Below are 57,475 nucleotides of genomic sequence, written 5' to 3' on the forward strand. Positions count from 1 at the left end.
TCGCCACCCAGGCCGATCAGCGCGAACAGCTGCGACGAAAACGGGTCAATCGCCCCGCTCTGGAAACTCGCGCGGTAGCGGTACTTGCGCCAGATCGGCAGCATCAGCCGTTGCAGACGATGGTGGAACAGGTCGAGGAAATTGCGCGTCGGGTTGCCGTCTTCGCTGTCGCCCAAGGCTTGCTCGCCGTAGAACGCCGGCAGCGGTGAACCGGAACCGACCAGGCCAATCAGGTTGAAACGCACGCGCGCGCGCATCTGCCCGTGCTCTTCGAAAAACTCCACGCGATCGACATCGCTACGCGGAAATCCGAGGCTGGGGTTGGCCTGAAACTCGACCTGATCGTACAGATCGTCTTCGCTCAGGTGCGGGTGTGCCTCGCGCAGCCGGTCGATCACCAGCAGCACGGCCTGAAACAGCGAGTACTCGCGTATTACCCGGGTCAGCCCGCTTAAAGCAGGGGCTGAAGGCCCATACGTGGTGTCCATTGGTACACCTCTCCCTGTGTGCTTTTTACCCGCAGCTCATGGAATGAATTGAGACTGGCGTAAAGCGCGAAAAACTCGTTAAGAACCGAAGCGAAAACGAACAGGTCGCCTTCGCCGATATACCCTTCCGGGTCGATGGTCAGTTCGGTGCGCAAACCGCGCACCGGCAGGCCACGGTGCAGCCGATCGACGTGGTGGTGCTTGATATGTTTGAGGCCGCCGAGCAGGCGCTTGCTGACTTTCTCCGCGTGCTGGTCGTAGTAGCGCGGCAGGTCGTAGGTTTCCAGAATCACCTTCAACGCATTGACGTCGGCCAGCGACAGATAGTTAAGCGACATGTTGCTGATCAGCTTCCACAGGAAGTCGCGGTTCAGCGGCGGCGCGAAGCTTGGAGTGGCCGGGGTGATGTTGCGGAAACTCAAGAACTCCGGGGTCTCTTCGCAGGCCATGCAGATGTCGCCGAGTTTGAGCTTCTTCGGCAGGTTCTGGTTGGTGCACATCAGCTCGATCGACAGCGTTTCGTGAGCTTCGGTGTGGCGAATACCGAAGCTCAGGTAGGTGTCGAGGCCATCGTGCAGCAGCGACGAACGCTGACGGATGCTGTAATGCGGACGGCTGTTGGGCACGTCGAAACTCGGATCGTGCTCGAAAGATTCGAACGGCACGTATTCCTGATAACCGAGGCCGCCGGGCTTCCATCCCGTCACGGTTTCCACCGAGAACACGCCGCAGTTTTCCAAATCGTATTCCGCCGGCAGCAGCAGGTATTCGTCCTGCTTGCCGTCGAGGCGAATCGGCAGCGCGTCGTGCTCGAACAGATTGACGATCGGCGTGCAGAACAGCTTCACGTTATCCAGCGTCGGACGCATGCGCATGATGCCGCTCTTGCGAATATCGAAACGCAACTCCAGGCCGCGCATCTGCTTGAGGGTGTCTTCCGGCAATGCCTTGAGAATGTCCAGACCGTTGACGTCGACGAACAGGAATTTATCCTGGAACGCGAAGTATTCCTGCAGGTAGCGGTAGCCACGGAAGGTGTTCAGCGGATACGGGATCAACGCTTCTTCTTCGGCAAAGCCAACCGGTTTGACCCGGTCACCGGGAATCTTGAACGCCATCGGTTTGCCGCTGACGCCATCAATCGGCTTGCCGGCGCCGTCGAGCGGGATCAGTTCGATGCCTTCGAGGTTGCGCAGCAGGCTCAGATAAAGCATCTGGCTGATATAACGCTCACCGGCAAAATGCAGGCGCAGCTTGCTCAGTTCCAGTTCGCCGAGGTGGCCGTCGGCGCTCATTTCCAGACGCAGGCTGAGCAGCGAACCGTCGCCCTTTACCGAATAATTCAGCGCGGCTAGATCCAGCGGCAGCACCTCAGTCGGGTAGCAAGTGCGGAAGCGGCAACGCACGTCTTCGACCGGTTTGCTTTCCACCGGTGTATCGCGCTCGACCACCAATGCCGGGCCGGAACGTTTGAGCGGATCGAACTGCAAAATGCTGAACGCCGGCAGCGGGCGCATGTAGTTCGGCCACAGCAGTTGCATCAGCGAATGGCTGAGCTCCGGCAACTCGTCATCGAGCTTCTGGCGCAGCCGCCCGGTCAGAAACGCAAAGCCTTCCAGCAACCGCTCCACATCCGGATCCCGCCCGGCCTGACCCAGATACGGCGCCAACGCCGGACTACGCTCGGCGAAACGGCGACCGAGTTGGCGCAGTGCGGTGAGCTCGCTTTGGTAGTAGTGGTTAAAGGACATGTATGGCTGCCTGGGTATTTATTCGTTTGATTTGCAAACTGAAAGCGACTGAGAGCGCAAATATGGGAAAACAAAAAAAATCATTTCGTACTCCGAGCTAGCAAGAACCGTTCAAACTTACCAGCCACCCATATCGCCAGAGCAGTGAGCCCACCTGTAAGAATGCTATAGGCGACCGCTCGAACGGGATAAAGCGGCAACAGGTAAAGCAATATCATCGAAACCATTAAAACAACAACACTAAACTTAAAAAATCGTCTTGGAATTATAGCAACCAATAAATTAGCAAAAATAAATAGGTAAAAAATCATATACATGGCAATCCCAATGGAAGCGCCACGAGACGTCAAACCACCAAATGAAACTTTATACAGAGAGACCCCGTAATAATTAACAACAACATAAACGACGCAGGCAAAAAAGTGCACGAGCAAGCCCGCTGCTATCCTCGTCATCATCTCTTCCACTCTCCATACTTATCTACAGAGCCCTGAGTGATGGAGCTTCTCAATTTCTGATCGGAAACGCCGAGGTAAACTGTGCTGGTCACCACTTTTTCGCGATAGCCCATTCGCCCAGCAAATACTCTTATAGTTTCAGTGCGTAGCTCAAAATTTTCAGAGGTCCACAAAGCACCGCGCAGCACCATGTAGTTATCGTATTCGTTGGTTTTGTCCTCCTTCGGAAATATAGGGATACCATCACCATACGTCATACCGGTTTCAACGGTTTTCTTGATAGCGGTTTCCGAAGACTTGGTTTCTTCCAAATATAAACGGTAGGTATCGGTCGAGAACGGTATTTGTCCAACACCGTCAGTCCAATAGGGCTCGCCCTCGATCATCACCATTATAAATCCGGCGCCGCCCTCTGAACTATTTTTCCAATCACCGGGCATTCTAGGAGCGAAGCTAATTGACATTCTGTCAACAATTGCAAACTTTATAATTTCTGCCCAGGTAAATTGTTTATAAGCATTGTATGCGTCCGTGCCGGCAGTTTTAGACTCGGGATTCACCCATAACTTTTCCCGGTAGTTATCAGCTAGAGGCTCAAACCATTGGATGGCTTCCGCATAGAGCTTTTCAGCCGTCATGATTCTGAACTGAACATCTGATGCATTCGGTTTTACAGCAAAAAGAGGTACGCCATTGCCTCTGGTTATCAGCCAAACATTTGGCAAAGGAAGCTTTTTCGGTTCTTTATCTTCACTCGGCGTAGTTTCGGCTTTAATTTTCAGCTCCGTTTTTCCATCGGAGGTCTCGAAACCATGTGCGATGCCGTCGATAACAATAGAGGTTTCCACGCGATTACTCCGCCGACACGTAGATGGTAACCATCTCGCCTTGTTTACCAGTGGAGAAACACCCCGTGCCCCCAGCTGCCGACGAACATCCTGCTTTTTCTAATCCACTCTCAGAAACCATTCTGTAATTCAAGTTCGCGATTGGTTGTCCGTCCGCTGCATGAAAGGAAAAAACTCGGTTGAAGATCCCAGGAATAACAACGGGCTCCGGCGGCACAAACGGCGCCGGCGAATGCGAATTCCCGATAATCACCGTCCCGGATCCAGCCGTAACCTTGTTGCCATGCGTACCCACCGAATCAACCGTCGCGGCAGGTTTGCCGTTGATCAACACAGTGGTCGCCAAACCTCCCGACATCGCACCACCACACGCCGAGGCATCGCCTTGGCGGGCGGCCGCGAGGCCGTCGAAGAACACGTCGCCGGAACCGGCGGCGATCGGGTTGGTGCCGTGGCCGGGGAGCGGGCAAGCGGTGGGGTCGGATACGCGTGCTGCGGGTTTTCCTGACATTGAGCTCTCCTTAATAGGCTTTGGCGTGATGACTGTTCATTGTTCCTGAGTGCGGTTCATCGCATTAATTTTCCATGAGCATGTAAGACGTATTGCTGATGAACCTATTCATCCAGTGTTCATCCGGACGGGACAAGGCGAGAGAAAACGTATTGGCCTTTTTGTCCAGATAGATAAAAACCACACCCACTTCTGCCTCGTCCTCGCGCGCCCTCATGTCCAGAGCCAGCTCGGAAAACAAAGGAGTTCGGTACACATGAGCTGGATTTTCACGTTCATAAAAACGAAGGTAAACCGTCTCTCTTGGCGTCAGCAGTGAGGCTCCCGCAACCGACTCAATGATGTATTTCCCGCTTGGACTCACAACAGACACATCCGCTTTTCGGCTCAGCAGCTCATAGACAGCAACAGCAAAAATCACCAGGAGCAACACAACGACTATCGCAACGGAGGTCAGCAGTTTTTGAAAAGCATGACTCATCGGCATTCTGGAATGATCCAACTTTCCCAGCCCTCTGAGCCCGGATATAGAATCATCTCGCCCTGAAACTCAGGGGCAATGCCTGGATCGCCTTCCCTCATCCACAGATTCCACTCCGACGTTTTCAAGAGCCGTCCATCTGTTGTGTAAACACGGTAGAAAAACTGACTGCTGAACAGCTCGAAAATACCGCCCATCGCGCCCAGGAACGCGTAATCAGGTGCATATCGGGAGATGTGGCATTTACCCGATTCACTTGCATTGGTTTTCAATAGCTTTGCAGTCAGCGAACTGAACACCTTCAATACAATGAACATCAGCAGAAACAGGGGTACCGCTATCAGGAGAACAAACCCGGATTTTCTGGTGAAACGTGCTGCAGGTTTGCCAGACATCGGGATTCTCCTTAGGTGACCTTCACTTGACCGCTGCCATCCAGGCGCGCGGAAAAACTGACCTGACGCTTGAACCCTTCAACTTCCAGCAGGCCTTCGATACTGAAGGACAGGCGAAGTTGATCGTGGTCACGCGGCAGGGAAATGACACGCACGTTGCTCAGGCGTGGCTCGTAGGCTTCGATGAAGGTTTCGATGGCCAGACGGGCCTGACTCAGGGAGTCGTGCAGGCTCAGACGCATGTCATTGAGATCGGGCAACCCGTAGTCGGACAGCGTTTGCACGCTGCCGGCCCGGGTGCTGAGCATTTTGGCCAGATGGGCAGCGACTGACGCCATGGCAGAAACCTCGAGGCTCCTGCCCTTGCGTTTTTCCGCGTCGCCATTGAGACGTTCGAAAAGGCTGCCGTATCCGTCCATGAGTCGCTCTTACTCTTTGTCCAGCTTGCCAACCAGCGACAGGGTGAAATCGGCACCCATGTACTTGAAGTGCGGACGCACGTTCAAGCTCACGCGGTACCAGCCTGGCTCGCCTTCAACGTCGCTGACGATGATTTGCGCAGCGCGCAGCGGACGACGGCCACGGACTTCGGCGCTTGGGTTTTCCTGGTCGGCCACGTACTGACGGATCCACTTGTTGAGTTCCAGCTCGAGGTCGGTACGCTCTTTCCACGAACCGAGTTGCTCGCGCTGCAGCACTTTCAAGTAGTGAGCCAGGCGGTTGACGATCATCATGTACGGCAGTTGGGTGCCGAGCTTGTAGTTCAGCTCTGCCGCCTTGCCTTCTGCGCTGATGCCGAAGAACTTCGGCTTCTGCACCGAGCTTGCGGAGAAGAACGCCGCGTTGTCGGAACCTTTACGCATGGTCAGGGAGATGAAGCCTTCCTCGGCCAGTTCGTATTCACGACGGTCGGAAACCAGAACCTCAGTAGGGATCTTGGTTTCGATTTCGCCCATGCTTTCGAAATGGTGCAACGGCAGGTCTTCAACAGCACCACCGCTCTGAGGGCCGATGATGTTCGGGCACCAGCGGAATTTGGCGAAGCTGTCGGTCAGCTTGGTGCCGAACGCGTAAGCGGTGTTGCCCCACAGGTAGTGCTCGTGGCTGTTGGCAACGGTTTCCTTGTACACGAACGATTTGACCGGGTTTTCTTCCGGATCGTACGGGTTACGCAGCAGGAAACGCGGCACGGTCAGGCCAACGTAACGGGAGTCTTCCGAAGTACGGAAGCTCTGCCATTTGGCGAATTGCGGGCCTTCGAAGTGGTCTTTCAGATCTTTCAGATCCGGCAAGCCGGTGAAGCTTTCCAGACCGAAGAATTTCGGGCCGGCAGCCGCGATGAAAGGCGCGTGGGACATGCAGGCTACGCTGGACACGTACTGCATCAGTTTCACGTCCGGCGAGCTTGGGGACATGTAGTAGTTGGCGATGATCGCGCCAACCGGCTGACCACCGAACTGGCCGTATTCAGCGGTGTAGATGTGCTTGTACAGGCCCGACTGCATGACTTCCGGCGAATCTTCGAAATCGTCCAGCAGGTCTTCTTTCGAGACGTTGAGGATTTCGATCTTGATGTTTTCGCGGAAGTTGGTGCGGTCCACCAGCAACTGCAGGCCACGCCACGACGATTCCAGAGCCTGGAAGTCCGGGTGGTGCAGGATTTCGTCCATCTGACGGCTGAGCTTGGCATCGATCTCGGCGATCATGCGGTCAACCATGGCTTTCTTGACCGGCTCACCGTTGTTCTGCGGCTTGAGCAGCTCTTCGATGAACGCCGACACACCGCGCTTGGCGATGTCGTAGGCTTCGTCGTCCGGCGTCAGGCGGGTTTCGGCGATGATGCTGTCGAGAATGCTGTACTCGCCGCTCGCGGCGCCTTTCTCTTGTGCTGCGCTAGTGCTCATTGTGTTGGCTTCCTTGGCTGCTGGGTTCAGGCGTCAGTGGCTGCGGCGTTCAGGCCCAGCTCACCGAGTACGCGACCGCGGGATTCGTCGTCGGCGAGCACGCCTTCGATGGCTTTACGGAAAGCAGGTGCGTTACCCAGCGGGCCTTTGAGGGCCACCAGCGCGTCACGCAGTTCCATCAGCTTTTTCAGCTCAGGCACTTGCTCGACCAGGCTGGCCGGGTTGAAGTCCTTCATCGAATTGACGCGCAGTTGCACGCCCAACTCTTCAGTGCTGCCTTCTTCCTGCAGACGGTTCGGCACGTTCATCGTCAGGCTAAGCTCTTGCTTGGCCAGCACTTCGTCGAAGGTCATCTTGTCGATGCTGATCGGCTTGCGATCTTCGATCTTGCGCTCGTCTTTGCGGTGGGTGTAGTCACCGATTGCCAGCAGTTTCAGCGGCAGTTCAATCTCTTCCTGAGCACCGCCGGTGGCGGGTTTGAAGGTGACGTTGATGCGTTCCTTGGGGGCTACCGAGCCTTCTTTGGCCATGGCTTTTCTCCTTGCGGTTGTGGCCCTGGGGCCTATTCGAGTACCACTTCGAGATCGAGGTGGCACAGCCTGCGATAAATCTCTTCCTTGCGTTCACGCACTGCATGGTTCTGCGGTAACAACTCGCAGCAACTGTGCAGCAGGTGCAGCACTTCCAATGCAAGATCGGGCTCCCAGGCGTGCAGGCCTGAGTCCTGTAATGTCTGATCGAGGGTTTCCAGCTGGTTTTTGGCCAGTTCGTATTTCTTGGCCATGAAGCACAGCCTTGCGAGCGCGAACTGCCAGAAGAAGCGCTCGCGCCCGCCGTGGGCCGATTGCAGCCCTTGCTTGAGAATCTGCACGGCAGGCTTGAGGCCTTCCTTGCGCAGAGTCGGCAAGACTTCTTCGAGGGCTTTTTCCCAGGCTGGCTGGGTTTCGACGTTGTCGCTTTCAACCTTGCGGGGCGCGCTGGCGCTTTGCAGGTGCGGCATGACGTTGGCGGCAATCCACGCCCGGGTAGACGGATCGGCAAACGGCGCGCCGTCGTGGTAACGCAATTCGACAATGCCGGGCAGGCGCTGAATCAAAAGCGCGAAGTGGATTTCCACTTCGCGCATGGCCAGCTCGGCGTTGAGGTTCTGGAGACACTCCCAGACCATCCTCTGGCCATCGAACCAGAACGGCGCCTTCGCCAGACTCGCCTCCAGTTCCACCAGCAGGTCTGCGTATTTGCCCTGATCGAATCGATCCTGATAAAGCTTCAGCTTGTCGAGCGGCAGACCGCGCAACACGGTGATCTGCTCGGCATTACGCTCGGGCACGGCGTCGATGGTCATCCACAGCAGCGTGCGGTTCAGGCGCAGGGCGCGCAGGTCGGTGGCTTTCTGCTTGAGCCACCAGGCACACAATGGCCGGGCGCTTTCCTGCTGGGCGCGCAGCGCTTTGTGGGCGTCTCTTTCGTTGTCGATCGGCGCGCCGGGCGTCAGCAGCTGACTCGCCGCCTGCTTGACCTGCGCCACCGCCGCCCCCACAACACCGGGGGCCGGCTGGTTGTCGGCGGCGCGCTGGATCATGGTTTTCAGGCGGCGGGAGATCGGCAGTAACAGCGGCGAGTCGTCACCCAGATGTTCAGCGCAAGCGGCTTCGAGACCAGACAGGTGCTCGGAGAGCTGCCGGAACATCGGCAACTGCTCTTTGATCGCAATGTTTTCGGTGATGACCTGCTCAAGACGCGGCACCAGCCAGCCAATGGCAGCGGCACGTGTGCGGGGTTTGAGCGGGTGAACGTCGGCCCAGTTGTTTTCCGACAAGTGGTGCAGCAAGCCAAGGCCGGCCAGCAGGCCGGGGAAGGATTCACGCTGGTAAAGCGACCAGGTCAGCCAGGCGCCGACACGCAAATCCTTGGATTGGGTACGCAGGAGATTTTCGCTGTTTTCGCGAATTTTCAGCCAGTCGATCTGCCCGCTTTCGTGCATCGACGAGGCTTTGGCCAGCTCGCTTTCCAGCGCCTCGAATTCGCTCGAAAAACGAACGTCTTCGCCCGCGAAATTCTCTTTGGAAACAGAGACTTTGGCGAGTTCGAGGTAATGGGCGGAAAGTTTGCTTGAGTAGGACATCCATGGCCTTTATTAAGGATTACAGTCAGACGCCAATTTCAGGTGCGGCGACGCCGGACAGTATCGAAGAGCAGTGATGAAACTCATCCAGATTGAGTGAGTGCTCTTTCAAGTGGGCGCATCGTAATCACTATGATGGCCACTAGCAAGCATCTGATCAAACAACAAGACGAAGTGTTCATGAGGGGCTGTAAGAGATCGCCCTATATATGACAAGGGATTCCCTGACATCGATTTATATTGCCGGCATTTCCCCGGCACCCTCGAAACCATCGGCCCAGAGCGGTCCGAGCAAGCTCGACCGCATTGACCCGAACGACCGTCCCATTTCACGTCGGCAAGCATGACAACACTTTGAAAAAATAGAAGTAGGACTCTTCCGAAAATTTGCTGACTTCTATCCATAACTCATCGGCGACAACGCTCAACTACAAAAGTGCCATCAATTTGATAGCAAATCATGATATTGAAACTTCCCCCCCGCAAATACTGCGCATCAGTGCTAACTCAATAATTATCGAACTGCTTTCGCACAGTCCTTTCCGTCAATTCACCCAGCCACATCACGCCCGAAACACTCTGACAAATCTCAGGGACACTTCTTACATCAATTTATTTCCAACGTTGCTAGCTTGGCTTTGCAAATTATTTTGCGTGGCCATCACGGACGATCGGACACCGCGCATCGACTCACTTGCTTAAGGACAAGCGTATGTTCAATGCAGGCAATTGCTCGCTATTCACCCTGCAAATCCCCGCTATTCGACACGACTTCAAGGTGCTTGCCTTCAACGGCACCGAAGCCATCAGTCAGCTCTACTCCGTGAGAATCGAACTGGTCAGCGAGCATCCGGATTTCGATCTGGAGAGCCTGCTCAGCCAACCTGCATTTCTACGATTCGGTTTCAATGGCGAAGGGATTCATGGGCATATCGAAGATGTGACGGTGGCAGAGTCTGGTAAACGACTGACTCGCTATGAGCTGACGCTGATAAGTCCCGCGGTAAACATCGACCTCTTACCAATGCATCCAAAGCCTACATCGAAAAGTTCGGGATTCCCTATGAGGGCTGGTAAGGCGTCAAAATCTCCAGGTATTCATTTATCCACCGTCGGTCACCGACCATTCACCACTGTCGTCCCTTTCATTTCGACTTCAAACGCTACTAAAGAGGGTCTCTCAAAACGCTACGATCAGGGAGTTCGTCAATGAAGAGGACCACTATCTGGCAAAAACGAAGGCCGTTATTCGTTGCTTATTGAGCTGGAATTTGAAACCTTCACCGGAAAATTCAACGCGCCACGAAAGCGGTTAAGGAGCATTACCTCATGGAACTGAAACCACTATTCTTCGCAGCACTGATGTGGCTGCCCATCACCCAAGCGTCAGCGGACGCCCCGCCGCTGGACGGCCATTACTATCTGTACGGCGCAATGGAAATGGGCGCCGAGTTGCTATTGCGTAAGGACGGCACCTTTGACGCAGGTATTTCGTATGGCAGTGCCGACGGTTTTGCCAAGGGGACATGGCAGGTGGAGAACGAAACACTGACGCTGAAAAGCGCGACCAAAGCCGCCTCCAACAGCGATTTGTCCGGCCTGTTTCAGGATCTGGAATTGGCCATCGAACCAAACTGCCTGGCGGTAGACTTCGGCAACGGCAAGGCTTGCTTCCGACGCAAGTAAGCGCGTTAAACAGCCACAAAAAATGGGCACTCGACCGCAATCGATGTGCCCATTTTTCTATTACGGTTCTCCCCACTATTCAGGGAGTTCGCCGCAATTAAGGATTAACGCTGTCTTTCAACGACTTGCCTGGCTTGAATGCAACAGTGTTGCTGGCCTTGATTTTCACCGGCTCACCGGTCTGCGGGTTTTTGCCGGTACGGGCGCCGCGGTGGCGTTGCAGGAAGGTGCCGAAGCCCACCAGCGTGACGCTGTCCTTGCGGTGCAGAGCGCCGGTGATTTCTTCGAGAACGGCGTTGAGCACGCGGTTGGCCTGTTCTTTGGTCAGATCTGCTTTTTCAGCGATTGCAGCGGCGAGTTCTGGTTTACGCATTAGTGAAGCCCCTTTGACGGTTTTTTGTTGTTATGTCCGTGCTGTTCTCGTTGGAACAGCGCCCAAGGCGCCGCAGGCTCTACGCTGCGGCAGACGGGAGTGAGAATGGCACGCGGATACGGGCGGCGCCAGTCTCCCCGCGACCTTTGTAGGGGCAAAAGCTGGGTGATTCCGACAGAACGACCGGTATTTACGCCAGCAGGGCCGGAAGCTGTTTGTTCAGGGCGAGTTTTTCCATCACCGCCGCACCGGTCAGGGCATAACCCAGCAACTGACCATCGGCGCCGTGGCACAGGGCCTTGATGTCGGCGCCCTGCCCCTCGACGGTCCAAACCCCTTCGCTGCCCCGTGGCGGCGGCGATACCACCAATGGGCAGACCGGAGTTTTCACGGTGATCGGCATCGGGCCGTAGTTCACCGCCGTCGGGTTGCCTGCGAGGGTTTGTGCCAGCGCGCGCGCACAACTCATGAGGGGCATCACGTACAAAAGATTGAGCCCGTCGACCTCGGCGCAGTCACCCAAGGCATAGATATTGGCGTGGGACGTTTTCAGTTGTCGATCAACCACGACACCGCGATTGACCTGCACGCCGGCCGCCGCCGCCAGATCGATGCGAGGACGCAGGCCGATGGCCGAAACCACCACGTCGCAGGGAATGACCTGACCGTCGGACAAATGCGCTTCCAGGCCGTCGGCGACCTTGTGCAGACGGGTCAGCACCGGGCCGAGGTGGAATTTTGCGCCAAGGCTTTCCAGCCCGGACTGCACCGCGGCTGCGGCCGCTGGATGCAACAGCATCGGCATGACTTGCTCGCACGGCGCAACCAGTTGCACCTCGTAGCCACCGAGGATCAGATCGTTAGCGAATTCACAGCCGATCAGCCCGGCACCGAGCACCAGCACCCGACGCTTGCCAGCCGCTGCCGCTCGGAAACGTGCGTAGTCTTCGAGATCATTGATCGGGAACACCCGATCAGCACCATCGCCTTCGATCGGCACGCGTACGGTTTCTGCACCCCAGGCGAGGATCAGGTCGCGATATGCCACGACTTCTTCGCCGATCCACAGGCGCTTGTGGCCCGCGTCGATGCCGCTGATGCGCGTGTGCGTACGCACCTCGGCCTTCAACTGCTCAGCCATCGTGCCCGGCTCGGCCATGCTCAGGCCATCGGCGTCCTTGTTCTTGCCGAAACCGGTGGAGAGCATCGGCTTGGAGTAGGAGCGACCGTCATCGGCGGTAATCAGCAGCAGCGGTGTTTCGCTGTCGAGCTTGCGAAACTCGCGGGCCAGGTTATAGCCCGCAAGCCCGGTGCCGATGATGACGACTGGTGCGCTCATGCCTTACTTCCTCAGTTTTTCTTAGTTGATTTCGATCATTTCGAAGTCCATCTTGCCAACGCCGCAGTCTGGGCACAGCCAGTCTTCCGGCACGTCCTGCCACAGGGTGCCCGGCGCGATGCCGTCATCCGGCCAGCCGTCGGCTTCGTTATAGATCAGGCCACAGACCACACATTGCCACTTCTTCATTCAGGTACTTCCTCAGGATTCAGGCTTTTGCCGGCGCGAATGGTCGATGGGTGTTGCGCTGCCATCCGGCTCAGGGCGTTTTGTACTGATGGTACCGGGCAGATGCAAGCCTGTTCGGCGCAACGGCGACCCGGATCAATCAATGTCGATGCTCGCCATGGTAAGCTCGCCGCCTCATTTGCGGCCAATAATGACTCATTGTGCAACAGACAAATTCCTCCCCGGCCCCGCTCTGGCTGCCCCAAAGCCGACTGACGCCCCTCCCCGACTCTTCGACCCTGGACTGGCTGTTCGACGAAGGTTCGCTGACCCGCCGCCTGACCCGTCTGTCCAACGATGGCTTCAGTGTCATGCCGCTGTTCGAAGGCTGGGATACCTTGCGCGACGATGAATGCGCCGCGCTGGATCTGGCAGAAGGCAGCGAAGGCTGGGTGCGCGAGGTGTATTTGCGCGGCCATGGCCAAGCGTGGGTGTTCGCCCGCAGCGTGGCATCGCGCAGTGCATTGCAGGGCGATGGTTTGCACATGGATGAGTTGGGCAGCCGCTCGCTGGGCGAACTGCTGTTTTGCGATCAGGCCTTCCAGCGCCGCGCCATCGAAGTCTGTCACTACCCGGAACAATGGCTGCCGCCAGCCGCCAGCGCGCCCGAGCTGTGGGGGCGTCGTTCGCGTTTCGACCGTGGCGCATTGAGCGTGCTGGTTGCGGAAATCTTCTTGCCGAGCTTGTGGGACGCCGCACGCGCCCATCCGGAGAACTGCTGATGTACCAGAGCCTGCTCAAGTCCCTGAACCGTTTGAACCCGCGTGCCTGGGATTTCATTCAGTTGACGCGCATGGACAAGCCGATCGGCATTTATCTGCTGCTGTGGCCAACCTTGTGGGCGTTGTGGATCGCCGGCAAAGGGTCGCCGTCGCTGGCCAACGTGGTGATTTTCGTCCTCGGTGTGGTGCTGACCCGCGCCGGTGGCTGCGTGATCAACGACTGGGCCGATCGCAAGGTCGACGGCCACGTCAAACGCACCGCGCAACGGCCTCTGGCAGCCGGCAGGATCAGCTCAAAAGAGGCGCTGGTGTTCTTTGCGCTGCTGATGGGGGTGAGTTTCCTGCTGGTGTTGTGCACCAATGCCCCGACAATCTGGTTGTCGCTGGGCGGTCTGGCGCTGGCCTTCACCTATCCGTTCATGAAGCGCTACACCTATTACCCGCAAGTGGTACTGGGCGCGGCGTTTTCCTGGGGGATGCCGATGGCCTTCACCGCAGAGACCGGCGAGTTGCCAGCGGCGGCGTGGTTGCTGTGGATCGCCAATCTGTTGTGGACGGTGGGTTACGACACCTATTACGCGATGACCGATCGCGATGACGACCTCAAGATCGGCGTGAAATCCACGGCGATTCTGTTTGGCGAGGCGGATCGGGTGATCATCCTGACCTTGCAGGCGCTATCGCTGGGATGCCTGTTACTGGCCGGGTCGAAATTTGAGCTGGGGATCTGGTTTCAACTCGGTCTGCTGGTGGCCGCCGGCTGCTATGCGTGGGAGTTCTGGTACACCCGCAACAAGGACCGGATGCGCTGCTTCCAGGCGTTTTTGCACAACCACTGGGCCGGGCTGGCGATTTTTGTCGGGATCGTGCTGGATTACGCGTTGCGTTGAGCCACAGACCCAGTGGGAGTGAGCCAGCTCGATAGCGGTGGATCAGTTCACAAATATTCTGACTGACACGACGCTTTCGCGAGCAGGCTCGATCCCACGGGGAATCGCGGTTATTTCTGCGATTCGCGAACGACGTGCCAGACGCTCTTCATCTTGTCGCCTGTCATGTCTCCAGGCTTCTCGTCCTTCATGAAGGTGTACAGCGGTTTGCCATCGTAGGCGTACTGCATCATGCCGTCATCGCGCTTGATGACACTCCATTTACCGTCAGCTTTGGCGTCCGCCGGCGCCATCAATGGTGGCCAGTTCTTGGCGCAGTCGTCGTTGCACATCGACTTGCCGCCAGCGTCCTTGTCGAACGTGTAAAGCGTCATGCCTTTGTGGTCGACCATCATGCCGTCTTTCATCATGGCCGGATCGGCAGCCATCGCCAGTCCAGGCAGAGTCAGGGCGGCAGCCATCAGCAAAGCTTTGAAGGAAACAGTCATTTGAGTCATGGAAACCTTCTCTTGTGGTTGTCAGGATTCGGACTCAAAGCTTAGTTGAGGATCTGCACATTCGCCCCCGAGCTAAAATACTGTCACACGACTGCAATAATTCCGTTATCTAATGCGGCGCAAGACAGTTAAATGACAAGAGGATTAAGGCATGGTTGGCAGGAGCATTCTGATCGTCGACGACGAAGCGCCCATTCGCGAAATGATCGCCGTGGCGTTGGAAATGGCCGGCTATGACTGCCTCGAGGCAGAAAACTCGCAGCAGGCCCACGCCATCATCGTCGACCGCAAGCCGGACCTGATCCTGCTCGACTGGATGCTGCCCGGCACCTCCGGCATCGAATTGGCCCGACGTTTGAAGCGTGACGAGCTGACCGGGGACATCCCGATCATCATGCTCACCGCCAAGGGCGAAGAGGACAACAAGATCCAGGGTCTTGAAGTCGGCGCCGATGACTACATCACCAAACCGTTTTCCCCACGCGAGCTGGTCGCCCGCCTCAAGGCCGTATTGCGCCGCGCCGGCCCGACCGATGGCGAAGCGCCAATCGAAGTCGGTGGCCTGTTGCTCGACCCGATCAGCCACCGCGTGACCATCGACGGCAAACCGGCCGAGATGGGCCCGACCGAATACCGTCTGCTGCAATTCTTCATGACCCACCAGGAACGCGCTTACACTCGCGGTCAGTTACTGGATCAGGTCTGGGGCGGCAACGTTTATGTTGAAGAGCGCACGGTCGACGTGCACATCCGACGCCTGCGCAAGGCCCTCGGCGACGCCTACGAAAATCTGGTACAAACCGTGCGTGGCACCGGCTACCGGTTCTCAACCAAAGCATAAAAAAACAGCTGCAAGCCAGGAGTTACAAGCGGCAAGTGAAAGCCGATCCGCTTTAGCTTGAAGCTTGCAGCTTGAAACTTGAAGCTGCGTTTAAGGACGCTCCGTGAATCAAAACTGGCATGGCACCCTGATTCGCCACATGCTGCTGCTGGTCACCGCCTGTCTGGTGATAGGCCTGATCACCGGCTATTACGGCTGGAGCCTCGCAGCGGGCCTGGGCATTTACCTGGCCTGGACACTCAAGCAATTGCTGCGCCTGCACGAGTGGTTGCGCCTGCACCAACCCGATGAAGCACCGCCCGATGGCTACGGACTGTGGGGAGAAGTGTTCGACAGCATTTATCACCTGCAACGCCGCGACCAACGAGTGCGCGGGCGCCTGCAAGCGGTGATCGACCGGGTTCAGGAGTCCACCGCCGCGCTGAAAGACGCGGTCATCATGCTGGACAGCGACGGCAACCTCGAATGGTGGAACCGCGCAGCCGAAACCCTGCTCGGACTCAAAACCCCACAGGACAGTGGCCAACCGGTGACGAACCTGGTGCGCCATCCGCGCTTCAAGGAATACTTCGAGCAGGACGCTTACGCAGAGCCGCTGGAAATCCCCTCGCCGACCAACGATCGCGTGCGCATTCAGCTCTACCTCACGCGCTACGGCAACAATGAACACTTGATGCTGGTGCGCGACGTTACGCGCATTCATCAACTGGAACAGATGCGCAAAGACTTCATCGCTAACGTCTCCCACGAATTGCGCACGCCGCTGACGGTGATCTGCGGCTATCTGGAAACCCTGCTCGACAACGTCGAAGAAGTGAACCCGCGCTGGAGCCGCGCCCTGCAGCAGATGCAACAACAGGGCGGGCGCATGCAGACGCTGCTAAACGACTTGTTGCTGCTGGCGAAGCTGGAAGCCACCGATTACCCGTCCGACAACCAACCGATACAGATCGACACGCTGTTGCAATCGATCACGAGCGACGCGCAGCAATTGTCCGGCTCGAAAAACCAGCGCATCACTCTGGAAGCCGACAGCAGCCTGTCGCTCAAAGGCAGCGAGGCGGAACTGCGCAGCGCATTTTCCAATCTGGTGTTCAACGCGGTGAAGTACACCCCGGCCGAGGGCAATATCCGCATTCGCTGGTGGGGCGACGATCAAGGCGCACACCTGAGCGTGCAGGATTCGGGGATCGGCATCGACAGCAAACACCTGCCGCGACTGACCGAACGCTTCTACCGTGTCGACTCCAGCCGCAACTCCAACACCGGCGGCACCGGGCTCGGTCTGGCCATCGTCAAACACGTGTTGTTGCGCCACCGCGCGCGCATGGAGATCAGCAGCGTGCCCGGCCACGGCAGCACGTTCACCTGCCATTTCGCCCCGGCTCAGGTCGCTTACGCACGGGCGATCAGCGCCGCCGAGTGATACCGGCCGGCACGCGCCACTAGGCAATCGCCAAGTCAGCCGCTACATTGGCTGACTTGTGCCTGCCTTTCAGGCGCGGCTTTTATCTCTTTTGAATCACACGGAACCCGCAAAACTCCATCATGGATCCTTCCCCTGGCTTGTCCCTCGCATCAATATTCGCCGATTTCGGCATGATCCTTTTTGCTCTGATCCTGGTTTTGCTCAACGGCTTTTTCGTTGCGGCAGAATTCGCCATGGTCAAACTGCGCTCGACCCGGGTCGAGGCCATCGCTGACAAGAACGGCTGGCGCGGGCACATCCTGCGCACCGTACACAGCCAGCTCGATGCGTACCTCTCGGCGTGTCAGCTCGGTATCACCCTCGCCTCGCTTGGTCTGGGCTGGGTCGGTGAGCCCGCGTTTGCGCATATTCTCGAACCGCTGCTGAGCGCGGTCGGCGTGCAATCGCCGGAGATCATCAAAGGCGTGTCGTTCTTCACCGCGTTTTTCATCATTTCCTATCTGCACATCGTGATCGGTGAGCTGGCGCCCAAATCCTGGGCGATCCGCAAACCCGAGCTGCTGTCGCTGTGGACAGCGGTGCCGCTGTACCTGTTCTACTGGGCGATGTACCCGGCGATCTACCTGCTCAACGCCAGCGCCAACGCGATTCTGCGTATCGCCGGCCAAGGTGAACCCGGCCCGCACCATGAACACCATTACAGCCGCGAAGAACTGAAACTGATCCTGCACTCCAGCCGTGGCCAGGACCCGAGCGATCAGGGCATGCGTGTTTTGGCCTCGGCAGTGGAGATGGGCGAACTGGAAGTGGTCGACTGGGCCAACTCCCGCGAAGACCTGATCACTCTGGAATTCAACGCGCCGCTCAAGGAAATTCTGGCGATGTTCCGTCGCCACAAGTTCAGCCGTTATCCGGTGTACGACAGCGAGCGCCAGGAGTTCGTCGGCCTGCTGCACATCAAGGATCTGCTGCTGGAACTGGCGGCGCTGGATCACATTCCCGAATCGTTCAACCTGGCTGAGCTGACCCGCCCGCTGGAGCGCGTGTCGCGGCACATGCCGCTGTCGCAGCTGCTGGAGCAGTTCCGCAAGGGTGGCTCGCACTTCGCCGTGGTCGAGGAGGCTGATGGCAACATCATCGGCTACCTGACCATGGAAGACGTGCTGGAAGTGCTGGTCGGCGATATTCAGGACGAACACCGCAAGGCTGAACGCGGCATTCTTGCCTATCAGCCGGGCAAGCTGCTGGTGCGCGGCGACACGCCGTTGTTCAAGGTTGAACGCCTGCTGGGAATCGACCTGGACCACATCGAAGCCGAAACCCTCGCCGGCCTGGTTTATGAAACCCTCAAACGGGTGCCGGAAGAGGAAGAAGTGCTGGAAGTCGAAGGCTTGCGGATCATCATCAAGAAGATGAAAGGGCCGAAGATTGTGCTGGCGAAGGTGTTGATGCTGGGTTGATCGACGGATCCGGCACCGCGCCGATCGCTTCGCGAGCAGGCTCGCTCCCACCCTGGAATGCATTTCAAATGTGGGAGCGAGCCTACTCTCGAAGGCGCCAGGTCTGACACCGCGTTACTGCTTGCCCAACGCAAAGTTGGGCAACGCCCCCAGCGGCTGGTTGAACTGATACGGAATCGACACCAGCCCCGCGCCGCTGTTGCGCTGCACCACAAAGTGCAGGTGCGGGCCACTGCTGTTGCCAGTGTTGCCCGACAGCGCCAACGGACTGCCCACCGTCACCCGCTGCCCTTCGCGCACACTCACCGAACCTTGCTTGAGATGCAGGTACACGCCCATCGTGCCGTCGTCATGCAGCACCCGCACGAAATTGCCGGACGCATCATTGCCGCGCCCACTCTGCGAATTCTCGGTCTTTACCACCACGCCGGCCCGCGCCGCGATGATCGGCGTGCCGACCGGCATGGCGATGTCCATCGCATATTTGTTCTTCGGCCCATAGTGGCTGTATTGACCGTTGGCACCCTGACTCAAGCGGAACGGCCCGCCACGCCACGGCAACGGATAACGGTAGCCCTGCGCCGTTCCGGCAGGATCGCCGAGGGAGTAGTGAAACTGCGGCGAATACACCAGTGGCTGGCCGCCGGACACCGCTCTGAGCAACGCCAACCGCGTATTGCTGCGCGCCGGCAGCACCCGGCGAATGGTTTGAGTCGGCGCGCCACGCACGTTGCTCAGCCCGGTAAACGCCAGCGCTATCTCAACCGGCGCATACAGGTCGTTGCGAACGAATACCACGTCGGCGCCTTTCTGTTTCTTGATGTCGAGGTAGACCTGGCGCTCGAGGCGCTCGACCATTCGGTCCTGAAACACGAACACCTTCGCACCTTTGCTCGGACGGTCGCTGTAAGAGACCACGCCGTTGGCATCGGTGGATTTGTAGATTGTCATCGCCACAGCCAGGTTGGAGGCCATGACCAAACCACAGAAAAACAGCAGTCGCGCGAGCATGGGCAAGAGTCTGTCGAAGTAAGGCCTGGGAAAGAGCCTAGCAGGTGAGACAAACCAGGGTAGTCGAGAGATGTTTCAAATTAGCCAGTCTGGAAAATGGACGCCGTAAGGGATGGCCCCTTCGCGAGCAGGCTCGCTCCCACATTTGGAATGCATTCCAAGGTGGGAGCGAGCCTGCTCGCGAAGACGGACCGTCAGGCGATAGAGATCACGCGCCAGGAACGAAGTGCTTCTGCGCCGTGCCGCGGGCGATCAGGCGGGAAATGTAGTCGAGTTTCTGCGCGTCCTGGTCGACGAAGCGGAACGTCAGTTGCAGCCATTCGCTGTCAGGTTTCTGCTCAAACGCAACGATGGCGTGCAGATAGCCATTGAGGCGAGCGATTTCGGCGTTGTCACCCTGCTCCAGATCGAGCACAGCGCTGTCGAGGATCTGCGGCAGGGTGTCGGTGCGTTTCACTACCAGCAGCGCTTCCTTGATGCTCAGGGCCTTGATCACACATTGCTGCGTGCCGCTCGGCAGGCGCAATTGGCCCTGACCGCGACCGCTGGCAGGCGAGGACGCAGCCGCAGGTGCCTTGACCGGCGGACTGTTGAGCAGGCCACGCGACGCGGCCGCCGCAGGTGCAGGCGCTGCGGCGACAGGCTTGGCAAACGGATTGACCGCCGCCGCAGCCGGGGCGCCGCCACCAATGACCGCTGCCTTGCCGCCGGTCAGGGCACTCAGGGAGTCGTTGCCGAATGCCGAGTTCATCTTGGTCGGCGCGCTGTTCATCAGGGTGTCGAGCTTGCCGACCTTGTTCAGTGCCTGCTTGACCTTGGTCAGCAGTTGTTCGTTGGTGAACGGCTTGCTGACATAGCCGGAAACGCCGGCCTGAATCGCCTGCACGACGTTTTCCTTGTCGCCACGGCTGGTGACCATGACAAACGGCATGGTCTTGAGATTGTCCTGCTCGCGGCACCAGGTCAGCAGTTCCAGACCCGACATTTCCGGCATTTCCCAGTCGCACAGGACCAGGTCGAAGGCTTCACGGGCGAGCATGGCCTGGGCCTTTTTGCCGTTGATGGCGTCCTCGGTGCGGATCCCCGGGAAATAATTACGCAGGCACTTTTTCACCAGGTCACGAATGAACGAAGCATCGTCCACAACCAACACACTGATCTTGCTCATCCAACACCCCTATTAAAATCCCGGCAAGCATAACGCTGGCTGATGGCACATTGCCAAAACTCTTCAGTCACGCCGGGACTTTTCGTTCGCGGGTGCTGCTTTTTAATTCGATTGATTCAAAAGCACCGGAAACAAAAACGCCCGGCCAAAGGGCCGGGCGCTTTTCTCAGGCAATCTTACTTATCGTCAGCAACGCCCGGAACATTAGCGGTTTCGCCGCTTGTGCCTTGAACTTCTTCCTTCATGCGCTTGAGGCCCATGTGGCGCACGTCGGTACCGCGCACCAGATAGATCACCAACTCGGAGATATTGCGCGCGTGGTCGCCGATGCGCTCCAGCGAACGCAGCACCCAGATGATGCTCAAGACGCGCGAGATAGAGCGCGGGTCTTCCATCATGTAGGTCGCCAGTTCACGCAGGGCGGTCTTGTATTCGCGGTCGATGATTTTGTCGTATTGCGCCACCGACAAGGCCAGATCGGCGTCGAAACGGGCAAACGCGTCCAACGCATCGCGGACCATGTTGCGCACCTGGTCGCCGATGTGGCGAACCTCGACGTAACCGCGCGGGGCTTCGCCTTCTTCGCACAACTGGATAGCGCGGCGGGCGATCTTGGTAGCTTCGTCGCCGATGCGTTCCAGGTCGATAACGGACTTGGAGATGCTGATGATCAGACGCAGGTCGGACGCCGCCGGCTGACGACGGGCCAGAATGCGCAGGCATTCTTCGTCGATGTTACGTTCCATCTGGTTGATCTGGTCGTCAATCTCGCGCACCTGCTGAGCCAGGCCGGAGTCGGCCTCGATCAATGCCGTGACCGCGTCGTTGACCTGCTTCTCGACCAGCCCGCCCATGGCCAGGAGGTGGCTGCGCACTTCCTCTAGCTCGGCGTTGAACTGCGCAGAGATGTGATGGGTAAGGCCTTCTTTAGAAATCATTGTTCGCTCCGCGAAAGTTGCAAGCTTCAAGCTGCAAGCTTCAAGCAGTTATGTATAAGTCCTGATATCGCACCGCATCTTTCTTGCCGCCTGAAGCTTGCGGCTTGCAGCTGTACGACTAGCCATACCGCCCCGTGATGTAGTCTTCAGTCTGCTTCTTGGCCGGATTGGTGAACAGCGTATCGGTATCGCCAAATTCCACCAGTTTGCCCATGTACATGAACGCCGTGTAGTCGGACACCCGCGCGGCTTGCTGCATGTTGTGGGTCACGATGACGATGGTGAACTTGGACTTCAGTTCGTAGATCAGCTCTTCGACTTTCAGCGTCGAGATCGGGTCGAGTGCCGAGCACGGTTCGTCGAGCAGCAGGACTTCCGGTTCAACCGCGATGGTGCGAGCGATCACCAGACGTTGCTGCTGACCACCGGACAGGCCGAGTGCCGACTCGTGCAGACGATCTTTTACTTCGTCCCACAGCGCCGCGCCTTTGAGGGCCCACTCAACGGCTTCGTCGAGGATGCGCTTCTTGTTGATGCCCTGGATGCGCAGACCGTAAACCACGTTTTCGTAGATGGTTTTCGGGAACGGGTTCGGCTTCTGGAACACCATGCCGACGCGACGACGCAGTTCGGCCACATCTTCGCCCTTGCGATAGATGTTGTTGCCGTACAGGTTGATCGCGCCTTCGACACGGCAGCCGTCAACCAGGTCGTTCATGCGGTTGAAAGTCCGTAGCAGCGTGGATTTGCCGCAGCCGGACGGGCCGATGAACGCGGTCACGCGCTGTTTCGGAATATTCATACTGACGTCGAACAGCGCTTGCTTCTCGCCGTAGTACAGGCTCAGGCCCGGCACTTCGATGGCAACGGTTTCCTGCTCGAGGTTCAGGCTCTGCTTGTCGCGGCCCAGGGCAGACATGTTGATGCCGTGGGTATGCGTTTCGTGCTGCATGGGATATCCCCTGTGCTAACAATCCGGTTTGTTGAACCGCTGGCCAAACCAGCGGGTAACGCAAATTCAGTTTTTGTCGCGGCCCTTGTGGGAGCTGGCTTGCCAGCGATGGCATCACTGCGGTGTAACTGAAACACCGCGTCGCCTGCATCGCTGGCAAGCCAGCTCCCACAGGGTTTTTCTTAACTGTCCAAAGCTTTGTATTTTTCACGCAGGTGGTTACGGATATACACCGCCGACAGGTTCAACGTCGCGATCACCAACACCAGCAACAGCGCCGTGGCATATACCAGCGGGCGTGCCGCTTCGACGTTCGGGCTCTGGAAGCCGACGTCATAGATATGAAAGCCCAGGTGCATGATCTTCTGGTCCAGGTGCAGGTACGGATAGTTGCCATCCACCGGCAGCGAAGGCGCCAGTTTCACCACACCCACCAGCATCAGCGGCGCCACTTCACCGGCGGCACGGGCCACCGCGAGGATCATGCCGGTCATCATCGCCGGACTGGCCATCGGGATGACGATCTTCCACAAGGTTTCAGCCTTGGTGGCGCCGAGGGCCAACGAGCCTTCACGCACGGTGCGAGGAATCCGCGCCAGACCTTCTTCAGTGGCCACGATCACCACTGGCACCGCCAGCAGCGCCAGCGTCAGCGAAGCCCAGAGCAGACCCGGCGTACCGAAGGTCGGTGCCGGCAACGCTTCCGGGAAGAACAAGCGGTCAACCGAACCGCCCAATACGTAAACGAAGAAGCCCAGGCCAAACACGCCGTAAACGATTGCCGGAACACCCGCCAGGTTGTTCACCGCGATCCGGATGATCCGCGTCAGGGTGTTCTGCTTGGCGTATTCACGCAGATACACCGCCGCCAGCACGCCAAACGGAGTCACGATCATCGCCATGATCAGCGTCATCATCACGGTGCCGAAAATCGCCGGGAAGATCCCGCCCTCGGTGTTCGCTTCACGCGGGTCGTCCGACAGGAACTCCCAGATCTTGCTGAAGTAGAAACCGACCTTGGTCAGAGTGCTCATCGCGTTCGGCTGGTAGGCGTGAACCACTTTGCCCAGATCGATTTGAATCTCTTTGCCGTTGGCATCGCGAGCGGTCAATGCGTCGCGGTTGAACTGCGCATGCAGGTCAGCCAGACGCGCTTCGATGTCTTGATAGCGGGCATTGAGTTCGGCACGCTCGGATTCCATGTCGGCTTGCGCGGCGGCGTCGAACTTGCCTTCAAGCTCCAGTTTGCGACTGTGCAGACGGATGCGCTCCAGCCCTGCGTTGATCGCGCCGATGTCGGATTTTTCCAGCGATTTCAGTTGCGCGGCCAGACCATTGACGCGGTCGATCCGCGCTTGCAGTTCAGGCCAGGCCGCTTCACCTTCAGCGATGACCTTGCCGTCCTGTTTGACGTTGACCAGGTAGCCGTAGAAATTGCCCCACTCGCGACGTTCGATCGCCATCAGTTCCGGCGGCGTCTTCTGGTTGGTCAACCACTCGCCGACGATCCAGGTGAAGTCGTTGCCGTTCAGGTCACGGTTGCCGACTTTGATCAGCTCGCGCGTCATGAATTCCGGGCCAGCGTCCGGCACCGGCAAACCGGCGCTCTTCAGACGGGCGCGGGGCACTTCTTCTTTCTGCACCACTTCGCCGACCACAAGGTGCTGGGCTTGGCCCGGCACGTCGTAGCTGGCGTGGATCAGATCCGCCGGCCAGAAGTGACCCAGACCGCGCACGGCAATCACCGCCAGCAGGCCAATGGTCATGATGACCGCGATGGACACCGCGCCACCGCTGATCCAGACGCCTGGGGCGCCGCTCTTGAACCATCCTTTCAGGGAGTTCTGTTTCACAGACTTCTACCTTTGCTTAAAGCGACGAGTATTTCTTGCGCAGACGCTGACGAATCAGTTCTGCCAGGGTGTTCATGACGAAGGTGAACAACAGCAGCACCAGCGCCGAGAGGAACAGCACGCGGTAGTGGCTGCCGCCGACTTCCGACTCGGGCATTTCCACCGCGACGTTGGCAGCCAGGGTGCGCAGGCCTTCGAACAGGTTCATTTCCATGACCGGGGTGTTACCGGTGGCCATCAGCACGATCATCGTTTCACCGACCGCACGGCCCATGCCGATCATCAGTGCCGAGAAGATGCCCGGGCTGGCGGTGAGGATCACCACGCGGGTCATGGTCTGCCACGGCGTGGCACCGAGAGCCAGCGAGCCGAGGGTCAGACCACGGGGCACGCTGAACACGGCGTCTTCGGCGATCGAGTAGATGTTCGGGATCACCGCAAAACCCATGGCCAGGCCAACTACCAGAGCGTTGCGCTGATCGTAGGTGATGCCCAGATCATGGGAGATCCACATGCGCATGTCGCCGCCGAAGAACCAGTTCTCCATGAACGGGCTCATGTACAGCGACAGCCAGCCCACAAACAGGATCACCGGAATCAGCAACGCACTTTCCCAGCCATCCGGAACTCTCAGGCGGATCGACTCAGGCAGACGGCTGAAGGTGAAACCGGCGACCAGAATGCCGATCGGCAGCAACATCAGCAGGCTGAAGATGCCCGGCAAATGTCCTTCTACATAAGGCGCGAGGAACAGACCGGCGAAGAAACCGAGGATCACCGTCGGCATCGCTTCCATCAGCTCGATGACCGGTTTGACCTTGCGGCGCATGCCCGGCGCCATGAAGTACGCGGTGTAGATCGCGGCGGCAACAGCCAGCGGCGCCGCCAGCAGCATCGCGTAGAACGCGGCTTTCAGGGTGCCGAAGGTCAGTGGCGACAGGCTCAGTTTCGGTTCGAAATCGGTGTTGGCCGCAGTCGATTGCCAGACGTATTTAGGCTCGTCGTAGTTCTCGTACCAGACCTTGCTCCACAGCGCGCTCCAGGACACTTCCGGGTGCGGGTTGTCGAGCAGCAGCGGTTGCAGCTTGCCGCCGGCTTCGACGATGACGCGGTTGGCGCGTGGCGACAGACCGAACAAGCCCTGGCCTTCAACAACCTGATCGACCAGCAAGGTACGGTGCGCGGTGCTGTGGAACACGCCGAGCTTGCCGTCGGCATCCAGCGCGAGGAAGCCTTTGCGGCGCTCTTCGGCGGTGATCTCAATGATTGGCGCCTTGCCCATCTGGAACGTACGAATCTGCTTCAGGCGCTGCTCGCCATCGGGGTCGCGGGCCATGAACCACTGGGCCAGACCACCTTTGGAGTCACCGACGATCAGCGAGATACCGCCGACCAGTTGCGTGGTCGCGGTGACTTCAGCGTCAGCGTTTTCGAGCAATTTGTAGCGACCGTTGAGGCTCTTGTCGCGCAGGCTGAACACGTCGGCCTGGGCACGACCGTTGACCACATACAGCCACTGCTGGCGCGGGTCGACGAAGATGTTTTTCACCGGCTCGGTCATCTGCGGCAGATCAATACGCTTCTGCTCGTTGGTGACTTCGCCAGTCATCATGTTTTCTTCGCTGGTCAGCGACAAAACATTGAGTTGCGAACCGGTCGAGCCCACCAGCATCAGGGTCGAATCAGTGGCATTGAGGCTGACGTGCTCCAGCGCACCGCCACTTTCGTTCAACGTGATCGGCGTGTTGCCGTACGGATACTCGATAGCCGGGCTGATGGTTTTCTTGCTGTCGGGGTAGCTGACTTTATAGGTGTGTCGGAACACCAGTGCCTGACCGTTGGACAAGCCTACGGCCACGAGCGGATGACCTGGCTGGTCTTTACCAATGGAGGTCACGGTTGCGCCTGCCGGCAACGGCAGATCGACGCGACTCAGTTCAGCACCACTGTCGATATCGAAGAACAGCGCCTGGCCATTGTCGGAAACGCGCATGGCCACCTGATTCTGTTCTTCGAGCGAAATCATCAGCGGCTTGCCGGCGTCCTGCATCCAGGCCGGGGTGATGGCATCATTCACGGTCAGATCGGCACCCTTGAACAGCGGCGCGACGACGTAGGCGAGGAAGAAAAAGATCAGGGTGATGGCTACCAGCACCGCCAGGCCGCCAACGAGGACGTACCAGCGGGTGAAGCGATCCTTGAGCGCGCGAATGCGGCGCTTGCGTTGCAGCTCAGGCGTATTGAAGTCAATGCGCTTGGGAGGATTTGTAGTCATGTTGGAATTGGCCAGATCATTCATGCGCTCACCCTAGCGATCCTGTATGACAGAAAGATGACAATGCAGTGACGCAGCAAATCCACCGCCAACAGAGCTGGCAGAGGATCGAAAATTTGAGAGGTGTATAAAAGGCCGGTCTGCGGGCAGATCCGGCCTTTCACCTGAGTCCGAAGGGGTTCACCCCGGACTCAATTTGTTACTTCTTGGCGACAGCGCCGCCTTCTTGCAGACCCAGGTCAGCCAGTGCTTTTGCAGCAACCTTGGCCGGCAGTGGGATGTAGCCGTCTTTCACAACCACTTCCTGACCCTGTTTGGACAGAATCAGTTTCACGAACTCGGCTTCCAGCGGGGCCAGAGGCTTGTTCGGGGCCTTGTTGACGTAAACGTAGAGGAAGCGCGACAGCGGGTACTTGCCGTTCAGGGCGTTTTCTTCGGTGTCTTCGATGAAATCGGTGCTGCCTTTCTTGGCCAGAGCTACCGTTTTCACGCTTGCGGTTTTGTAGCCGATGCCCGAGTAACCAACGCCGTTCAGCGAGGAGCTGATCGACTGCACGACCGAAGCCGAACCTGGTTGTTCGTTGACGTTTGGCTTGAAGTCGCCTTTGCACAAGGCTTCTTCTTTGAAGTAGCCATAGGTGCCCGATACCGAGTTACGACCGAACAGCTGAACCGGCTTGTTCGCCAGGTCGCCAGTCACACCCAGGTCACCCCAGGTTTTCACGTCGGTTTTAGCACCGCACAGGCGAGTGGACGAGAAGATCGCGTCGACTTGCTCCATGGTCAGACCCTTGATCGGGTTGTCCTTGTGTACGAATACAGCCAGGGCGTCCACGGCAACCGGGATAGCGGTTGGCTTGTAGCCATATTTGGTTTCGAAGGCTTGCAGCTCGTTATCCTTCATCTTGCGGCTCATCGGGCCCAGGTTAGCGGTGCCTTCAGTCAGCGCAGGTGGCGCGGTCGAAGAACCGGCGGCCTGAATCTGGATGTTTACGTTCGGGTATTCTTTTTTGTAGTTCTCAGCCCACAGGGTCATGAGGTTGGCCAGGGTATCGGAGCCGACGCTGGACAGGTTGCCCGACACACCGGTGGTCTTGGTGTAGCTCGGGATAGCAGGGTCAACAGCGGCAACCGCGTTGGCAGTCGCAACGCCAGCAGCGACAAAAGTCATTGCCGCCATCAAACGCTTCAGTTTCATGCCTTACTCCTAGCAGATAGGGTGTGTTAAGTCGGGGCCAAGTATCAGCAGGCCGTGTGAACACTCTATGGCTGAAATATGACAATTGGATGAAAGGCCAGCATTCGGGTTTTAAAAGATGATTTCAGGCGCCCATTCGCGAGCAGGCTCGCTCCCACACCGGGAACGCATTCCAAGTGTGGGAGCGAGCCTGCTCGCGAAAGGGTCGTGACTACCGAGGAGATTTCGGATCAGCGCCCCTTCTTCCAGAGCCACGCCCCCACCAGAATTCCCACCGCGCAGAGCACCGCCACATAGTAGGCAGGCCCCATCGGGCTTTCTTTCAGCAGCAGGCTGACGATCATCGGCGTCAGGCCACCGAAGATTGCGTACGCCACGTTGTAGGAAAACGACAAGCCACTGAAGCGCACCACCGGCGGGAACGCCTTGACCATCACATACGGTACCGCACCGATGGTACCGACCAGCAAACCGGTCAGGGCATACAGCGGGAACAGCCAGTTCGGGTGATCGGCGAGGCTGTGATAGAAGGTCCAGGAGCTGATCAGCAGGCCCAGGCAACCGAACACGAATACGCGCCCGGCGCCAAAGCGATCCGCCAGCGCGCCCGCAATGATGCAGCCAAAACTCAGAAATACGATCGCCAGACTGTTGGATTGCAGCGCTGTGGTTGGCGAGAAGTGATAGACCGTTTGCAGCACGGTCGGGGTCATCAGGATCACCACAACGATGCCGGCAGACAGCAGCCAGGTCAGCAGCATCGAGATCGCGATCGCCCCGCGATGATCACGCAGCACCGCGCGCAGCGGCACTTCTTCGGCCAGCGCCTTGCGCAGTTGCAGCTCGGCAAATACCGGGGTCTCGTGCAGCCAGCGGCGCAGGTAAACCGAGAACAGGCCAAACACGCCGCCGAGCAGGAACGGAATCCGCCAGGCGTAATCGGAAACTTCGGTCGGCGTATAGAGGCTGTTGATCGCCGTGGCGACCAGCGAGCCGAGCAGGATACCGGCGGTCAGGCCGCTGGTGAGGGTGCCACAGGCGTAACCCATGTACTTTTGCGGCACGTGTTCGGAAACGAAGACCCACGCCCCCGGCACTTCACCGCCAATCGCCGCGCCTTGAATCACGCGCATCAATAGAAGAAGGATCGGCGCCCACATGCCGATCTGCGCATACGTCGGCAGCAAACCCATGATCAGGGTCGGCACGGCCATCATGAAGATGCTCAGGGTGAACATCTTTTTGCGCCCCAGCAGATCGCCGAAATGCGCCATGACGATGCCGCCCAGCGGACGCGCGAGATAACCGGCGGCGAAGATGCCGAAGGTCTGCATCATTCGCAGCCACTCAGGCATGTCGGCCGGGAAGAACAGTTTGCCGACTACGGTGGCGAAGAATACGAAGATGATGAAATCGTAGAATTCCAGCGCGCCCCCCAGGGCGGACAGCGACAGGGTCTTGTAGTCATTGCGGGTCAACGGTCGTGCGGGTTGCTCGGGCTGCGCGAGGCTCGAAGGCGCTGTGGTCATGGCAAGGGCTTCTCTTATAGTCGGATCTGCCGCCACAACAACGCTGGCGGTGGCTTGGGCAGGTTCGGCACCATAGCAAATTGTTCGAAAAAGCACATAGAGCCGCGTATTTGACAGTCGAAATCAGAACCGGACGGTCGTCGTGGAGTCTACCGACCGATATACTCGCAACCTTGCCCCGGTTTGTAGGGGGTTGCTGTGCGAAAACGTTGTTGGCCCGCCCTTTGATCGGCGCAGCCGGTTTCGCAGAGTTTCTCCTTAGGCGCCTTATGGAAAACGTGACGAACGTAGTATGTTCGGTGCTGAATCGTTTTTCCCGAAGACGGCTACCACCAGCAGCACTAACAAAGAGTCACGGGTCAGAGGCCCCCCGGCATGATAGAACTCGAACAAGAAGATCCGATCCCGCAGGGCGACCTGGCCCTGCAAATCACCGCGCTTCCACGCGAAACCAACGGCTTTGGCGATATTTTCGGCGGCTGGCTGGTAGCGCAGATGGATTTGGCCGGCACCGCGATGGCCAGCCGTGTCGCCGGTGGCCGCGTGGCCACTGTCGCCATTGATCGCATGGCGTTTCTGGTGCCTGTGGCGGTCGGCGCGCAATTGTCCTTTTACACCCAGACCCTGGAAATCGGTCGCAGCTCGATCCAGATGATGGTCGAGGTGTGGAGCGACGATCCGTTGTCCAGCGAGTGGCGTAAGGTGACTGAAGCGGTATTCGTCTTCGTCGCCATCGACGGCAGTGGCCGCACTCGTTCGGTGCCACCACGCGCACGTTAAACCTCGCGGCCGTTTTACGGTCGATAGTCGTCCCAAGTGTCTGATCGAGAGCTGTCCCATGACCACGCCCAACGTTGAAGCCGTGAAACTGGATGAACTGAACTGCTGGCGCATTCGCCACGGTCAGGCTGAAGTGTTGGTCGCCCAGCAAGGCGCGCACATCCTCAGTTACCAGATCGACGGCCAGCCGCCGATCATCTGGCTCAACGACAAGGCCACGTTCAAGACCGGCAAGAGCATCCGTGCCGGCGTGCCGGTGTGCTGGCCGTGGTTCGGCAAGTTCGAACGCAATCCGCAGAGCGTGCAGGCGATGTACACCGGTGAGCAACCGGCTCCTGCGCACGGTCTGGTGCGTACGATGGATTGGGAGCTGGGCGGCATCGAAGCCGAGAGCAACGGGATCAAGGTCGAGTTCAAATTGCCCTATCCCGAAGGCGGCCTGCCGGGTTGGCCGCATCAGGTGGATCTGACCCTGACCCTGCGTCTGTCGGATGAGCTGCAATTCAGCCTGACCAGCCATAACCGTGGCAGTGACTCCGTCAGCCTGAGTCAGGCGCTGCATACTTACTTTGCTGTCAGCGACGTACGCAATGTGCATGTCGACGGCGTGAAGGGGCTGGATTACATCGAGACGCTGGACGACTGGAAGACCCACAGCCAGCAAGGCGATCTGCATTTTGCCGGGGAAACCGACCGCATCTACCTCGATACGCCGCCGCGACTGAGCATCGTCGACCCGACGTGGGAACGGCGCATCGTGCTGACCTCTACCGGCTCGCGGACGGCCGTGATCTGGAACCCCTGGATCGACCGCGCTGCGGCGCTCAGCGATATGGATAACGATGGCTGGCAGCGCATGCTGTGCATCGAGACGGCGAATGTGATGAGTGATGTGGTGACTCTGGCACCGGGTGCGAGCCATACGATGGGCGTCACCGTCGCCAGCAAACCGCTCTAATCAGCAGCACAATACAAAATGTGGGAGCGAGCCTGCTCGCGAAGGCGTGGTATCAGTCAACATTCAAATGCCTGACACACCGCTTTCGCGAGCAGGCTCGCTCCCACAGTTGTTTCGTGGTGTCAGAGATCAGATTCCTGCACCACCCGCACCTTGTCCGCCTCCAGCGCATACGCCGCATCGGCCAGGTCATTGCTGACCTTCTCGACCTTCAGCGTGCCGCTCACCCACAGCGGCGTATAGATGTCGTCCAGCTTCAAACCCTTCGGATACCGCACCAGCACCAGTTGATTCGGCGGCGGTGGCGGCACGTGGATGCACGCGCCCGGGTACGGCACGAGGAAGAACAGCGTGCTGTGGCCCTTGGCGTCGGATTCCAGCGGCACCGGATAACCACCGATGCGGATGTGCTTGTCGTTCATCGACGCTACGGTTTTGGTCGAGTACATGACCGCCGGCAGACCTTTGGCCTGCTTCATCCCGCCCTTCTCGGTGAAGGTGCCGGTGGCTTCCGGGGAGTTGTGGTCGATTTCAGGCATGGCCTCGAGGGCCTTTTGATCCGACTTGGGCATCAGTTCGAGCCAGTCGGTTTCCGGCAGTTCGCTGGCGTGGGCCAGACCGCTGCCCAGCAAGAGGAGAGTCAACAGAAGACGGCGCATGAAGGTGCTCGGTAAAAAAAGGAAGTTGAAACGCCGAGCATTCTAGCCCTCCCCGCCGCGATGGCGGAGAGGACTTTGTCGCTTTGAATCAGTTCTTTTTGATCAGGCCGTAGATCACCAGCAACACGACTGCGCCAACCAGCGCGCCGAGGAAGCCTGCGCCCTCGCCCGCCTGATAAATGCCCAGAGCCTGGCCGCCATAGGTGGCCGCCAGCGAACCGCCGATACCGAGCAGGATGGTCATGATCCAGCCCATGCTGTCATCGCCCGGTTTCAGGAACCGAGCCAGCAGGCCGACGATCAAGCCGATAAAGATGGTTCCGATAATTCCCATGGCATTTCCCTCTGATTTGGTAGATATGCCAAAGCCTAGACAGACTTTGGCATCCTGCCATGAGAGAACGGCGGCCCCTGAATGGTTCCGCCGCTGCCACATGAAACTCTTTTACTCGGCGATCAGCGCTTCGACCTTGAGGATCTGCGCTTCAAGCGTGGCCTTGTCGGCGCAGCGCAGGTTGGCGTGACCGACCTTGCGCCCGGCCTTGAAGGCCTTGCCGTAGTGGTGCAGATGGCAGCCTTCGATGGCGATGACTTTCTCAACCGGCGGGACAACGCCGATAAAGTTGAGCATCGCGCTCTCGCCGACCTTGGCCGTCGAACCCAGCGGCAGACCGGCAACGGCCCGCAAGTGGTTTTCGAACTGGCTGCACTCGGCGCCTTCGGTGGTCCAGTGCCCGGAGTTGTGCACGCGTGGGGCGATTTCGTTGGCCTTGAGGCCACCGTCGACTTCAAAGAACTCGAACGCCATCACACCGACGTAATCCAGCTGCTTGAGCACACGGGTGGAATAATCTTCGGCCAACGCCTGCAACGGGTGATCAGTGCTGGCGATCGACAGCTTGAGGATGCCGCTGTCGTGGGTGTTGTGCACCAACGGGTAGAACTTCGTTTCACCATCGCGAGCGCGCACGGCGATCAGCGAGACTTCACCGGTGAACGGCACGAAGCCCTCCAGCAAGCAGGCAACGCTGCCGAGTTCGGCAAAAGTGCCGACCACGTCTTCAGGTTTGCGCAGGACTTTCTGCCCCTTGCCGTCGTAACCCAGCGTGCGGGTTTTCAGCACGGCCGGCAGACCGATTGCAGCCACGGCAGCATCCAGATCGGCTTGTGACTGAATGTCGGCAAAGGCTGGGGTCGGGATCCCCAGATCCTTGAACATGCTCTTTTCGAACCAGCGATCACGCGCGATGCGCAGGGCTTCGGCGCTTGGATAGACCGGCACGAATTGCGAGAGGAACGCTACGGTTTCAGCCGGGACGCTTTCGAATTCGAAGGTCACCAGATCGACTTCATCGGCCAATTGGCGCAGATGGTCCTGATCGCCGTAATCGGCCCGCAGGTGTTCGCCCAGCGCAGCGGCGCAAGCGTCCGGCGCAGGATCGAGGAAAGCGAAGTTCATGCCCAGCGGAGTGCCCGCCAAGGCCAACATGCGACCCAACTGGCCGCCACCGATTACACCGATCTTCATCTCAACAACCTCAGGCAATACGTGGGTCTGGATTGTCCAGGACGCTGTCTGTCTGCTCGGCACGGAAGGTTTTCAGCACCGCGTGGAATTGCGGATGCTTGGCGCCAAGGATACTCGCCGAGAGCAGCGCTGCGTTGATCGCGCCAGCCTTGCCGATGGCCAGGGTGGCGACCGGAATGCCGGCCGGCATCTGCACGATCGACAGCAGTGAATCGACGCCCGAGAGCATTGCCGACTGCACGGGAACGCCCAGCACTGGCAGGTGGGTCTTGGCCGCACACATGCCCGGCAAGTGAGCTGCGCCACCAGCACCGGCGATAATCACCTCGATGCCTCGGCCTTCAGCCTCTTCGGCGTACTGGAACAGCAGATCCGGGGTACGGTGTGCAGAAACCACCTTGACCTCGTACGGGATGCCGAGCTTTTCCAGCATATCGGCGGTGTGGCTAAGGGTGGACCAATCGGACTTGGAGCCCATGATCACGCCAACCAGTGCACTCATCGTCGCGCCTCTTCTCTCTGGGCGCCCGCAGGCGCGTCAAAAACAACAAGCCACGCAGGTTGCGTGGCTTGATTGTACGAAAAATGGCCGGTCGTACCGGCCAAAGGCCGCGCAGTATACCGCAAAGAAAGCAATAAACAGCCCCCTGCACGACCATCTGTCATCTGCCGCAAAAGCCCGGTTTTATTGACTTGAAGGTCAGTCCAGAAACACCGCAAATCCCTTGTGGGAGCTGGCTTGCCAGCGATGACGTCGTGTCAGCAAACATTGAGGGTGACTGGCCAACCGCAATCGCTGGCAAGCCAGCTCCCACAGAGTTATTCGATGGGTTCAGGTGTTTTGTGCCGCGCCGCCCTCGAGCTTGCGCCACAGCAGACGGACGTTGGCCTTGCGCACCAGTGCGCAGCGGTACAGACGAATCTCCAGTGGCACATGCCATTGCGGGCCGCCGCACACAACGAGTTCACCGCGTGCCAGTTCGGCACGCACGCTCAGTTGTGGCACCCAGGCAATGCCGAGGCCTTCCAGCGCCATGCTTTTCAGGCTGTCGGCCATGGCGGTTTCATAAATGGTGGTAAACCGCAGCTGACGCTGGCGCAGCAAACCGTTCACAGAGCGTCCGAGAAAAGCCCCGGCGCTGTAGGCGAGCAGCGGCACGCTGGCTTCACCTTCCAGATCGAACAGCGGTTTGCCATCGGCATCCGCCGCGCACACCGGCAACATTTCGGTCTGGCCCAAATGCAGCGACGGGAAAATCTCCGGGTCCATCTGCATCGCCGCGTCCGGGTCATAGAACGCCAGCATCAGATCGCAACCACCCTCGCGCAACGCATGCACGGCGTCACCAACGTTGGTCGCCACCAACCGAGTGGCAATATTCAGCCCTTCATTACGCAGTTGCGCGATCCAGCGCGGGAAGAAACCCAGCGCCAAGGAGTGAGCGGCGGCCACCTGCATCACTTCGCCCTGCCCGCCTTCCAGATGATGCAGGTGACGCAACACTTCGCCGAGCTGCTCGACCACGGTGCGCGCGGTCACCAGAAACAATTGACCCGCCGCCGTCAGTTCGATCGGCGTGCGCGACCGATTGACCAAGGTCAGCCCCAGCGCCGCTTCGAGGCTGCGGATCCGCCGGCTGAATGCCGGCTGAGTCACGAAACGTCGTTCGGCGGCCTGCGAGAAGCTGCGGGTGGCGGCCAGAGCACTAAAGTCCTCGAGCCATTTGCTTTCCAGATTCATCACGTCCTCCCGGACACGCACCAAAACAGGTCACACGTCTGCCGCGCAGGCGGCGTCACACGGGCATTATGCCGAATGTGCATAGGCCAGTGCTTAACAGCATTGGCCCAAATTTCCTCACAAGCCTAGCATTCGCAGCGTTCCGGCACAGACCGGGTCCATATCGAGATGATTTCTATCATGTCCTCCGCTGCATCTTTCCGCACAGAAAACGACCTGCTTGGCGCCCTCGAAGTACCGGCTCAAGCGTATTACGGCATCCAGACCCTGCGAGCGGTGAACAACTTCCGCCTCTCGGGCGTTCCGATTTCGCATTACCCGAAACTGGTTGTGGGTCTGGCGATGGTCAAACAGGCCGCCGCTGACGCCAACCGTGAATTGGGTCACCTGAGCGAAGCCAAGCACGCTGCCATCAGCGAAGCCTGTGCACGATTGATCCGCGGTGATTTCCACGAAGAATTCGTGGTCGACATGATTCAGGGTGGCGCCGGTACCTCCACCAACATGAACGCCAACGAAGTGATCGCCAACATTGCTCTGGAAGCAATGGGTCACCAGAAAGGCGAGTACCAGTACCTGCACCCGAACGACGACGTGAACATGGCGCAGTCGACCAACGACGCCTACCCGACGGCCATCCGCCTGGGTCTGCTGTTGGGTCACGACACCCTGCTCGCCAGCCTCGACAGCCTGATTCAGGCATTTGCGGCCAAAGGCAAAGAATTCGATCACGTCCTGAAGATGGGCCGTACCCAGCTGCAAGACGCCGTACCGATGACCCTCGGCCAGGAATTCCGTGCGTTCGCCACCACCATGGGCGAAGACCTGGCCCGTCTGAAGACGCTGGCCCCGGAACTGTTGACTGAAGTAAACCTGGGCGGCACCGCGATCGGCACTGGCATCAACGCCGACCCGCGTTATCAGGCGCTGGCTGTACAGCGTCTGGCGCTGATCAGCGGCCAACCGCTGGTGCCAGCGGCCGACCTGATCGAAGCCACCTCCGACATGGGCGCCTTCGTGCTGTTCTCCGGCATGCTCAAACGCACCGCGGTCAAGCTGTCGAAGATCTGCAATGACCTGCGCCTGCTGTCCAGCGGTCCACGCACCGGCATCAACGAGATCAACCTGCCGGCGCGTCAGCCAGGCAGCTCGATCATGCCCGGCAAGGTCAACCCGGTGATCCCGGAAGCCGTTAACCAGGTAGCCTTCCAGGTCATCGGCAACGACTTGGCACTGACCATGGCAGCCGAAGGCGGCCAGCTGCAACTGAACGTGATGGAGCCGCTGATCGCGTTCAAGATCTTCGACTCGATCCGCCTGCTGCAACGCGCCATGGACATGCTGCGCGAGCACTGCATCGTCGGCATCACCGCCAACGAAGCGCGCTGCCGCGAACTGGTCGAGCACTCGATCGGTCTGGTCACCGCACTGAACCCGTACATCGGCTACAAAAACGCCACCCGCATCGCCGGCATCGCTCTTGAAAGCGGCCGCGGCGTGCTGGAACTGGTGCGCGAAGAAGGTCTGCTCGACGAAGCCATGCTCGCCGACATCCTGCGCCCTGAAAACATGATTGCTCCGCGTCTGGTTCCGCTCAAAGCCTGAGCCGACGCGTTACTTGTAGCACCGCTCACCAGGTCGAGGGACTAGACACCTCTCACCTTTTGAGGGCTTGGGGATCCGTCCCCAAGCCCTTTTTTTTAACTTCTTTGCAGCAGGACATTAAATGTTTTGTGCTTTTGATACCGCCAAGATCGCAGCCTTCGGCAGCTCCTACATTGATTGACGTGCACCTGTAGGAGCTGCCGAAGGCTGCGATCTTTTGATTCTGCAGCACCTCGTTTCGTCGCTTGCACCACTACCGTGCAGACGGGCGCGCCACTGATCGGTATAGTGCCGCCCCTCTTCGCGTGAGCGGTCGTCGGTAACGAGGCCATCACCCATGCGAAACCCGAACTAATAACAAACCCGCGAAATGGATCCGGGACGAAACCTTCGCCTCACCCGTCGTGCCGTGCGCAGACCGGTGTAACACGATGTTTCTTCTATCCAGCATTTGCTTACACAAAAAACAGCGAGGAAAAATCCATGCTCGAAGTCATTAACGACTTCCTCTCAGGGAAAGTACTGATCGTGCTCATTGTCGGGCTCGGTAGCTACTTCACGATTCGCTCGCGTTTCGTTCAATTGCGGCACTTCTTCCACATGTTCGCGGTGTTCCGCGACAGTCTCAAAAGCAGCGCCGGGCAGCTCAGCTCGTTCCAGGCCCTGATGCTCAGCCTCGCCGGCCGTGTCGGTGCAGGTAACATCGCCGGTGTCGGCATCGCCGTGACCCTCGGTGGGCCAGGTGCGGTGTTCTGGATGTGGGTAACCGCACTGGTCGGCATGTCCAGCAGCTTCTTCGAGTGCTCGCTCGGCCAGCTCTACAAACGCACCGACTCTGATGGCACCTTCCGTGGCGGCCCGTCCTACTACATCCAGCACGGTTTGCAGAAACGCTGGTTGGGTATGGTCATGGCGTTCCTGTTGCTGGTGACCTTCGGTTTCGCCTTCAACGGCCTGCAAGCTCACGCCGTGACTCACTCGCTGGAAAACGCTTTCGGCCTCGACACCACTTACACCGGCCTCGGTCTGGCAGTGCTGCTGGGCCTGGTGTTCGTCGGCGGAATCAAGCGTATCGCCAAGGTCGCTGACCTGTTGGTACCGGTGAAAACCCTGGTGTACATCGGCGTGACCCTCTACGTGATCGTGCTGCAATTCGACCACGTACCCGCCATGTTGATGACCATCGTCAAAAGCGCATTCGGTCTCGACCAGGCATTCGGCGGTCTGATCGGTAGCGCCATCGTCATGGGCGTGAAGCGTGGCGTGTTCGCCAACGAAGCCGGTTTGGGCAGTGCGCCGAACGTGGCGGCTGTGGCTTCGGTCGAGCACCCGGTCGCGCAAGGCGTGGTTCAGGCGTTCAGCGTGTTCCTCGACACCTTCGTGATCTGCACCTGCACCGCGCTGCTGATCCTGCTCTCGGGCTTCTACACCCCGGGCTTCGAAGGCGATGGCATTGCCCTGACCCAGAACTCGCTGGCCGCTGTGGTGGGTGAATGGGGCCGGATGTTCATCTCGGTCGCCTTGGCGTTGTTCGTGTTCACCTCGATCCTTTACAACTACTACCTGGGCGAGAGCAACCTGCGCTTCCTGATCGGTGAAAACCGCAAGGCGCTGATCGGCTACCGCGCACTGGTACTGGTGTTGATCTTTTGGGGTGCGATCGAAAACCTCAGCACCGTGTTCGCCTTCGCCGACATCACCATGACCATGCTGGCGTTTGTGAACCTGATCGCGCTGTTCCTGCTGTTCAAGATCGGCATGCGCATCCTGCGTGACTACGATGACCAGCGTGCGGCCGGCATCAAGACGCCGGTGTTCGATTCGAGCAAATTCCCGGATCTGGACCTGGACCGCAAAGCCTGGCCGGCCAATCCGCCCGCCGCCGCCGGCAAGACTGAAGTCGAGCCGCAAGGCGTCCCTGCAGCGCAACGCTGATGGGTGAATGACGGGCGCATCTCCTGCGCTCGTCAGTTACAGTTCGGAAAACTGTGAGAGCGAGCCTGCTCGCGAATGCAATCTGGCAGTTGATGCATGCATTGACTGACACACCGCTTTCGCGAGCAGGCTCGCTCCCACAGGACCTCATCTTTTCGGAGAATCCTCATGAATTCGTCGACCTATCCTGCCGCGCAAAACGTCATGGTGCTCTACACCGGTGGCACCATCGGCATGCAGGCCAGTGCCAATGGCCTGGCCCCGGCGTCCGGTTTCGAAGCGCGGATGCGCGACTATCTGCACAGCCAGCCAGAACTGATCGTGCCGCAATGGCGCTTTCGTGAAATGTCGCCGCTGATCGACAGCGCCAACATGACACCGGCCTATTGGCAGCGACTGCGTGAGGCAGTGGTCGATGCAGTTGATGTACAGAACTGCGACAGCGTGCTGATCCTGCATGGCACCGACACCCTGGCGTACAGCGCCGCGGCCATGAGTTTCCAGTTGCTCGGCCTGCATGCCCGGGTGTGCTTCACCGGCTCCATGTTGCCGGCCGGTGTCACCGATAGCGATGCCTGGGAAAACCTCAGCGGCGCACTGGTCGCACTCGGCCAGGGTTTGGCGCCGGGTGTGCATCTGTACTTCCACGGTGAACTGCTGGCGCCGACCCGTTGCGCGAAAGTGCGCAGCTTCGGTCGTCATCCGTTCAAGCGCCTGGAGCGTCAGGGCGGCGGCGTGAAAGCCACTTCTGTGCCGCCAGCGTTGAATTACAACCAGCCCAAGCTACTGGCGAACGTTGCGGTACTGCCGTTGTTCCCCGGAATTGGTGCCGCGATCCTCGACGGCTTGCTCGACAGCGGCATTCAGGGTCTGGTGCTGGAGTGCTACGGCAGCGGCACCGGGCCGAGCGACAATCCAGAGTTCCTTGCCAGCTTAAGCCGTGCGCGGGACAACGGCGTGGTGGTGGTCGCGGTGACGCAATGCCATGAGGGTGGAGTAGAACTGGACGTGTACGAGGCTGGCAGCCGCTTGCGCGGGGCTGGCGTGCTGTCCGGTGGCGGTATGACCCGCGAGGCGGCGTTCGGCAAATTGCATGGCTTGCTGGGGGCGGGTCTTGAAACGGCTGAAGTGCGGCGGCTGATGGAGCTGGATTTGTGTGGTGAGCTGGTCTGAGCAAGGCTGCGGATTTGCCCTCGCCCTAACCCTCTTCCGGAGGGAGAGGGAACTGACCTTAGTGTCCTGCGCTATACGCCGACCTGAAAAAAAGTGTCGATTATGGATTCGGCAGAGCTTTTTCAGGTCGGCGTATCTCGCCAATATCCCCCAGTCGGCCCCCACTCCCTCAGGGAGAGGGCTGGGGTGAGGGGCTGCTGCGGCATATAACTTGCTGCGTTCCAGCCATCCCAAGGCTGGAAAATCTCATGCTCCACTCCCACCTCACCACCCTCAACGCGGTCTCTCTGGTGCTCAACACCTTCAGGGATCAAGGCTTGTCGAGCGAAGCACTGCTGGCCGGCAGCGGCATCAGTGCGGCGGATCTGGCCCGGGCCGACACGCGCATCACCACCAATCAGGAGATGCAGGTGTGCGCCAACGCGGTCGCGCTCAAGCACGATATCGGTCTGGAACTGGGCCGACGCATGCACGTTTCCAGCTATGGAATTCTCGGCTACGCACTGCTGACCTGTGCCACCTTCGGTGACGCTTTGCGCCTGGCGATCCGCTATCCGGCGCTGTTGGGAACACTTTTCGAGCTGAGTCTTGAGGACGACGGCGAACGCGTCTGGTTTGTCGCCGCCGATTACCGCGAGAGCCCGGCGATGGCAGTGTTCAATGCCGAATTCTGTCTGGTTTCGCTCAAAGTCATTTGCGACGATTTACTCGGTGGTCCGCTGCCCTTGCTCGCCGTCCGTTTTGAACATGAGGCACCGGATTACCGCGAAAGCTATGCCGAGCACTTCAATGCAGCGCTGCACTTCGCCGCCAAAGACAACGCGTTCGCCTTCGACCCCCACTGGCTGGACCAGCCGCTGCCGCTGGCGGACGCCGTCACCCATCAAGCCATGGCTGAACGCTGTCGCAAGCAGAACCTCGAATTCACCGGGCGTCAGGCGTGGCTGGGCCGTATCCGCCAATTGCTCAGTGCCCAGTTGAACGCCGCACCGGGACTGGAAGGTCTGGCCCAGCAAATGAAATGCTCGCCGCGCACTTTGCGCAGACATCTGAAGGACATGGGCAGCAGTTATCAGGAACTGCTCGATGAACTGCGTTTCGAACGAGCCAAGCAGATGCTGTGTGAGGATCAACTTCCGATCTACCGCATCGCCGAAACCCTGGGCTTCAGCGAGACCGCGAGCTTTCGCCATGCGTTTGTGCGCTGGAGTGGGGTCGCGCCGAGCCAGTTCCGACCGCATTGATATTCCTTTGTGGGAGCAGGCTTGGGCAGGCCTTCTCCAGCAAGGGGCGAATAGCGGTCAGAGGTTCTGGCCATATCGATCCCCTTTTGGCCTCTTCTGCCGTTTTCCGAATCGCTGTGCGCCGCAACACTGGACGCAAACCGAATCAGCCCCTGCGGAGAACAACAAATGCTGACGATCTACTCGGATGATCACCACCTGCACCATGGCCGTTGCGAATTGATCGATGGCCAGCTCAAGCCTTGCTTCGAGATGCCTTCGCGTGCCGACCATGTGCTGCAACGCGTGCAGCACCAGCATCTGGGTCCGGTCGAGGCACCGAAGGACTTCGGACTCGAACCGATCGCCCGCATTCACAGCCGCGACTATCTCGAGTTCTTCAAAGGCGCGTGGGCGCGCTGGACTGAATTCAACACCGACGGCGACTTGCTGCCCTACACTTGGCCGGCGCGCACCTTGCGCGCCATCAAACCGACCAGCCTGCACGGCCAACTCGGTTACTACAGCTTCGACGGCGGCGCACCGATCACTGCCGGCACCTGGCAAGCCGCGTACAGCGCGGCGCAAGTTGCACTGACCGCGCAAGCGGCGATCCAGCACGGCGCACACAGTGCCTTCGCGTTGTGTCGCCCACCCGGACATCACGCTGCCGGCGATTTGATGGGCGGTTATTGCTACCTCAACAACGCGGCCATTGCGGCGCAGGCGTTTCTTGATCAAGGCCACAAGAAGGTCGCGATCCTCGACGTCGACTACCACCACGGCAACGGCACCCAATCGATTTTCTACGAACGCAGCGACGTGTTGTTCACCTCGATCCATGGCCATCCGGAAGCGGAGTTTCCGTTCTTCCTCGGCTACGAAGACGAGTTCGGTGAAGGCGCCGGCGAAGGCTTCAATTTCAACTATCCACTGCCCGCCGGTTCCGGCTGGGACACCTGGAGTGCGGCGCTGGACCAGGCCTGCAACGAGATCGACCGTTATGGCGCCGAGATCATCGTCGTGTCGCTGGGTGTCGATACGTTCAAAGACGATCCGATCTCGCAATTCAAGCTCGACAGCCCGGATTACCTGGCGATGGGCAAGCGTATTGCCGCGCTCGGCAAACCAACGCTGTTCGTGATGGAAGGTGGCTACGCGGTGGAAGAAATCGGCATCAACGCAGTGAACGTGCTTGAGGGCTTTGAAAGCGCTCACTGAGCAACGGCTAAACACCTGGACCCGCTCGTGCGGGTCTTTTTTTTGCCCGCAAGATCTATGTACCGCACACCGTCGCGACGCGAACTTTACCTTGCCCTGCTCGGCCACTTCCCCCGTGTGCCCAACAGTCAGAGCAGGAATTGCCCCATGCCCGAAATATCCATACCCAGCGCGGTTGATGTGTTGACCCAACTGGTGACCGGCCCCTCGTTGCGGGAAGTCGCCACGACAACACTGCGCCAGGCCCTCAAAACGCTGTATCCGAACCTGGAGATCGACCCGCAACGGGCCATGGTCGCGACGCCGACATGGGTCATCACTGACGAGCATGCAACCCCGGGCGCCGATAAGTTCGAATCCCTTACCGACGCGCTGGTGCGGCTTGGCCTGTCCGGCACCACGGTGACGTACCTCGACGACGAACACTTCCTGACCTTACAGCCCACTGTCAGCCCGGCAATCCAGCTACCGGTGAAAATCAGTGCCATCGCCCGGCTGATCAACGAGCTGGCGCCACTACTGTTCGTTGCCTACAAAGAGCAACACATCGATTACTGGAGCGAAAACACCGCTGCGAATCACCCGCGCTGGTACCAACTGTCCGATGGCTTGCGCAGACTGTGGAATGTCGACGCAAGCCTTGGCTGGGATGCCGATGAGCAAGCCATGGCCCTCGCCGTTTTCAACAACCCGGACAAACAAAAAAGAGCCAACGACAAGTACAAGACCCGCGCCTGTCTGATTGACCTGGATCACGGTGAAGGGGATGCCCGCAAACACGCGACGCTGCTCAATACTGCCGTGCTGATCGGTACGCTCGGGCAGCGCACGCTGGTGCTCACTCACTCGGTGGTGCAAGGCTTTCGGCGCTTCGCTTCGGTGGACGAAATCGGCAATGCCCTGCCACACCGGTTTCGCGAAGGGGCCAGCGCCAAAGGTCTGAGCTGGCGACTTGTCGAGCCTGAGGGCGACTTCTTCAACCACCAGGCCTGCACTGTCATTGCGCTTGAAGCCGATGCGCTGGGCCAGATCAATTTCTTCGAAGGTCCGATTCTCAACAGGCTCTATCCTCACGCCGGAACCGCTGGCAACCATCAACAACCGATACCGCGCCTGAAACCGCACATCGAGCGACTGAGGCCAATGCTGCCGGGGTGGCTGGAAGCTGCCTCGCCTGCCGATCAGACCCTCTACGGCCGACACTTGCTGGATCTGACCGTGGTGCAGCATGCGAACCAGGGCAAATCGTTTCAGAGCGAAGTGAAGGATCTGCAGACATTCACACGCGAGGCACTGACTGCACAGATTCTAAAAGACCACCCGACAGCGACCGATATAAAGCTCGACGACATCGAGATGACCATCGTCAGCCTGGTGATCTGGGGCACGTTCATAGTGCCGGGCGAATTTCAGACCAAAACGCTGACGCTTCTCGAACTCGCGCTGCAAAACCTGGCGGGGCTGCCCCTGGGCAATAAAAGGGTGGCCTACAAAGACGGCAGCGCATTACCGCAATGGATGACCGTGACCTTTGTCGAAGAGTTGGTAAAGACCGTCGACATCGGCAGCACTTACCCCGCTTACCTGAAGAAAAAACTGGTCGATGACGCCACTCAGGCGGCTGCTTTGCAGGATCTCTATAGCCAACAGTTACCCCTTGAATTGCCGTTGCTGGCCCTGCAACACAAGATCCGTGGCGAAGCAGGCATCACTGAGCTGGGTTACCGATACGTGATCGCGGCACTGAGCAGCGTCGCTGCAGATCGTCAGGTCGACGGGCAGGACATCGTCATCCGCCCTCTGGCATTCGTGACCCACCGCAGCACCTCCCGCGCGGACACCGTGGACAACATGTTCGTCATCGGCTCGCGAGAGCCAGACAAAGGGCCCTGCCTGCTTTATCGACCGCTGTTCGCGAAGGCGCTGATTCAATACCCCGGTCCTACCAATTTGCTGTACGCAATCAAGCATTCTCAGGATCTGCGCGAATCGGTATTGGCGTGGTTACCCGATAGCGTGCGATTCAACTTCAGCCAGTATGTGTTTGCGGCAAGGTTTCCCTCGGTGTGGGTCATTCCAGAGATAGTGGTTCACCCGCTGAACCTCATTGATATGTCCAGGCCCGTCACGCTGGGCACCGACGTCATCGAAAGCGATGTTCTGGCAACGCTGCACAAGACCAATGTGCAAGCGGTCATCACTCAAGCTGATCGCCAATCGGTATCCAACGCGGAAGCACGCTGGGCCACGCTCAAACGCGGTGGCTGGGTACTCTTTAACGCGGCGCTGCCCTTTCTGGGGCGCGGTGTCTCGATAGCGGCCTGGATCTGGCAGATCATGGACGACTTGCAGGAGGTCAGCGACGCTGCCAATCAGCAATCCGGCAAAGTCGCCTGGTCGGCACTTGCCGATATTCTCCTCGCACTGGGCATGGTCCTCGCCCATCGCGCAGCGGTCGGTCACAATCCCGCCCACAAGGCCATCAGTGCAGTTGATGCGTGGGAGTCGCCGACACCTCAACCCGTACCAGAGCTCATCAACCCTGTACGCGCGCCGGACATCGCGGGCAGTGAACTGGTCGCCAATCATGGAACGTCGATCAACACCATCGCCGTTCTAGAGCAATCGAACCACAGCCTCGCCGCACTGCTGGACCGTCTCAACGTCAGCAAACCCGAAACGCTTGGGACTGCGGCGAGTGAGGGCCCGTATCAGCACCTCTACCAACATGGCGGGAAATGGTACGCGCCGGTCGACAAGCGCTGGTTCCAGGTGCAGATCAATGAAGATGAACACGTGCAGATCATCGACTCGAGCCGACAGCCTCCCGGTACCGGGCCATTTCTGGTACGCAGCGCGGCCGGCCAATGGGTCGTCGATCTGCGATTGCGCCTGAGCGGCGGCAGCCTGAGCAGTCGGCGCAGACAGGTCCAGCGTCAGAACATGCAGCGCATATCTCAGCACCGAAGTGCTATCACCGCTTTCGACTTGACGATGCCGTCCAAACTGACTGAGCTCACAGAAGCCCGCACCGCCATGGACGCCGCCCTGCCGGAAACGGCCAAGACAGCACGCAAAAAATACCTCGATCTGCTGGATTCACAGCTCCAGGAATACAGGGAAAATATCAATCAAATCAAACTGTTGAATTCGCTGCAGGAGGTCCCCAATTTCCGCGCGGTGATAACCGAGCGGCTGGAGATGCAACTGTTCCTCGGCCAGGAATGGCTCATGGAGAACGGCTCAGATTTTCAGGCCAATATCCGCGCTACAACGATGGCGATTGAGGACCGTAGGCAATCTTCGTCGCAGCGGTTCATTCAGACCTGCGAAGAAATGAGCGATCAGACTCAGGGGATCATGGAAAAAATCGACGCTTCCCATGCCCGGTTCGCAGAACTTGAACGCCTCGGCGAAGGCGCTGTGGAGATACTGATCAAATATCGGAAAACTCTGCCGGACTACGATCTGAATGATTTCAAGCTGCTGCAAATCTGTCTTGGCCAGGAGATTTGCGTCAAGCCGGGCACAACAGCGGTCAGGGGACAGGTGCAGGCGACAATGGAACAACTCATCGAAAGCGCAGCACTGAACGTTCAGAGCTCGCTGAATCTGAGTACCGATGAAAGTCTGCACAACCTCGGTGAGCGGATCGACACCCTGAATCACCTGACACGGCAATTTGCCGCGGTGGATCAGGGTTTTGGCGATATCGCCGCCGAGTTTGCGGACCAGCTCAACCTTCCACGGCTTGCGCGGGTACGTGAAAGGGTCAAGGAGTTCAGCGACATAGCGGTCACGCAGCTGGCAGGCTTGCTGCGTGACCGACGTCTGGTCGAACCTCAAGCCGGTCCGTCCAGGCCTGCAGGCATGAACACCCGGAAAATCATCAAGACCCGTAGCAGAGGCACTCTCGTCGGTGTACCGAAAGCTGCGACTGAGGGCGGGCCAGACGATCTGGTCGAATTGCGCTCGAACATGGCAGGGGTCATCGCCACCTTTCAGGAAGAGTCACCCGGCGTTTGGGTGGAACACATTACGGCTACGCCGACGACGCAACTCCCCAAGCCGCCGCCCAGGCCAAATCTCAATAAAAGTATCCGCGCCGGCCAGGCACTGCTCGATGGCCTTGCGGAGTTTCACCGGGTTACCGACGCTCGGATCAAGCGGGGTCCGCGGCTCCCGGTGGAGGTCGAGGAGGAATACCACCGACATGCAGCGCTTCTGCGCAAAGCCAACGCAGACATCGATGAGGCATTGACGGCGCGCAATGCCACGGCGGATCTCGACAACCCGACGCAAGAACTAGGTCACGCGCTGGAGAAGGCAGCAAAGGCGCTTGATGAAAAAGGCACCAGTACCCGGGCCAGAATGATCAAACAGCAGATGCCGACAGGAGCCGGCGTCGAGTGGCTGAAAAATCACGGTGAAGTGTCCATCGCCAAAATCCTTACGCGACGCGAACTCAAAAGTCGTCCGAATGACTTTCTGGACGAGTACGAAGTACGCGATATCAAAACCAGCAAGGTGGTGTGTTACGCGCACTTTCACTACAGCAGTGTCAGCGCGCCGTTAACGCCATTCCTCGCCGGACACCTGAAAACCAACGCGCAGCGGCATCTAGGGGGGACCTATGAATTGCGTGGTTTGAACAATCAGCAAGTCATCGATATTCACCGCAGCGAGATTTCCACCCAACTAGCCGAGACCTTGTTTTTCACGCCCGCCAAGCCTGCTGCAACCGGGCCAACGCAGCTTTGATCGCGGCCTCCGGCACGGCGGCGAACCCCAGGACCAGTCCGGCGCGCTGGTCCTGGGGAGTCGTAGAGTCCGGCAGCCAGTAATGGCTCAAGCCGCTGATTTCGACATCCACGCGCGCAGCTTGCTCGATCAGTTGCTGCTCACGGTCGATGCTCTCCACCTTCACGGTCAGGTGCAGCCCGGCCGACACCGCCGGCAGGTCACCGACGCCGAGGATTGCCGTTGGCCAACCATCGAGCAACGTATTGCGTCGGTTCAGCGCGGCGCGGCGCATCCGGCGGATATGCCGCTGGAAATGCCCGGCCGCCATGAACTCGGCCATCACCGCTTGCGTGCTCACCTCGGAATGCCGGACATCCACCGCCCGGCGTTGCGAAAACGCTGGCACCAGTGCCGGTGGCAGCACCAGATAACCGAGGCGCAACGCCGGGAATGCGACCTTGCCGAACGTGCCGACATACAGCACGCGGCCCTGTTGATCGAGTGCCGCCAAAGGAGCCAATGGCGCGCCGGTGTAACGGTACTCGCCGTCGTAGTCATCCTCAACGATCCAGCCTTGCGTGCGTTCGGCCCAGGCGAGCAGTTCAAGACGCCGCGCCAGACTCATCACCACGCCTGTCGGGTATTGATGCGAGGGCGTCACGTAAGCCACGCGACAATCACTGGCACCCGACAGTGCCGAGCAATCCATGCCCTCTTCGTCCACGCCAATCCCACGCAGAATGCCTCCCGCCAAGGCGAATGCATGACCGGCCGCACGGTAGCCCGGATTTTCGATCGCAACGCCATCGCCCGGCTCCACTAGCAGCTGTGCACAAAGACTAATGGCCTGCTGTGCGCCACTGGTGATCACAATTTGCTCAGCAGAGCACTGCATCCCTCGCGAACTGCGCAGATAGGCCGCAATCAGGCTGCGCAGACGCGCATCGCCGGCCGGGTCGCCGTAACACAGCTGCTGAAGGTCCGGTTTGCGCCAGAAAGCCCCGTTGAGCTTGGCCCATACGTCAAACGGAAACAGATCGAATGCCGGTACACCAACCCGAAATGCGCGCGGCGGGCCACTGGGGGGATGGGGCAAATGGTTGTTTTCCAACCGCTGTAAAACCCCGCTGTGGATAACTTTACTGGATGAAAGCACAGTAGAATTCGCGGAATTTGTGGATAAGGCTGTGGGTAAGCCTGTTGAAAACCCTGTGGATACTTTTGTGGATAGTTTTTTCGCCTTGAGCGGGTCACGGGGCAGTTGGGCTACATAAGTGCCATCGCCCACCCGCCCTTCAATGAAGCCTTCGGCATAGAGTTGATCGTAGGCCCGAACCACACTGTTGCGGGAAATCGCCAGCGCGGCGGCCAGATCACGGCTGGCTGGCAGGCGCGTGCCACTGGCTAGCCGCCCGTCGAGCACACGCAGTCGCAACGCCTGATAGAGCTGACGGCTCAAGCCCTGACGGCGATCAAGCTCGATGCCCGCCGGGTTGAACGGCATGGACAACGTGGACAAATCAGGCATGGTAATGGACCTATGAAATTGGCCATCAATGGCTCTTACATCAGACCAATAGCCTGCCTAGGATGTATGTATTCGCCAAGGAAAATCTCTTATGTACACGCCGCGCGCCTTTGCCATCAATGAGCTGTCCCAACTCCACGAACTGGTCCTCGCCACTCGCCTCGCCATCCTGGTCACCCACGGCGAAAACGGTCTGCAAGCCAGCCATGTGCCGGTGCTGCTGCATTGCGAGCAAGGTGAATACGGCACGCTCTACGGGCATCTGGCGAGGGCCAATCCGCAGTGGAAGGACCTGCGCGACGGCGCCGAAGCGATGCTGATTTTTGCCGGACCGGATGCCTACGTCAGCCCGGGGTTTTATCCGAGCAAGGCCGAGCACGGCAAAGTCGTGCCGACCTGGAACTACATCGCCGTACACGCCTACGGCCACGCCGAGACCTTCAGCGACGGCGGGCGGCTGCTCGACATCGTCAGCACCCTCACCGACCGCCATGAGGCCGGCCGTGCACAGCCTTGGTCGGTCGCCGACGCGCCCGCCGATTACATCGACAGCATGCTCAAAGCCATCGTCGGTTTTGCCATTCCCATCGACCGCCTGGAAGGCAAGCGCAAGCTTAGTCAGAACCGCAGCGCCGAAGATATCGCCGGCGTGCGCAAAGGGCTGGCCGCCAGCTCCGAATTCAACGATCAAACCCTCGCCCAATTGATGCGTTAAGGAACTCACCATGAGTCAGATCGAGATCCGTCAGGTCAGCGCCGACGACCACGCCGCCTGGCTGGCGCTGTGGCAAGCGTACCTGCGCTTCTACAACACCGAACTGCCGGAGGCGGTGACGACCAGTACCTGGCAGCGCTTCCTCGACCCGAGCGAACCGACGCACGCCGCCCTCGCCTGGGCTGACGGTAAAGCGCTGGGCATGGTGCATTACATCTACCATCGCTCGAACTGGAGCATCGAAAACTCCTGTTACCTGCAAGACTTGCTGGTGGCGCCTGAAACCCGCGGCACCGGCGTCGGTCGCCAGTTGATCGAGCACGTCTATGCAACGGCCAAAGCCGACGGCTGCTGCAAAGTCCATTGGCTGACCCACGAATCCAACGCTACGGCGATCCAGCTCTACGAGCGCATCGCCGAGCGCCCAGGCTTCATCCAGTTTCGCAAAGCCCTTTAAGGAGACGCGCTCATGATCACCTCACCTGCCGATTGGAAAGGCGTGCCCGCCCCCACGACCACGCTGCTCGAAGGCCGCTTCATCCGCCTGGAAAGGCTCGACCCGGCGCGGCACGGTGACGACCTGTTCAACGCCCTCGAAGGCCCCGGCGCCGACCCGAAACTCTGGGACTTCCTGCCCTACGGCCCGTTTCCCGAGCGTCACGTGTTCAATGACTGGCTGAACAATCACGCGGCCAGCAGCGATCCGTATTTTTTCAGCATCATCGACCGCGTCAGCGGCCAGGTGCAAGGCATGCTCAGCCTGATGTCGATTGTCCCGGCCCACGGCCGTATCGAAATCGGCCACGTGACTTTCGGCGCGCCAATGCAGCGCTCGCCAAAAAGCACCGAGGCGGTTTACCTGTTGGCCAAACACTCCTTTGACCTGGGCTACCGTCGCCTGGAATGGAAGTGCAACAACGGTAACGCCCGCTCCAAATACGCCGCTGAACGCCTGGGCTTCAGCTTCGAAGGCGTTTTCCGCCAGCACATGGTGGTCAAGGGCCAGAACCGCGACACCGCGTGGTACTCGATTGTGGATTCGGAATGGCCGGCGATTGCGGCGGGGTTTGAGCAGTGGCTGTCCGATGAAAACCAGACGCCTGACGGTCAGGTGAAAGGGTTGGTCGAGTGCCGTGGTTAAAACCGCAAAAGCAAAAGATCGCAGCCTTCGGCAACTCCTACACGGGACAAAATGTAGGCGCTGCCGCAGGCTGCGATCTTTTGATCTGCTTACTTAAACCAGTTTCTGCGCCAGCACCGCAATGTGTTCTGGCCCGATACCGCAGCAACCACCCAAATGGCTGGCGCCGCGCTGCTGCCAATCTCTCGCCCAATGCAAGTAACCTGGCGGATCGAGATCGTCGCGCAGCGGATCCAGTCCGTCATTGGCCGTTGCCTCCTTAGGCTGCGGCGGAAACGCATTGGCATAGGCGCCGATGTGAATCTTCACCCCCAGACGCTCGAAGGTAGCGCGCGCCGCATCAATCGCCGCGCCAATCACTTCCGGCTGGCTGCAATTGAATAGCAACGTTTCAACGCCCAACTCCGCTGCCACCGCAGCCGCCTCGGCGACCGGCTCGCCAGAACGCAAACGCGGTACGTCGTCAGTGTCTTCATCCTTCAAGGTAAACGACAGCCAGAACGGCTTGCCGTCCTGCGGGAGTCCGGCGTGGATGGCCCGCGCCTCGATAATCGAACTCTGTGTTTCCGCCAGCCACAGGTCAACGTGCGGTGCCAGTCCGTTGACCAACGGATTCAGCAATTCCGTTACTCGAGACGCGTCGAACAGATCAGGACGATAAGACCCGAACAACGGAGGCAAGGAGCCGGCTACCCGCACGTTTTTACCCGATGCCTGCACCGCACGCCGCGCCAGTTGGCCGGCCAACGCTGCCAAAGCCTGACCTTCAGCGGCGAAACGCGTTTCGCCGATATGAAACGGCACCACTGCATAGCTGTTGCTAGTGATCACGTCGGCACCACTGGCGATATAGGCAGCGTGTACAGCCTCGACCGCTTGCGGTGCTTCGCTCAGCGCCAGTGCCGACCATTCTGGCTGCCGAAATGGCGCCCCGGCTCGTTGCAACTCACGGCCCATGCCGCCATCAAGAATAACCGTGCTCGCTGCGCCCATATGCTTTTCACTCATATGCTTATGAAAATAACTCACTATCAGAGTCGTTCTTATAACTATTTAATACGCACCATTCGGTTAATAACAACCTCTTTTTTATTCAGGGATCGCCTGTGAAATTCCAACCACTACTGGCCCTCGGCCTGACGATTCTGGCCGCCTCGACCCAAACCTTCGGTGGCACCACACTGGATCGCGTCGAGCAAAAGAAAGAGCTGGTCGGCGTGTTGATGGAAAGCTATCCGCCCTTCTCATTTCTCAACGATCAGAACCAGCTCGACGGCTTCGACGTCGATGTCGCCAAAGCCGTGGCGGAGAAACTGGGGGTCAAGCTGCGTCTCGAAACACCGTCCTGGGACGTCATCGCTGCCGGCCGCTGGAGTGGGCGCTACGACATCTGCATCTGCTCGATGACGCCGAGCAAGGCCCGCTCCGAAGTGTTCGATTTCCCGGTCGAGTACTACGCCTCACCGGCAGTGATCGTGGTCACCGCCAAGGATGATCGCATCCACAGCGCCAAGGATCTGAGCGGCAAGAAGGTCGGCCTTACCAGCGCATCCAGCTATGAAAGTTATCTGAACAAGAATCTGGTCATCGAGGGCGCTGAGGACACACAGCTCCAGTATCCATTCGAAGATGTACAGATCGCGCCGTACGATACCGACAACGTCGCGTTCCAGGATCTTGGCCTCGGTGCGGGCGTGCGCCTGGATGCGATCCTCACCAACCTCGTCACTGCGCAGCCACGCTTGAATGAAGACAAACGCTTCAAGCTCGCTGGCGAGCCGCTGTACTCGGAGCCGAACTCGGTCGCCATCGAGAAGGGTGATGCACAGTGGGACGCCAAGGTGCGCGAGGTCTTTGCCCAACTCAAACAGGACGGCACCCTGAGCAAGCTTTCGCAAAAATGGATCGGTGCCGACATCAGCCAATGACTTCTTTCCCGGTACCTCCCAAGCCACCGCAACCGGTGGCTGAATCACGCCTGCGCCGGCTGTTCGGTTTCCGGACAAGGCTGTACCTGACCTGGGCGGTGATGTTCTGCCTGTTCGCGGGGTTCTTTCTGAGCTTCGACCTGAAGTTTTCGATCATCCTCGACAAACTGCCTAACCTGGTCGGTCTGAAACTGGCACCTAATGGTTTCTTGCAGGGGGCAGCACTGACGCTGTTTCTATGCGTGTGCTCAATCGTTGCTTCGGTGCTGCTGGGTTTCGTGACTGCACTGGCGCGACTTTCGAAAAGTGCGGTGGCCTTCGGCATCGCCAGTTTCTACGCCTCGTTCTTTCGCGGCACGCCGCTGCTGATCCAGATCCTGCTGATCTATCTCGGTTTGCCGCAACTGGGCATCGTGCCGGGCGCCATCGTCGCCGGGATCATCGCCCTGTCACTCAACTATGGCGCGTACCTCAGCGAGATCTTCCGCGCCGGGATTCTTGGCGTCCCGTATGGCCAGCGAGAAGCATCGCTGGCGCTGGGCATGCGCGACTCAGTCATTCTTTGGCGCATTACGCTGCCTCAGGCCATGCGCACCATCATCCCGCCCACGACCAATCAATTCATTTCGATGCTGAAAGATTCGTCGTTGATCTCGGTGATGGGCGTCTGGGAAGTGATGTTTCTCGCGCAGTCGTATGGACGTTCAAGCTATCGCTACATCGAAATGCTGACCACGGCGGCCATCATCTACTGGTTGATGTCGATTGGGCTGGAGCTGATTCAGGCGCGGATGGAGCGGCATTACGGCAGAGCATACGTTCGCCGTACTTAAGGTGATCCGTAACGCGTCACGGGTTGATTGGGCAGTGACGGATAAGTTTTGCACCGCAGAACAGTCGGTGACGTCCCGCTTGATTGTAGGAAAAGGAAGCGCTGGACTCGGGTAAAACCACCGGCTGCGGATCTGGTGGAAATTTTCCACAAAATGATGCGACGTCGCCTGCAACGCTTCGGGAAGCAGCCGACATCGGATTCTTTGGTGCATCAATAGAGTTGGGTCTTCTGTTTAAAAAGGCCCTACTTGATGCCCACTCAACACCGGTACAAACCACAACGTCTGTCTTTGGCTATTGCACTGGCGCTTGGCTGCATAAAGCTCGCGAGCGCTCAGCAACTGCCTGAAGCCGCTGAGTCATCTGTAATCATGAACGTGGCGCAACTGTCGCAAGCCAGTCACTATGAAGACGCTCTCGGAAGGCTTCAGGCTGTTTTCACCGATAAAGCTACTGTTTCCCACCCTTTCGTTGCAGCCAACAGTACTTTTCAGGGTACCGATGCCAACGACCTCATCCTTCTGAAAGACGGCGCCAGCTTCTCCGGCCGGATCGATGGCGGCGCAGGAGATAACTTCTTGCTAGTGGATGTCTCTGAAGGAGGCACGCTTAAAGACACCCGTAATTTCAATGGACTGTTTCTCGTCAAGGGAGACTGGACGTTGAGTAGCAAGGGAGATTTCAAGGAAGGGGTATTGGTACAACATGATGGAGCCCTGACCAACCTGGGCACCATTGAAGGTGGCGCGATTACCGCCGGCAAGCTCTTCAACAAAGGGAGCATCAAAGGGGATGTGTATGTCGATAAGAACGGCAGCTTCGCAGGTAAGGGCACAGTAGGAAACTTGCACGTTAACGGTGTGCTCACGGTTAACGGATTGCTGGGCAGCCCAAGGGTCAAGGGCGACTTGAGCCTATCGCCGACAGCGGAACTGGCCTACGAGGTCACGCCTGAAGGTCGTGGTCCAACGATCAAAGTCGACGGCAATGCCACGTTAGACGGCGCCACCCTTAGAGTCGTGGCCGCTCCAGGGGAGTATCCGCCAACCGGCTCGCACAAAATCATCGAGGCCGCGAAAGTCGAAGGTGAATTCGGCCCGATCTTGAACGACCTCGCTTTCATCACAGCTAAACCGCTATACAACAAAAAATCCGTCGGCCTGACTTACAGCCGCAATGAGAATCCGCTATCGAGCGCTGCCACTACGGACAATGCCGTTTCCATCGCGCAGAGCATCGTCGAGCCACAAGCGCCGTTGCAACCCACTGTACCTGCGCCAGCACCGCTGACACCACCAACATCAACATCAGCTCCAGATTCGATTACAACTTCAACTCCAGATTCGATTACAACCTCAACTTCAGCTCCAGATTCAATTACAATTTCAACTTCAACTTCAACTTCAACTTCAACTTCAACTTCAACTTCACCTTCACCTTCACCTTCACCTTCACCTTCAACTTCAACTTCAGCTCCGACTTCAGTTCCTGCGCCGGTTGCCGATTCGGGTCCGGGTTTGATCGCAGTGGCGGCACCAGCGCCAGTTTCCTCACCTGTACAGGACGACATCGCTATTGCACCTGCGAGCGAAGCTGCTGATACGCCACCCCCTCCGGCTCAAAGACCCGCAAGTGCGGCCGTCGCCGCGTTACTGGCGAGCGACAAGCAAACAGCCTCTGTCGCCCTGGAACAACTCGCCGCCGGCAGCAACGCCAACCTCGCCAAAGCCACGTTAAGCAGCGTTACCCCCGTGAGCGCGAGCATGCTGTCGGCCATGCGCCAACTCGACCATCGCACGGGCGCAGCTTACGGCTCGGGCAATTCACCCCGCGAAGCTGCCGGCGGTGCTGATTCCGGGCGAGTCTGGGTTCAGGCATTGGGCCATGGCGGCAAGGTTGATCGCGAGTACGACAGCACCCTGAAACACGCCACCCAAGGCCTGGTCATGGGCGCTGACTGGCGACTCAATGAGCAATGGCATATCGGTTTGCTGGGCGGCAAATCCCAAACCAGACTCGATGCCCGCCAATACGATGGCGACCTAGACAGCTGGCACGTTGGCGCCTACGCCGTGCGTCAGGATGGACCACTGGCGCTGCGCCTGGGTGCCACTTACGCCAGCCATGATGGCAGCAGCAAACGTCGGGTGGCGTTCAACGGATTCAGCGATCGCCTCAAAGGCAATTACGATGCCAACACCCAGCAAGCCTTCGCCGAACTGGGCTTCAACTTCGGCCGCAACGACGTGACACTCGAACCGTTCGCCAGCCTCGGCTACCAACGTTATCAACGTGACAGCCACAGTGAAAAAGGTGGTGATGCGGCGCTGAAAGTCTTTGGGCAAACCCGCGACAATCTCAGCAGTACCTTCGGCCTGCGCACGGCAAAAATCCACACACTGGACAACGGCATGAGCCTGACGCCGCGATTGAGCGCCGGGTGGAAACACACCTTTGGTGAACTCGACAGCGACACCCGCCAGCAACTGGCCAAGGGCGGCAAACGCTTCACCGTGAACGGTGCAGAACTGGATCGCAACAGCCTGGGCGTCGATGCGGGTCTGGACCTCGGACTGTCGACCAACCACACGCTGGGCGTCGCTGTCACTGGAGAGTTCGGCAGCGAAAGCCGCAATCACGGCGTGATGGGTCAGTGGCGAATGGCGTTCTAAATCGCTTCCTGTAGGAGCTGCCGCAGGCTGCGATCTTTTGATCTTCGTTTTAAAAGATCACAAGATTGCAGCCTGCGGCAGCTCCTACAGGTGAAAAAAAGGACAAAAAAAGGGGAGCACATGCCCCCCCGAGGTTTAAAGCGTTTGATCGCGGCGGTTATCTCAGCCTTCGATCTCGATCAGGATTTCGCCCGGGTTCACGCGGTCGCCCTTGGCCACATGAATCGCCGTAACCTTGCCGGCGATGGCGGCCTGAACTTCGGTTTCCATCTTCATGGCTTCGGTGATCAGCACAGCCTGGCCCGCCTTGACGGTGTCGCCTTCCTTGACCAGCACATCGACGATGTTGCCGGGCATGGTGGTGCTGACGTGGCCTGGAGCCGACGCTTGCTTGCGCTTGCTGCTGCCCCCGCCGACGAATTCGTTAAGCGGTTCGAACACCACTTCTTCCGGCATGCCGTCGATGGACAGGTAGAAGTGACGCTTGCCTTCAGCCTTCACACCGACACCCGTGATATCGACGCGGTAAGTCTCGCCGTGGACGTCAATGACGAACTCGGTCGGCACACCTTCGCCACTCGCCGACGTCACGGCGCCAGCCTCTGGAATAGGAAGCAGCACCTCCGGCACGAGAGTGCCGGCGGCACGCTCTTCGAGGAACTTGCGACCGATGTCCGGGAACATGGCGAAGGTCAGCACGTCTTCTTCCGACTTGGCCAGTGCACCGATATCGGCACGCAGCTTGGTCATTTCCGGTTTGAGCAGATCGGCCGGACGCACGTCGATGACTTCTTCGCTGCCGATGGCCTGACGACGCAGTTTTTCGCTTACCACGCCCGGCGCTTTGCCGTAGCCGCCCTGCAGGTAGAGCTTCACTTCGTTGGTGATGGTTTTGTAGCGCTCGCCGGCCAGCACGTTGAAGAACGCCTGGGTGCCGACGATCTGCGAAGTCGGGGTGACCAGCGGCGGGAAGCCGAGGTCTTCACGCACGCGCGGGATTTCCGCCAGCACTTCAGCCATGCGGTTCAACGCGCCCTGCTCTTTCAACTGGTTGGCCAGGTTGGAAATCATCCCGCCCGGCACCTGATTCACCTGCACACGAGTGTCGACAGCGGTGAATTCGCTTTCGAACTGGTGGTACTTCTTGCGCACGGCGTAGAAGTACAGGCCGATCTCTTGCAGCAGTTCTAGGTTCAGGCCGGTATCGAATTCGCTGCCCTTGAGCGCAGCCACCATCGACTCGGTGCCTGGATGGCTGGTGCCCGAGGCGAAGCTGGAGATCGCGGTATCGATATGGTCAGCGCCGTTTTCGATTGCCTTGAGTTGGCACATCGTCGCCAGACCGGCGGTGTCATGCGAGTGAATGAACACTGGAAGCGACTGCTCGGCTTTCAATGCCCGGACCAGTTCACCGGTCGCGTAGGGCGTCAGCAGACCGGCCATGTCCTTGATCGCTACCGAGTCGCAACCCATGGCTTCCATTTGTTTGGCTTGCGCCACGAAAGCGTCAATCGTGTGCACCGGGCTGGTGGTGTAAGCGATGGTGCCCTGGGCGTGCTTACCGGCAGCTTTCACCGCTTCGATGGCCACGCGCAGGTTACGCACGTCGTTCATCGCGTCGAAGATGCGGAACACGTCGATGCCATTAACTGCTGCCTTGGCGACAAACGCTTTGACCACGTCATCGCTGTAATGGCGATAGCCCAACAGGTTCTGGCCACGCAGGAGCATTTGCAGGCGC

51 protein-coding genes and 1 pseudogene (2 of these 52 running past the window's edge) are annotated in these 57,475 nt (G+C 58.9%); 21 read left to right on the top strand and 31 right to left on the bottom strand.

Annotated features, from left to right (window positions below; genetic code table 11):
* The 11 genes from tssG to tssA all read right to left on the bottom strand — a co-directional run.
* Positions 1 to 488, bottom strand: partial view of a type VI secretion system baseplate subunit TssG gene (gene tssG / locus H8B20_RS11735; RefSeq protein WP_042561791.1) — the beginning only. Its footprint begins 520 nt before the window's first position; the window shows 488 of its 1,008 coding nt (coding positions 1-488); the start codon lies at positions 486 to 488; its stop codon lies off the left edge, out of view.
* Positions 452 to 2,239 carry a type VI secretion system baseplate subunit TssF gene (tssF, locus tag H8B20_RS11740; protein WP_150616894.1) on the bottom strand — a complete coding sequence of 596 codons (1,788 nt, stop codon included), beginning with the start codon at positions 2,237 to 2,239 and terminating at the stop codon, positions 452 to 454. Before tssF ends, tssG begins: the two co-directional genes overlap by 37 nt.
* Positions 2,240 to 2,319: 80 nt before the next feature.
* A complete protein-coding gene (locus tag H8B20_RS11745) occupies positions 2,320 to 2,697 on the bottom strand; it encodes a hypothetical protein (protein WP_210623348.1) in 378 nt (125 codons plus the stop codon).
* On the bottom strand, positions 2,694 to 3,545 hold the full coding sequence (locus H8B20_RS11750) for a hypothetical protein (RefSeq protein ID WP_210623210.1): 852 nt from the start codon (positions 3,543 to 3,545) through the stop codon (positions 2,694 to 2,696). The genes H8B20_RS11745 and H8B20_RS11750 overlap by 4 nt, the downstream gene beginning before the upstream one ends.
* A 4-nt stretch (positions 3,546 to 3,549) precedes the next feature.
* On the bottom strand, positions 3,550 to 4,056 hold the full coding sequence (locus H8B20_RS11755) for a PAAR domain-containing protein (protein WP_093429636.1): 507 nt from the start codon (positions 4,054 to 4,056) through the stop codon (positions 3,550 to 3,552).
* 64 nt (positions 4,057 to 4,120) lie between these two features.
* Positions 4,121 to 4,543 (bottom strand): hypothetical protein, encoded by a 423-nt coding sequence (locus H8B20_RS11760; RefSeq protein ID WP_042561801.1) that lies wholly within the window; start codon positions 4,541 to 4,543, stop codon positions 4,121 to 4,123.
* Complete coding sequence (locus H8B20_RS11765) at positions 4,534 to 4,932, bottom strand: hypothetical protein (RefSeq protein WP_210623211.1); 399 nt, start codon at positions 4,930 to 4,932, stop codon at positions 4,534 to 4,536. Before H8B20_RS11765 ends, H8B20_RS11760 begins: the two co-directional genes overlap by 10 nt.
* An 11-nt stretch (positions 4,933 to 4,943) precedes the next feature.
* The gene (gene tssE / locus H8B20_RS11770) at positions 4,944 to 5,351 is read right to left on the bottom strand and encodes a type VI secretion system baseplate subunit TssE (RefSeq protein ID WP_042561803.1); all 408 of its coding nucleotides are present in this window, start codon (positions 5,349 to 5,351) and stop codon (positions 4,944 to 4,946) included.
* Positions 5,352 to 5,360: 9 nt separating this feature from the next.
* Positions 5,361 to 6,836, bottom strand: a complete 1,476-nt coding sequence (gene tssC, locus H8B20_RS11775) for a type VI secretion system contractile sheath large subunit (RefSeq protein ID WP_042561804.1) — start codon at positions 6,834 to 6,836, stop codon at positions 5,361 to 5,363.
* A gap of 26 nt (positions 6,837 to 6,862) precedes the next feature.
* Positions 6,863 to 7,366, bottom strand: a complete 504-nt coding sequence (gene tssB / locus H8B20_RS11780; RefSeq protein ID WP_042561805.1) for a type VI secretion system contractile sheath small subunit — start codon at positions 7,364 to 7,366, stop codon at positions 6,863 to 6,865.
* A gap of 32 nt (positions 7,367 to 7,398) precedes the next feature.
* Positions 7,399 to 8,961, bottom strand: a complete 1,563-nt coding sequence (gene tssA / locus H8B20_RS11785) for a type VI secretion system protein TssA (protein WP_042561806.1) — start codon at positions 8,959 to 8,961, stop codon at positions 7,399 to 7,401.
* A gap of 712 nt (positions 8,962 to 9,673) precedes the next feature.
* On the opposite strand from tssA, the pseudogene H8B20_RS27825 reads away from it, so the two are divergent.
* Together H8B20_RS27825 and H8B20_RS11795 are read left to right on the top strand one after the other, a co-directional pair.
* Positions 9,674 to 9,955 (top strand): annotated as a pseudogene (locus H8B20_RS27825) (contractile injection system protein, VgrG/Pvc8 family); the annotation flags it as partial.
* Between the two features lie 335 nt (positions 9,956 to 10,290).
* Positions 10,291 to 10,647 carry a hypothetical protein gene (locus H8B20_RS11795; protein WP_210623213.1) on the top strand — a complete coding sequence of 119 codons (357 nt, stop codon included), beginning with the start codon at positions 10,291 to 10,293 and terminating at the stop codon, positions 10,645 to 10,647.
* 97 nt (positions 10,648 to 10,744) lie between these two features.
* Here H8B20_RS11795 and H8B20_RS11800 read toward each other — a convergent pair whose 3' ends face one another.
* The 3 genes from H8B20_RS11800 to H8B20_RS11810 form a co-directional block, all read right to left on the bottom strand.
* The gene (locus H8B20_RS11800) at positions 10,745 to 11,020 is read right to left on the bottom strand and encodes an HU family DNA-binding protein (protein ID WP_003213368.1); all 276 of its coding nucleotides are present in this window, start codon (positions 11,018 to 11,020) and stop codon (positions 10,745 to 10,747) included.
* A gap of 190 nt (positions 11,021 to 11,210) precedes the next feature.
* Entirely contained in the window at positions 11,211 to 12,359 is a 1,149-nt protein-coding gene (locus H8B20_RS11805) for an NAD(P)/FAD-dependent oxidoreductase (RefSeq protein WP_210623214.1), read from the bottom strand.
* A 21-nt stretch (positions 12,360 to 12,380) separates the two neighbouring features.
* Complete coding sequence (locus H8B20_RS11810; RefSeq protein WP_007954349.1) at positions 12,381 to 12,548, bottom strand: rubredoxin; 168 nt, start codon at positions 12,546 to 12,548, stop codon at positions 12,381 to 12,383.
* A 200-nt stretch (positions 12,549 to 12,748) separates the two neighbouring features.
* Here H8B20_RS11810 and H8B20_RS11815 point away from each other — a divergent pair, with 200 nt between their 5' ends.
* Both H8B20_RS11815 and ubiA read left to right on the top strand, forming a co-directional pair.
* Positions 12,749 to 13,309, top strand: a complete 561-nt coding sequence (locus H8B20_RS11815; RefSeq protein ID WP_210623215.1) for a chorismate--pyruvate lyase family protein — start codon at positions 12,749 to 12,751, stop codon at positions 13,307 to 13,309.
* A complete protein-coding gene (ubiA, locus tag H8B20_RS11820) occupies positions 13,309 to 14,199 on the top strand; it encodes a 4-hydroxybenzoate octaprenyltransferase (protein ID WP_210623216.1) in 891 nt (296 codons plus the stop codon). The genes H8B20_RS11815 and ubiA overlap by 1 nt, the downstream gene beginning before the upstream one ends.
* Positions 14,200 to 14,309: 110 nt before the next feature.
* On the opposite strand, the gene H8B20_RS11825 is transcribed toward ubiA, so the two are convergent.
* Positions 14,310 to 14,696, bottom strand: coding sequence for a COG4315 family predicted lipoprotein (locus H8B20_RS11825; protein WP_150688302.1), 387 nt, complete (start codon positions 14,694 to 14,696; stop codon positions 14,310 to 14,312).
* A 151-nt stretch (positions 14,697 to 14,847) separates the two neighbouring features.
* On the opposite strand from H8B20_RS11825, the gene phoB reads away from it, so the two are divergent.
* From phoB to H8B20_RS11840, 3 genes are all read left to right on the top strand, one after another.
* The gene (phoB, locus tag H8B20_RS11830) at positions 14,848 to 15,537 is read left to right on the top strand and encodes a phosphate regulon transcriptional regulator PhoB (RefSeq protein ID WP_007896474.1); all 690 of its coding nucleotides are present in this window, start codon (positions 14,848 to 14,850) and stop codon (positions 15,535 to 15,537) included.
* A gap of 139 nt (positions 15,538 to 15,676) precedes the next feature.
* Positions 15,677 to 16,963 carry a phosphate regulon sensor histidine kinase PhoR gene (phoR, locus tag H8B20_RS11835; RefSeq protein ID WP_215729332.1) on the top strand — a complete coding sequence of 429 codons (1,287 nt, stop codon included), beginning with the start codon at positions 15,677 to 15,679 and terminating at the stop codon, positions 16,961 to 16,963.
* Positions 16,964 to 17,085: 122 nt separating this feature from the next.
* Positions 17,086 to 18,426, top strand: a complete 1,341-nt coding sequence (locus H8B20_RS11840) for a hemolysin family protein (protein ID WP_042561813.1) — start codon at positions 17,086 to 17,088, stop codon at positions 18,424 to 18,426.
* A gap of 114 nt (positions 18,427 to 18,540) precedes the next feature.
* Here H8B20_RS11840 and H8B20_RS11845 read toward each other — a convergent pair whose 3' ends face one another.
* The 8 genes from H8B20_RS11845 to H8B20_RS11880 form a co-directional block, all read right to left on the bottom strand.
* Complete coding sequence (locus tag H8B20_RS11845) at positions 18,541 to 19,437, bottom strand: peptidoglycan DD-metalloendopeptidase family protein (protein ID WP_047304232.1); 897 nt, start codon at positions 19,435 to 19,437, stop codon at positions 18,541 to 18,543.
* A gap of 208 nt (positions 19,438 to 19,645) precedes the next feature.
* The gene (locus H8B20_RS11850) at positions 19,646 to 20,605 is read right to left on the bottom strand and encodes a response regulator (RefSeq protein ID WP_150688301.1); all 960 of its coding nucleotides are present in this window, start codon (positions 20,603 to 20,605) and stop codon (positions 19,646 to 19,648) included.
* Positions 20,606 to 20,781: 176 nt separating this feature from the next.
* Positions 20,782 to 21,543 carry a phosphate signaling complex protein PhoU gene (phoU, locus tag H8B20_RS11855; RefSeq protein WP_042561816.1) on the bottom strand — a complete coding sequence of 254 codons (762 nt, stop codon included), beginning with the start codon at positions 21,541 to 21,543 and terminating at the stop codon, positions 20,782 to 20,784.
* Between the two features lie 118 nt (positions 21,544 to 21,661).
* Complete coding sequence (pstB, locus tag H8B20_RS11860; RefSeq protein WP_042561817.1) at positions 21,662 to 22,495, bottom strand: phosphate ABC transporter ATP-binding protein PstB; 834 nt, start codon at positions 22,493 to 22,495, stop codon at positions 21,662 to 21,664.
* 182 nt (positions 22,496 to 22,677) lie between these two features.
* The gene (gene pstA, locus H8B20_RS11865; RefSeq protein ID WP_042561818.1) at positions 22,678 to 24,348 is read right to left on the bottom strand and encodes a phosphate ABC transporter permease PstA; all 1,671 of its coding nucleotides are present in this window, start codon (positions 24,346 to 24,348) and stop codon (positions 22,678 to 22,680) included.
* Positions 24,349 to 24,364: 16 nt separating this feature from the next.
* Positions 24,365 to 26,398, bottom strand: a complete 2,034-nt coding sequence (locus H8B20_RS11870) for an ABC transporter permease subunit (RefSeq protein WP_210623349.1) — start codon at positions 26,396 to 26,398, stop codon at positions 24,365 to 24,367.
* Between the two features lie 424 nt (positions 26,399 to 26,822).
* Positions 26,823 to 27,821, bottom strand: a complete 999-nt coding sequence (locus H8B20_RS11875) for a phosphate ABC transporter substrate-binding protein PstS (RefSeq protein WP_042561820.1) — start codon at positions 27,819 to 27,821, stop codon at positions 26,823 to 26,825.
* Between the two features lie 230 nt (positions 27,822 to 28,051).
* Positions 28,052 to 29,350, bottom strand: coding sequence for an MFS transporter (locus tag H8B20_RS11880; protein ID WP_210623217.1), 1,299 nt, complete (start codon positions 29,348 to 29,350; stop codon positions 28,052 to 28,054).
* A gap of 375 nt (positions 29,351 to 29,725) precedes the next feature.
* Here H8B20_RS11880 and H8B20_RS11885 point away from each other — a divergent pair, with 375 nt between their 5' ends.
* Complete coding sequence (locus H8B20_RS11885; protein WP_003229628.1) at positions 29,726 to 30,130, top strand: acyl-CoA thioesterase; 405 nt, start codon at positions 29,726 to 29,728, stop codon at positions 30,128 to 30,130.
* A 58-nt stretch (positions 30,131 to 30,188) separates the two neighbouring features.
* A complete protein-coding gene (locus H8B20_RS11890; protein WP_210623218.1) occupies positions 30,189 to 31,088 on the top strand; it encodes a D-hexose-6-phosphate mutarotase in 900 nt (299 codons plus the stop codon).
* 122 nt (positions 31,089 to 31,210) lie between these two features.
* Here the strand turns inward: H8B20_RS11890 and H8B20_RS11895 are convergent, their stop codons facing one another.
* The 5 genes from H8B20_RS11895 to H8B20_RS11915 all read right to left on the bottom strand — a co-directional run bounded on the left by H8B20_RS11895 (position 31,211) and on the right by H8B20_RS11915 (position 35,016).
* Positions 31,211 to 31,747 carry a DUF3299 domain-containing protein gene (locus H8B20_RS11895; RefSeq protein WP_210623219.1) on the bottom strand — a complete coding sequence of 179 codons (537 nt, stop codon included), beginning with the start codon at positions 31,745 to 31,747 and terminating at the stop codon, positions 31,211 to 31,213.
* An 88-nt stretch (positions 31,748 to 31,835) separates the two neighbouring features.
* A complete protein-coding gene (locus H8B20_RS11900) occupies positions 31,836 to 32,081 on the bottom strand; it encodes a GlsB/YeaQ/YmgE family stress response membrane protein (protein WP_016772475.1) in 246 nt (81 codons plus the stop codon).
* A gap of 111 nt (positions 32,082 to 32,192) precedes the next feature.
* Complete coding sequence (locus H8B20_RS11905) at positions 32,193 to 33,275, bottom strand: 5-(carboxyamino)imidazole ribonucleotide synthase (RefSeq protein WP_210623220.1); 1,083 nt, start codon at positions 33,273 to 33,275, stop codon at positions 32,193 to 32,195.
* A 10-nt stretch (positions 33,276 to 33,285) separates the two neighbouring features.
* The gene (purE, locus tag H8B20_RS11910; RefSeq protein WP_007954291.1) at positions 33,286 to 33,777 is read right to left on the bottom strand and encodes a 5-(carboxyamino)imidazole ribonucleotide mutase; all 492 of its coding nucleotides are present in this window, start codon (positions 33,775 to 33,777) and stop codon (positions 33,286 to 33,288) included.
* Positions 33,778 to 34,107: 330 nt separating this feature from the next.
* Positions 34,108 to 35,016, bottom strand: coding sequence for a LysR substrate-binding domain-containing protein (locus H8B20_RS11915; protein WP_042561825.1), 909 nt, complete (start codon positions 35,014 to 35,016; stop codon positions 34,108 to 34,110).
* 180 nt (positions 35,017 to 35,196) lie between these two features.
* Here H8B20_RS11915 and aspA point away from each other — a divergent pair, with 180 nt between their 5' ends.
* The 6 genes from aspA (at position 35,197) to H8B20_RS11945 (ending at position 46,934) form a co-directional block, all read left to right on the top strand.
* Complete coding sequence (gene aspA, locus H8B20_RS11920) at positions 35,197 to 36,621, top strand: aspartate ammonia-lyase (protein ID WP_042561826.1); 1,425 nt, start codon at positions 35,197 to 35,199, stop codon at positions 36,619 to 36,621.
* Positions 36,622 to 37,104: 483 nt separating this feature from the next.
* Positions 37,105 to 38,556: an alanine/glycine:cation symporter family protein gene (locus tag H8B20_RS11925; protein ID WP_047304238.1), complete on the top strand. Its 1,452-nt coding sequence runs from the start codon at positions 37,105 to 37,107 to the stop codon at positions 38,554 to 38,556.
* Positions 38,557 to 38,724: 168 nt separating this feature from the next.
* Complete coding sequence (locus H8B20_RS11930) at positions 38,725 to 39,729, top strand: asparaginase (protein ID WP_210623221.1); 1,005 nt, start codon at positions 38,725 to 38,727, stop codon at positions 39,727 to 39,729.
* A gap of 248 nt (positions 39,730 to 39,977) precedes the next feature.
* Positions 39,978 to 40,973 (top strand): AraC family transcriptional regulator, encoded by a 996-nt coding sequence (locus H8B20_RS11935; protein WP_210623222.1) that lies wholly within the window; start codon positions 39,978 to 39,980, stop codon positions 40,971 to 40,973.
* Between the two features lie 168 nt (positions 40,974 to 41,141).
* Positions 41,142 to 42,173, top strand: a complete 1,032-nt coding sequence (locus H8B20_RS11940) for a histone deacetylase family protein (RefSeq protein ID WP_210623223.1) — start codon at positions 41,142 to 41,144, stop codon at positions 42,171 to 42,173.
* A gap of 147 nt (positions 42,174 to 42,320) precedes the next feature.
* Entirely contained in the window at positions 42,321 to 46,934 is a 4,614-nt protein-coding gene (locus tag H8B20_RS11945) for a dermonecrotic toxin domain-containing protein (protein WP_210623224.1), read from the top strand.
* Here H8B20_RS11945 and pdxR read toward each other — a convergent pair.
* Positions 46,891 to 48,444 carry a MocR-like pyridoxine biosynthesis transcription factor PdxR gene (gene pdxR / locus H8B20_RS11950; protein WP_210623225.1) on the bottom strand — a complete coding sequence of 518 codons (1,554 nt, stop codon included), beginning with the start codon at positions 48,442 to 48,444 and terminating at the stop codon, positions 46,891 to 46,893. The two genes, H8B20_RS11945 and pdxR, sit on opposite strands and share 44 nt — an antisense overlap.
* Before the next feature lie 91 nt (positions 48,445 to 48,535).
* Here pdxR and H8B20_RS11955 point away from each other — a divergent pair, with 91 nt between their 5' ends.
* Genes H8B20_RS11955 through H8B20_RS11965 form a run of 3 tightly spaced genes read left to right on the top strand, consistent with a single transcriptional unit; the run spans position 48,536 to position 50,300 of the window.
* Positions 48,536 to 49,159 (top strand): FMN-binding negative transcriptional regulator, encoded by a 624-nt coding sequence (locus H8B20_RS11955; protein ID WP_210623226.1) that lies wholly within the window; start codon positions 48,536 to 48,538, stop codon positions 49,157 to 49,159.
* Positions 49,160 to 49,169: 10 nt separating this feature from the next.
* Positions 49,170 to 49,616 (top strand): GNAT family N-acetyltransferase, encoded by a 447-nt coding sequence (locus tag H8B20_RS11960; RefSeq protein WP_210623227.1) that lies wholly within the window; start codon positions 49,170 to 49,172, stop codon positions 49,614 to 49,616.
* Between the two features lie 12 nt (positions 49,617 to 49,628).
* Positions 49,629 to 50,300 (top strand): GNAT family N-acetyltransferase, encoded by a 672-nt coding sequence (locus H8B20_RS11965; protein WP_210623228.1) that lies wholly within the window; start codon positions 49,629 to 49,631, stop codon positions 50,298 to 50,300.
* A 93-nt stretch (positions 50,301 to 50,393) separates the two neighbouring features.
* Here H8B20_RS11965 and H8B20_RS11970 read toward each other — a convergent pair whose 3' ends face one another.
* The gene (locus H8B20_RS11970; RefSeq protein ID WP_210623229.1) at positions 50,394 to 51,293 is read right to left on the bottom strand and encodes a homocysteine S-methyltransferase family protein; all 900 of its coding nucleotides are present in this window, start codon (positions 51,291 to 51,293) and stop codon (positions 50,394 to 50,396) included.
* A gap of 113 nt (positions 51,294 to 51,406) precedes the next feature.
* On the opposite strand from H8B20_RS11970, the gene H8B20_RS11975 reads away from it, so the two are divergent.
* From H8B20_RS11975 to H8B20_RS11985, 3 genes are all read left to right on the top strand, one after another.
* Complete coding sequence (locus H8B20_RS11975; protein WP_210623230.1) at positions 51,407 to 52,228, top strand: ABC transporter substrate-binding protein; 822 nt, start codon at positions 51,407 to 51,409, stop codon at positions 52,226 to 52,228.
* Positions 52,225 to 53,061: an amino acid ABC transporter permease gene (locus H8B20_RS11980; protein WP_210623231.1), complete on the top strand. Its 837-nt coding sequence runs from the start codon at positions 52,225 to 52,227 to the stop codon at positions 53,059 to 53,061. Before H8B20_RS11975 ends, H8B20_RS11980 begins: the two co-directional genes overlap by 4 nt.
* A 252-nt stretch (positions 53,062 to 53,313) precedes the next feature.
* Positions 53,314 to 55,734 carry an autotransporter outer membrane beta-barrel domain-containing protein gene (locus tag H8B20_RS11985; protein ID WP_210623232.1) on the top strand — a complete coding sequence of 807 codons (2,421 nt, stop codon included), beginning with the start codon at positions 53,314 to 53,316 and terminating at the stop codon, positions 55,732 to 55,734.
* 162 nt (positions 55,735 to 55,896) lie between these two features.
* Here H8B20_RS11985 and oadA read toward each other — a convergent pair whose 3' ends face one another.
* Positions 55,897 to 57,475, bottom strand: the 3' portion of a protein-coding gene (oadA, locus tag H8B20_RS11990; protein WP_210623233.1) for a sodium-extruding oxaloacetate decarboxylase subunit alpha. 230 nt of this gene lie beyond the right edge of the window; the window shows 1,579 of its 1,809 coding nt (coding positions 231-1,809); its start codon lies beyond the right edge, outside the window — the gene reads right to left on this strand; it ends in the stop codon at positions 55,897 to 55,899.

The sequence above is a fragment of the Pseudomonas sp. P42 genome, from assembly GCF_017973755.1.
In the GTDB taxonomy this organism is placed as follows: Bacteria; Pseudomonadota; Gammaproteobacteria; order Pseudomonadales; family Pseudomonadaceae; genus Aquipseudomonas; species Aquipseudomonas iridis.

Bases quoted from the DNA above. Each gene is read 5' to 3' on its own strand.
- H8B20_RS11755 (WP_093429636.1), bottom strand. From the start codon at position 4,056: ATGTCAGGAAAACCCGCAGCACGCGTATCCGACCCCACCGCTTGCCCG.
- aspA (WP_042561826.1), top strand. From the start codon at position 35,197: ATGTCCTCCGCTGCATCTTTCCGCACAGAAAACGACCTGCTTGGCGCC.
- H8B20_RS11960 (WP_210623227.1), top strand. From the start codon at position 49,170: ATGAGTCAGATCGAGATCCGTCAGGTCAGCGCCGACGACCACGCCGCC.
- tssA (WP_042561806.1), bottom strand. From the start codon at position 8,961: ATGTCCTACTCAAGCAAACTTTCCGCCCATTACCTCGAACTCGCCAAA.
- H8B20_RS11825 (WP_150688302.1), bottom strand. From the start codon at position 14,696: ATGACTCAAATGACTGTTTCCTTCAAAGCTTTGCTGATGGCTGCCGCC.
- ubiA (WP_210623216.1), top strand. From the start codon at position 13,309: ATGTACCAGAGCCTGCTCAAGTCCCTGAACCGTTTGAACCCGCGTGCC.
- H8B20_RS11800 (WP_003213368.1), bottom strand. From the start codon at position 11,020: ATGCGTAAACCAGAACTCGCCGCTGCAATCGCTGAAAAAGCAGATCTG.
- H8B20_RS11840 (WP_042561813.1), top strand. From the start codon at position 17,086: ATGGATCCTTCCCCTGGCTTGTCCCTCGCATCAATATTCGCCGATTTC.
- H8B20_RS11905 (WP_210623220.1), bottom strand. From the start codon at position 33,275: ATGAAGATCGGTGTAATCGGTGGCGGCCAGTTGGGTCGCATGTTGGCC.
- H8B20_RS11885 (WP_003229628.1), top strand. From the start codon at position 29,726: ATGATAGAACTCGAACAAGAAGATCCGATCCCGCAGGGCGACCTGGCC.
- pstB (WP_042561817.1), bottom strand. From the start codon at position 22,495: ATGCAGCACGAAACGCATACCCACGGCATCAACATGTCTGCCCTGGGC.
- phoR (WP_215729332.1), top strand. From the start codon at position 15,677: ATGCTGCTGCTGGTCACCGCCTGTCTGGTGATAGGCCTGATCACCGGC.
- H8B20_RS11965 (WP_210623228.1), top strand. From the start codon at position 49,629: ATGATCACCTCACCTGCCGATTGGAAAGGCGTGCCCGCCCCCACGACC.
- H8B20_RS11895 (WP_210623219.1), bottom strand. From the start codon at position 31,747: ATGCGCCGTCTTCTGTTGACTCTCCTCTTGCTGGGCAGCGGTCTGGCC.
- H8B20_RS11985 (WP_210623232.1), top strand. From the start codon at position 53,314: ATGCCCACTCAACACCGGTACAAACCACAACGTCTGTCTTTGGCTATT.
- pdxR (WP_210623225.1), bottom strand. From the start codon at position 48,444: ATGCCTGATTTGTCCACGTTGTCCATGCCGTTCAACCCGGCGGGCATC.
- tssB (WP_042561805.1), bottom strand. From the start codon at position 7,366: ATGGCCAAAGAAGGCTCGGTAGCCCCCAAGGAACGCATCAACGTCACC.
- tssC (WP_042561804.1), bottom strand. From the start codon at position 6,836: ATGAGCACTAGCGCAGCACAAGAGAAAGGCGCCGCGAGCGGCGAGTAC.
- phoU (WP_042561816.1), bottom strand. From the start codon at position 21,543: ATGATTTCTAAAGAAGGCCTTACCCATCACATCTCTGCGCAGTTCAAC.
- H8B20_RS11925 (WP_047304238.1), top strand. From the start codon at position 37,105: ATGCTCGAAGTCATTAACGACTTCCTCTCAGGGAAAGTACTGATCGTG.
- H8B20_RS11900 (WP_016772475.1), bottom strand. From the start codon at position 32,081: ATGGGAATTATCGGAACCATCTTTATCGGCTTGATCGTCGGCCTGCTG.
- H8B20_RS11870 (WP_210623349.1), bottom strand. From the start codon at position 26,398: ATGCAGGACGCCGGCAAGCCGCTGATGATTTCGCTCGAAGAACAGAAT.
- H8B20_RS11980 (WP_210623231.1), top strand. From the start codon at position 52,225: ATGACTTCTTTCCCGGTACCTCCCAAGCCACCGCAACCGGTGGCTGAA.
- H8B20_RS11760 (WP_042561801.1), bottom strand. From the start codon at position 4,543: ATGCCGATGAGTCATGCTTTTCAAAAACTGCTGACCTCCGTTGCGATA.
- H8B20_RS11915 (WP_042561825.1), bottom strand. From the start codon at position 35,016: ATGAATCTGGAAAGCAAATGGCTCGAGGACTTTAGTGCTCTGGCCGCC.
- H8B20_RS11880 (WP_210623217.1), bottom strand. From the start codon at position 29,350: ATGACCACAGCGCCTTCGAGCCTCGCGCAGCCCGAGCAACCCGCACGA.
- H8B20_RS11810 (WP_007954349.1), bottom strand. From the start codon at position 12,548: ATGAAGAAGTGGCAATGTGTGGTCTGTGGCCTGATCTATAACGAAGCC.
- H8B20_RS11940 (WP_210623223.1), top strand. From the start codon at position 41,142: ATGCTGACGATCTACTCGGATGATCACCACCTGCACCATGGCCGTTGC.
- H8B20_RS11970 (WP_210623229.1), bottom strand. From the start codon at position 51,293: ATGGGCGCAGCGAGCACGGTTATTCTTGATGGCGGCATGGGCCGTGAG.
- phoB (WP_007896474.1), top strand. From the start codon at position 14,848: ATGGTTGGCAGGAGCATTCTGATCGTCGACGACGAAGCGCCCATTCGC.
- H8B20_RS11745 (WP_210623348.1), bottom strand. From the start codon at position 2,697: ATGATGACGAGGATAGCAGCGGGCTTGCTCGTGCACTTTTTTGCCTGC.
- H8B20_RS11890 (WP_210623218.1), top strand. From the start codon at position 30,189: ATGACCACGCCCAACGTTGAAGCCGTGAAACTGGATGAACTGAACTGC.
- H8B20_RS11930 (WP_210623221.1), top strand. From the start codon at position 38,725: ATGAATTCGTCGACCTATCCTGCCGCGCAAAACGTCATGGTGCTCTAC.
- H8B20_RS11845 (WP_047304232.1), bottom strand. From the start codon at position 19,437: ATGCTCGCGCGACTGCTGTTTTTCTGTGGTTTGGTCATGGCCTCCAAC.
- H8B20_RS11935 (WP_210623222.1), top strand. From the start codon at position 39,978: ATGCTCCACTCCCACCTCACCACCCTCAACGCGGTCTCTCTGGTGCTC.
- H8B20_RS11875 (WP_042561820.1), bottom strand. From the start codon at position 27,821: ATGAAACTGAAGCGTTTGATGGCGGCAATGACTTTTGTCGCTGCTGGC.
- H8B20_RS11765 (WP_210623211.1), bottom strand. From the start codon at position 4,932: ATGTCTGGCAAACCTGCAGCACGTTTCACCAGAAAATCCGGGTTTGTT.
- H8B20_RS11850 (WP_150688301.1), bottom strand. From the start codon at position 20,605: ATGAGCAAGATCAGTGTGTTGGTTGTGGACGATGCTTCGTTCATTCGT.
- H8B20_RS11795 (WP_210623213.1), top strand. From the start codon at position 10,291: ATGGAACTGAAACCACTATTCTTCGCAGCACTGATGTGGCTGCCCATC.
- tssE (WP_042561803.1), bottom strand. From the start codon at position 5,351: ATGGACGGATACGGCAGCCTTTTCGAACGTCTCAATGGCGACGCGGAA.
- tssF (WP_150616894.1), bottom strand. From the start codon at position 2,239: ATGTCCTTTAACCACTACTACCAAAGCGAGCTCACCGCACTGCGCCAA.
- H8B20_RS11805 (WP_210623214.1), bottom strand. From the start codon at position 12,359: ATGAGCGCACCAGTCGTCATCATCGGCACCGGGCTTGCGGGCTATAAC.
- H8B20_RS11955 (WP_210623226.1), top strand. From the start codon at position 48,536: ATGTACACGCCGCGCGCCTTTGCCATCAATGAGCTGTCCCAACTCCAC.
- purE (WP_007954291.1), bottom strand. From the start codon at position 33,777: ATGAGTGCACTGGTTGGCGTGATCATGGGCTCCAAGTCCGATTGGTCC.
- H8B20_RS11945 (WP_210623224.1), top strand. From the start codon at position 42,321: ATGCCCGAAATATCCATACCCAGCGCGGTTGATGTGTTGACCCAACTG.